The 41,172-nt window shown below is 43.5% G+C and carries 34 protein-coding genes and 1 tRNA gene (1 of these 35 cut by a window edge); 20 read left to right on the top strand and 15 right to left on the bottom strand.

Annotation, left to right across the window (positions count from 1 at the left end; genetic code table 11):
* The first annotated feature begins 187 nt into the window (after positions 1-187).
* The 11 genes from ACERC6_RS04510 to gorA all read left to right on the top strand — a co-directional run bounded on the left by ACERC6_RS04510 (position 188) and on the right by gorA (position 15,807).
* A tRNA-Trp gene (locus tag ACERC6_RS04510) sits at positions 188-263 on the top strand.
* Between the two features lie 63 nt (positions 264-326).
* Positions 327-803, top strand: a complete 477-nt coding sequence (gene secE / locus ACERC6_RS04505; protein WP_284673898.1) for a preprotein translocase subunit SecE — start codon at positions 327-329, stop codon at positions 801-803.
* Between the two features lie 31 nt (positions 804-834).
* Positions 835-1,365, top strand: coding sequence for a transcription termination/antitermination protein NusG (gene nusG / locus ACERC6_RS04500; protein WP_373627929.1), 531 nt, complete (start codon positions 835-837; stop codon positions 1,363-1,365).
* Positions 1,366-1,489: 124 nt separating this feature from the next.
* Positions 1,490-1,921: a 50S ribosomal protein L11 gene (gene rplK / locus ACERC6_RS04495; protein WP_284673900.1), complete on the top strand. Its 432-nt coding sequence runs from the start codon at positions 1,490-1,492 to the stop codon at positions 1,919-1,921.
* The gene (gene rplA, locus ACERC6_RS04490) at positions 1,921-2,622 is read left to right on the top strand and encodes a 50S ribosomal protein L1 (protein WP_284673901.1); all 702 of its coding nucleotides are present in this window, start codon (positions 1,921-1,923) and stop codon (positions 2,620-2,622) included. Before rplK ends, rplA begins: the two co-directional genes overlap by 1 nt.
* Positions 2,623-2,933: 311 nt before the next feature.
* Positions 2,934-3,437, top strand: coding sequence for a 50S ribosomal protein L10 (gene rplJ / locus ACERC6_RS04485; protein ID WP_373627928.1), 504 nt, complete (start codon positions 2,934-2,936; stop codon positions 3,435-3,437).
* A 69-nt stretch (positions 3,438-3,506) separates the two neighbouring features.
* Entirely contained in the window at positions 3,507-3,878 is a 372-nt protein-coding gene (gene rplL, locus ACERC6_RS04480) for a 50S ribosomal protein L7/L12 (protein WP_373627927.1), read from the top strand.
* Positions 3,879-4,511: 633 nt separating this feature from the next.
* Positions 4,512-8,621, top strand: coding sequence for a DNA-directed RNA polymerase subunit beta (gene rpoB, locus ACERC6_RS04475; RefSeq protein WP_373627926.1), 4,110 nt, complete (start codon positions 4,512-4,514; stop codon positions 8,619-8,621).
* A gap of 80 nt (positions 8,622-8,701) precedes the next feature.
* Positions 8,702-12,931, top strand: coding sequence for a DNA-directed RNA polymerase subunit beta' (gene rpoC / locus ACERC6_RS04470; protein WP_373627925.1), 4,230 nt, complete (start codon positions 8,702-8,704; stop codon positions 12,929-12,931).
* Positions 12,932-13,119: 188 nt separating this feature from the next.
* Positions 13,120-14,346 carry a phosphoglycerate dehydrogenase gene (serA, locus tag ACERC6_RS04465; protein WP_284673906.1) on the top strand — a complete coding sequence of 409 codons (1,227 nt, stop codon included), beginning with the start codon at positions 13,120-13,122 and terminating at the stop codon, positions 14,344-14,346.
* Positions 14,347-14,427: 81 nt separating this feature from the next.
* Positions 14,428-15,807, top strand: a complete 1,380-nt coding sequence (gene gorA, locus ACERC6_RS04460) for a glutathione-disulfide reductase (RefSeq protein ID WP_373627924.1) — start codon at positions 14,428-14,430, stop codon at positions 15,805-15,807.
* Between the two features lie 92 nt (positions 15,808-15,899).
* Here gorA and bioD read toward each other — a convergent pair whose 3' ends face one another.
* From bioD to nadD, 4 genes are all read right to left on the bottom strand, one after another.
* On the bottom strand, positions 15,900-16,568 hold the full coding sequence (bioD, locus tag ACERC6_RS04455; RefSeq protein WP_373627923.1) for a dethiobiotin synthase: 669 nt from the start codon (positions 16,566-16,568) through the stop codon (positions 15,900-15,902).
* Positions 16,569-16,576: 8 nt separating this feature from the next.
* The gene (gene bioA / locus ACERC6_RS04450; protein ID WP_373627922.1) at positions 16,577-17,899 is read right to left on the bottom strand and encodes an adenosylmethionine--8-amino-7-oxononanoate transaminase; all 1,323 of its coding nucleotides are present in this window, start codon (positions 17,897-17,899) and stop codon (positions 16,577-16,579) included.
* Between the two features lie 183 nt (positions 17,900-18,082).
* The gene (gene rsfS, locus ACERC6_RS04445; protein WP_284673908.1) at positions 18,083-18,466 is read right to left on the bottom strand and encodes a ribosome silencing factor; all 384 of its coding nucleotides are present in this window, start codon (positions 18,464-18,466) and stop codon (positions 18,083-18,085) included.
* Between the two features lie 50 nt (positions 18,467-18,516).
* A complete protein-coding gene (nadD, locus tag ACERC6_RS04440) occupies positions 18,517-19,161 on the bottom strand; it encodes a nicotinate (nicotinamide) nucleotide adenylyltransferase (RefSeq protein ID WP_284673909.1) in 645 nt (214 codons plus the stop codon).
* Positions 19,162-19,488: 327 nt separating this feature from the next.
* Here nadD and uvrA point away from each other — a divergent pair, with 327 nt between their 5' ends.
* Both uvrA and ACERC6_RS04430 read left to right on the top strand, forming a co-directional pair.
* Positions 19,489-22,356: an excinuclease ABC subunit UvrA gene (uvrA, locus tag ACERC6_RS04435; protein WP_373627921.1), complete on the top strand. Its 2,868-nt coding sequence runs from the start codon at positions 19,489-19,491 to the stop codon at positions 22,354-22,356.
* Positions 22,357-22,625: 269 nt separating this feature from the next.
* On the top strand, positions 22,626-23,360 hold the full coding sequence (locus tag ACERC6_RS04430) for a single-stranded DNA-binding protein (RefSeq protein WP_284673911.1): 735 nt from the start codon (positions 22,626-22,628) through the stop codon (positions 23,358-23,360).
* Between the two features lie 159 nt (positions 23,361-23,519).
* On the opposite strand, the gene ACERC6_RS04425 is transcribed toward ACERC6_RS04430, so the two are convergent.
* On the bottom strand, positions 23,520-24,662 hold the full coding sequence (locus tag ACERC6_RS04425; RefSeq protein ID WP_373627920.1) for a glutathionylspermidine synthase family protein: 1,143 nt from the start codon (positions 24,660-24,662) through the stop codon (positions 23,520-23,522).
* Entirely contained in the window at positions 24,659-25,297 is a 639-nt protein-coding gene (locus tag ACERC6_RS04420; protein WP_373627919.1) for a hypothetical protein, read from the bottom strand. Before ACERC6_RS04420 ends, ACERC6_RS04425 begins: the two co-directional genes overlap by 4 nt.
* A gap of 239 nt (positions 25,298-25,536) precedes the next feature.
* On the opposite strand from ACERC6_RS04420, the gene ACERC6_RS04415 reads away from it, so the two are divergent.
* From ACERC6_RS04415 to ccmE, 3 genes are read left to right on the top strand one after another with little or no spacing between them, the layout of a single operon-like run.
* Positions 25,537-26,340, top strand: a complete 804-nt coding sequence (locus ACERC6_RS04415; RefSeq protein ID WP_373627918.1) for a heme ABC transporter permease — start codon at positions 25,537-25,539, stop codon at positions 26,338-26,340.
* A gap of 11 nt (positions 26,341-26,351) precedes the next feature.
* Positions 26,352-26,591, top strand: coding sequence for a heme exporter protein CcmD (gene ccmD, locus ACERC6_RS04410; protein WP_284673915.1), 240 nt, complete (start codon positions 26,352-26,354; stop codon positions 26,589-26,591).
* A gap of 51 nt (positions 26,592-26,642) precedes the next feature.
* Positions 26,643-27,149, top strand: coding sequence for a cytochrome c maturation protein CcmE (gene ccmE, locus ACERC6_RS04405; RefSeq protein ID WP_373627917.1), 507 nt, complete (start codon positions 26,643-26,645; stop codon positions 27,147-27,149).
* Positions 27,150-27,279: 130 nt separating this feature from the next.
* Here the strand turns inward: ccmE and ACERC6_RS04400 are convergent, their stop codons facing one another.
* The 4 genes from ACERC6_RS04400 to ACERC6_RS04385 all read right to left on the bottom strand — a co-directional run bounded on the left by ACERC6_RS04400 (position 27,280) and on the right by ACERC6_RS04385 (position 31,072).
* Positions 27,280-28,104, bottom strand: coding sequence for a MetQ/NlpA family lipoprotein (locus ACERC6_RS04400; RefSeq protein ID WP_373627916.1), 825 nt, complete (start codon positions 28,102-28,104; stop codon positions 27,280-27,282).
* Between the two features lie 168 nt (positions 28,105-28,272).
* The gene (locus ACERC6_RS04395) at positions 28,273-28,962 is read right to left on the bottom strand and encodes a methionine ABC transporter permease (protein WP_284673918.1); all 690 of its coding nucleotides are present in this window, start codon (positions 28,960-28,962) and stop codon (positions 28,273-28,275) included.
* Positions 28,952-30,001, bottom strand: a complete 1,050-nt coding sequence (metN, locus tag ACERC6_RS04390; RefSeq protein ID WP_284673919.1) for a methionine ABC transporter ATP-binding protein MetN — start codon at positions 29,999-30,001, stop codon at positions 28,952-28,954. The genes ACERC6_RS04395 and metN overlap by 11 nt, the downstream gene beginning before the upstream one ends.
* 123 nt (positions 30,002-30,124) lie before the next feature.
* Complete coding sequence (locus tag ACERC6_RS04385; RefSeq protein WP_373627914.1) at positions 30,125-31,072, bottom strand: NAD(P)-dependent oxidoreductase; 948 nt, start codon at positions 31,070-31,072, stop codon at positions 30,125-30,127.
* A gap of 253 nt (positions 31,073-31,325) precedes the next feature.
* On the opposite strand from ACERC6_RS04385, the gene rapA reads away from it, so the two are divergent.
* The 3 genes from rapA to ACERC6_RS04370 all read left to right on the top strand — a co-directional run bounded on the left by rapA (position 31,326) and on the right by ACERC6_RS04370 (position 36,214).
* On the top strand, positions 31,326-34,187 hold the full coding sequence (rapA, locus tag ACERC6_RS04380) for an RNA polymerase-associated protein RapA (RefSeq protein WP_373630506.1): 2,862 nt from the start codon (positions 31,326-31,328) through the stop codon (positions 34,185-34,187).
* A 41-nt stretch (positions 34,188-34,228) separates the two neighbouring features.
* A complete protein-coding gene (locus ACERC6_RS04375) occupies positions 34,229-34,579 on the top strand; it encodes a 5-carboxymethyl-2-hydroxymuconate Delta-isomerase (RefSeq protein WP_284673922.1) in 351 nt (116 codons plus the stop codon).
* Positions 34,580-34,705: 126 nt separating this feature from the next.
* Positions 34,706-36,214, top strand: coding sequence for a YifB family Mg chelatase-like AAA ATPase (locus ACERC6_RS04370; RefSeq protein ID WP_373627911.1), 1,509 nt, complete (start codon positions 34,706-34,708; stop codon positions 36,212-36,214).
* A gap of 133 nt (positions 36,215-36,347) precedes the next feature.
* On the opposite strand, the gene ACERC6_RS04365 is transcribed toward ACERC6_RS04370, so the two are convergent.
* Positions 36,348-37,025, bottom strand: a complete 678-nt coding sequence (locus tag ACERC6_RS04365; protein WP_373627910.1) for a phosphoglycolate phosphatase — start codon at positions 37,023-37,025, stop codon at positions 36,348-36,350.
* A gap of 493 nt (positions 37,026-37,518) precedes the next feature.
* Here ACERC6_RS04365 and ACERC6_RS04360 point away from each other — a divergent pair, with 493 nt between their 5' ends.
* Positions 37,519-38,061 carry a porin family protein gene (locus ACERC6_RS04360; protein ID WP_373627909.1) on the top strand — a complete coding sequence of 181 codons (543 nt, stop codon included), beginning with the start codon at positions 37,519-37,521 and terminating at the stop codon, positions 38,059-38,061.
* Between the two features lie 143 nt (positions 38,062-38,204).
* Here the strand turns inward: ACERC6_RS04360 and minE are convergent, their stop codons facing one another.
* From minE to ACERC6_RS04340, 4 genes are all read right to left on the bottom strand, one after another.
* The gene (minE, locus tag ACERC6_RS04355; RefSeq protein WP_284673926.1) at positions 38,205-38,480 is read right to left on the bottom strand and encodes a cell division topological specificity factor MinE; all 276 of its coding nucleotides are present in this window, start codon (positions 38,478-38,480) and stop codon (positions 38,205-38,207) included.
* A 3-nt stretch (positions 38,481-38,483) separates the two neighbouring features.
* Positions 38,484-39,299 (bottom strand): septum site-determining protein MinD, encoded by an 816-nt coding sequence (minD, locus tag ACERC6_RS04350; protein ID WP_284673927.1) that lies wholly within the window; start codon positions 39,297-39,299, stop codon positions 38,484-38,486.
* Positions 39,300-39,549: 250 nt separating this feature from the next.
* Positions 39,550-40,266, bottom strand: a complete 717-nt coding sequence (minC, locus tag ACERC6_RS04345; protein WP_373627907.1) for a septum site-determining protein MinC — start codon at positions 40,264-40,266, stop codon at positions 39,550-39,552.
* 143 nt (positions 40,267-40,409) lie between these two features.
* A protein-coding gene (locus tag ACERC6_RS04340) for a hypothetical protein (RefSeq protein WP_373627906.1) crosses the window boundary here: on the bottom strand, positions 40,410-41,172 show its 3' portion. The gene runs 338 nt beyond the window's last position; 763 of the gene's 1,101 nt are visible here — the last part of the coding sequence; its start codon lies off the right edge, out of view; its stop codon occupies positions 40,410-40,412.

Genomic DNA, 41,172 nt, shown 5'->3' with positions numbered 1-41,172 from the left:
GGTGCTGGTGTTGTTGCTAATGTTAAAGGCTAATCTTTAACAAACCAACACAAACCAAAACAAAGCATCAGCTTTAACCCAAAACCCCTGCCAGAGATGGTGGGGGTTTTTGGTTGGGTGGTAAAAAATTATAATTAAGACTTGTATTTTTAAAAAAACCTGCTATAATAGCAGTCCTTAACACCTTAGGCGATTGGCTCAATTGGTAGAGCATCGGTCTCCAAAACCGAGGGTTGGGGGTTCGAGTCCCTCATCGCCTGCCATCTTATCTTTCCATACCATTCTTTTAATCATAAAAAATTGGTCACTCCAAGGCAATCTTCTGCATGAGCGATAATAAACATTTTGATTCACAAGCTGAAACTGTGGCGTCAAATAGCTCAGGCCAGCAAAAAAAACCAATTATCATATCCAAAGAAAATGTTGTCGAAGTTGCAAAAAAGCGTTCGGGAACAGACTACATTCTTTGGCTTTTAGCGATTGTTGTGTTGATTGGTGCAACCCTTGCTCCTGAATATTTGCCAAGATACTGGGTTTATGCAAATGACATTTGGATTCAGCTTGGAATTACGGTGGTTTTGGTTGTTTTTGCTATTGTGTGTTTAGCACTTACTCATCAAGGCAGAGCTTTTAAGACCTTGCTAAAAGATGCAGGCATTGAGCTAAGACGAGTAACTTGGCCAAGTAAAGACGAAACCATTCGCTATACTTGGCAGACAGTTTTGGCAATAATTATTTTTGGGCTAGTCATTTGGCTTTTGGATAATGTTTTTAACAAAATTGTTGGTTTTATTTTAAATTAATTCATTTTTAAATTGATTCAAGGGTGATGCGATGCGTTGGTATATTATCCAAGCATTTTCAGGTTATGAAAAGCAAGTACAAAGGTCTTTGATTGAGCGTATCAAACGCAGTGAATTTGCTGAATCTTTTGGTGATGTGCTTGTGCCAACCGAAGAAGTTATCGAGATGCGTGACGGTAAAAAACGCACAGTTGAGCACAAGCTGTTCCCTGGTTATGTCTTGATTAATATGGAGATGACCGAAGATACTTGGCATATCGTTAGAAGCTGTCCGAATATCACAGGTTTTATCGGAGGCACTCCAGAAAACCCAGCACCTATTACCAAAGCTGAAGCTGACCGTATTTTAAACCGCATCCAAAAGGGTAGTGATGCCCCTCGTCCAAAAACCATGTTTGAACCTGGCGAAGAAATACTGGTGATTGATGGTCCATTTACCGACTTTAAAGGCTTGGTTAAAAAAGTTGATTACGATAAATCAAAATTACATTTGACTGTCAGCGTGTTCAATCGCCCAACGGAAGTTGAGCTTGAGTTCACTAAAGTTGAAAAGATTAATTAGTGTTGATATAATTTAATTTTTGCTCTAGGCGTTGCTTAGGGCTTTTCGTTGAATTAAATATTGATTTAATTCTTAACCCTGGGGAGCTATTTTAGCGTTATTACCCACCATTGGAGAGAATCTCATGGCAAAGAAGATTGATGGCTACATCAAGCTACAAGTGCCTGCTGGTAAGGCAAACCCATCACCACCGATTGGTCCAGCTTTGGGTCAAAAAGGTGTGAATATCATGGCTTTTTGTAAAGAGTTTAATGCAGCATCTGCAAACTTTGAGCCAGGCTTGCCAATCCCAGTTGTTATCACTGTTTTTAACGACAAGTCTTTCACTTTCATCATGAAGTCGCCACCTGCGGCAGTCCTACTGCGTAAAGCAGCTGGCATTGCTAAAGGTTCTAGTGTACCTAACAAAGACAAAGTTGGTACAGTAACTCGTGCACAACTAGAAGAAATCGTAAAAACCAAAGAGGCAGACCTAACCGCTGCTGAACTTGAAGCGGCAATTCGTACTATTGCAGGTACTGCTCGCTCAATGGGTCTAAATGTGGAGGGTGTATAATGGCTAAGCTAACTAAGCGTCAAAAGCTAATCAACGAGAAAGTTGATACTAAAAAACTATACACCATCGAAGAAGCAGTTGCGATTTTGAATGATTTGCCAGCAGCAAAATTCAAAGAGTCTATTGATATCGCCATCAATCTAGGTGTTGACCCTCGTAAGTCAGACCAAGTTGTTCGTGGTGCTACCAATCTACCTGCAGGTACTGGTAAAACTAAGCGTGTTGCAGTATTTGCTCAAGGTGCGGCTGCTGAAGCTGCTAAAGAAGCTGGTGCTGATGTTGTTGGTTTTGAAGACTTGGCAGAAAGCATTAAAGCTGGCAACCTTGACTTTGATGTGGTAATCGCATCTCCAGACGCAATGCGTGTGGTTGGTCAATTGGGTACTGTACTTGGTCCACGCGGTCTCATGCCAAACCCAAAAGTTGGCACAGTAACTGCCGATGTTGCTACTGCGGTTAAAAACACCAAAGCAGGTCAGGCACAATACCGTGTTGATAAAGCAGGTATTATCCATGCTTCTATCGGTCAAGTTGGTTTTACTGGTGAGCAAATCGAACAAAACGCAACTGCTTTATTGAACGATTTAAAGCGTGCCAAACCAGCGACCTCTAAAGGTATTTATATTAAGAAAATTACCTTGTCTAGCACCATGGGTCCTGGCATCGCCATCGATCCAGTACCGCACCGTGCGAACAAGTAAGAGATAATTGTGGCGGACGCTTAGTCAGATAATTCTTGATTTTTTCGGCGTTTTGCTTATAATACTCAATTTCGTTGCTAGTTTTCCCGTTATCAAAATTAGCAACGCCATATTTTTAGTTCAGCACAGCGGGTTGTGCTGTCTAAGACCGTAGGTGTGATTGATTGTTTTCAAGCAATTACCTAAATTATGAATAAAACCATAAGCCTACGCAGACGGAAAGACGATAAGTCGCCGTATTTTGGTGTAGATTTTTTAAATCTATAAAACTTGCTTATTATCCGCATGGATAATAAATATGGAGACAACCCATGGCACTAAATCTTCAAGACAAACAAGCAATTGTTGCTGAAGTAAATGAAGCTGCCAAAGGTGCGCTCTCTGCTGTTGTTGCCGATTCTCGTGGCGTAACAGTAGCACAGATGACCGAACTTCGTAAATCGGCTCGTGCAGCAGGTGTTGATATGCGTATCGTGCGTAATACTTTATTACGCCGTGCCCTAGAAGATACCGATTTTGCTTGCATGAACGATACATTCGTTGGTCCTACTCTAATTGCATTTTCAAATGAACACCCAGGTGCAGCAGCACGCTTGTTCAAAGAATTTGCAAAGGGCAACGACAAGTTCGAAATCAAAGGCGCAGCTTTTGAAGGCGAATTTATTGATGCAAAATCAATCGATAAACTTGCAACACTACCAACCTACGACGAAGCTATTGCTCGTTTGATGGGTACAATGAAAGAAGCGGCAGCTGGCAAACTTGCGCGTACTTTGGCTGCACTTCGAGACAAACTGCAAGCAGAAGCGGCTTAATTTTTCCAAATATTTTAAAAATTATCCGTTTAATTTATTTTATACTCTTATTTCATAGGAACAATTGCTATGTCACTAACTAACGAACAAATTCTAGATGCAATCGCAGAAAAATCAGTAATGGAAATCGTTGAGCTTATCTCTGCGATGGAAGAAAAATTCGGCGTGTCTGCAGCAGCTCTAGCAGCAGCTCCAGCAGCTGGCGGCGAAGCAGCAGCAGCTGAAGAAAAAGACGACTTCAATGTTGTTCTAACTTCTGGCGGCGACAAGAAAGTAGCTGTTATTAAAGTAGTTCGTGAAGTAACTAGTCTAGGTCTAAAAGAAGCTAAAGACCTAGTTGAAGGTGCTCCACAAACTATCAAAGAAGGTGCATCTAAAGCTGAAGCTGAAGAGCTTAAGAAGAAACTTGAAGAAGCTGGCGCAAGCGTTGAGCTTAAGTAATTTTAGTCATCAGTTGCCATTGATGATTTAATGGTCTGATTAAAATAATTTAAAAAAGCCAATTTTGCATTTGCAATTTTGGCTTTTTTATTGGTTTTAAATCAAGGTTTGGTATATATACCAAATCTATCATGCGTTATCTTGCTTTGGTTCATCTGATGGCAAGTGGTTTTGTCATACTTGACAATAATTTGTATTGTGAAATATGTAGTATTTTAGACAACGACTGTTTGATTGATATATTTGCAGATTGTTAGATTGGCTACCTAGCTGGATTATCCCAAATTGATGCAAATTATTTATGTTATGCTTGCTTTTTATGATTATTTTTGTTAGAATTTATTATTTGACCTTTTGTGTTAGTTGTTCTTGTCAAGCAGAAAACACAAACTAAAAGGACAAACATACCCTATGCAAAACGACTTAATTTGTGATTAACCAAAGAAATGGCTAAATATCGCTTGGTATTTGGCATTTTGTCGTGTTTGTTTGATATGCAGTAGGGGCGTATCTGACAAATTGCGTGGGTTTTATGGGCGTTTGACAGCCGTCCCTTTATTGACAGTATTTCATTTTTGAAGGTTGGCTCTTGTTTTTGCAATGGGCTTTTCCAAATTAACGTAAGGAATCTTAATGGCTTATTCTTATACCGAAAAGAAACGCATTCGTAAAAGTTTTTCTAGACTTCCAGACGTCATGGATGTACCGTATCTATTGGCAATCCAAGTAGATTCTTACGAGCAGTTCTTACAAGAACACAAAAAGCCAAAAGAGCGTGCTAATGTTGGTCTGCAAGCTGCTTTTTCATCAATTTTCCCAATCGCTAGCCACTCTGGTAACGCTGAGCTTCAGTTTGTTGAGTATTATTTGGGTGAACCTGAATTTGATGAGCGTGAGTGTATCATGCGTGGCTCAACTTTTGCTGCACCACTGCGTGTAAAAATTCGTTTGGTCATTAAAGATAAGGACAGCAAAGATAAAGATAGCAAGGCGGCAATCAAAGACATTCGTGAGCAGAGTATCTTTATGGGCGAAATTCCGCTGATGACAGACAATGGTACTTTCATCATCAATGGTACCGAGCGTGTCATCGTATCGCAGCTGCATCGTTCGCCAGGTGTTTTCTTTGACCATGATAAGGGCAAATCGCATTCAAGTGGTAAGGTGCTTTATAATGCTCGTATCATTCCTTATCGTGGTTCTTGGCTTGACTTTGAGTTTGATGTTAAAGATTTGGTGTATGTGCGTATTGACCGTCGCCGTAAGTTGCTTGCCACCATTATTTTGCGTGCAATCGGTATGGAGACAGCAGACATTCTATCTACCTTCTTTGAAACGGTTGAGGTTTATAAAGGTGATGAATCGTTTGAAATTGAGCTGATTGCTGAACACTTGCAAGGTGAAATGGCTCAATTTGACATTGTATCGCCTGAAGGTAAGGTCATTGTTGAGCAAGGTAAGCGTATTAATGCTCGCCGTATCAAGGAAATCCAAGCATCTGGTATGACAAAACTTGCTGTGCCTGATGAGTATCTATATGAGCGTATTTTGGCAGAGGACATTGTTTATCACGATGAAGTGATTGCCCGTGCCAATACCTTAATCGACCACGATCTTTTGGTAAAATTGGCGGACAAGAGCATTAAAGGCTTTAAGATTTTGTTCACTAACGACATTGACCATGGTGCGTACATTGCCGATACCTTGCGTGCTGATACCGTGATGTCTCGTGAAGAGGCATTGATTGAGATCTACAAGGTGATGCGTCCAGGTGAGCCGCCAACGCTAGAAACTGCTGAAAAATTGTTTGAACAAATGTTCTTTAGCCAAGAGCGTTACGATTTGTCCAATGTCGGTCGCATGAAGTTCAATCGCCGTTTGGGTCGTGATTTTATCGATACTGATGACATTGATGTACAGCGTGAACAAGGCGTACTATCTAATCAAGACATCATTGATGTACTAAAAGAGCTGATTGAAATTCGCAACGGTCGTGGCGAAGTGGATGATATTGATCATCTGGGCAACCGCCGTATCCGTTCAGTGGGCGAGATGACCGAGAATCAATTCCGTATTGGTTTGGCTCGTGTGGAGCGTGCAGTTAAAGAGCGTCTGACAACTGCAGAGTCAGATAGCCTATCGCCACAAGATTTAATTAACTCAAAACCTGTGGCAGCAGCGATGAAAGAATTCTTTGGTTCATCGCAGTTATCACAGTTTATGGATCAAAACAACCCGCTTTCAGAGATTACCCATAAGCGTCGTGTATCAGCACTTGGTCCTGGTGGTTTGACTCGTGAGCGTGCAGGCTTTGAGGTGCGAGATGTGCATAATACGCACTATGGTCGTGTCTGTCCGATTGAGACACCTGAAGGTCCAAACATTGGTTTGATTAACTCTTTGGCAGTATTTGCTAAGACCAATAACTTTGGCTTTTTGGAGACGCCGTATCGCCGTGTTATCGATGGCAAGGTAACTGACGACATTGAATACATGTCAGCCATTGAAGAGGTGGGTTCGGTGATTGCACAGGCAGACTCGCCAATGAACGAAAATGGCGAACTGACCGAAGAGATGGTCATGGTGCGTTATCAGGGTGAATCGGTGCGTATGGGTGTGGATAAGGTTACCCATATGGATGTATCGCCACGCCAAGTTGTCTCGGTGGCAGCGTCTTTGATTCCGTTCCTTGAACACGATGATGCTAACCGTGCCTTGATGGGTGCGAACATGCAGCGTCAAGCTGTACCGACTTTGCGTTCTGATAAACCGCTTGTGGGTACTGGCATGGAGCGTCATGTGGCTCGTGATAGTGGTGTGTGTGTGGTCGCTAAGCGTGGTGGTGTGATTGAAGAAGTTGATGCCAGCCGTGTCATCGTGCGTGTTAATGAGAGCGAGATGACCGTTGGTGAAGCGGGCATTGATATTTATAATTTGATTAAGTACACCCGTTCCAACCAAAATACCTGTATTAACCAACGCATTATTGTCAACGAAGGCGATGTGATTGCTCGAGGAGACATCTTGGCTGATGGACCATCGACCGATTTGGGTGAATTGGCACTTGGTCAGAACATGCGTGTGGCGTTCATGCCGTGGAATGGCTATAACTTTGAGGACTCCATCTTATTGTCCGAGCGAGTGGTACAAGAAGATCGGTTTACCACCATTCATATCCAAGAGCTAACCTGTGTGGCTCGTGATACCAAGCTAGGCCCCGAAGAAATCACTGGCGATATTCCGAATGTGGGTGAGGCAGCGCTTGCCAACCTTGATGAGGCAGGTATTGTCTATATCGGTGCTGAAGTGGATGCGGGTGATATTTTGGTCGGTAAAGTAACACCAAAAGGCGAAAGTCAGCTAACCCCAGAAGAAAAGCTACTTCGTGCCATCTTTGGTGAAAAGGCAGCCGATGTTAAAGATACTTCACTTCGTGTACCATCATCAACTAAGGGTACAGTAATTGATGTGCAGGTATTTACTCGTGATGGTTTAGAAAAAGACAGTCGTGCCAAAGCCATTGAAAAGGCAATGTTGGACAACTATCGCAAAGACTTAAAAGAAGAGTTGGTGATTTTTGAAGCGGCGGCTCGTGGTCGTATCGTACATCTGCTTGATGGCGAGGTAGTAAGTGGCGGTGCAGGCTTTAAGGCAGGTACAGTATTGACAGCAGTGGATATGGAGAATTTATCTCTTGAAAGTTTGTTGGACATTCAACCCGCCAAAGAGGAAGTCTCTGAGCGTTTGACCCAAATCTCTGAATATCTGACTGACAAGCAAAAAGAGATTGATAACAAATTTGCTGAGAAAAAACGCAAATTGACCGCAGGCGATGATCTGGCACATGGTGTACAAAAAATCGTTAAGGTGTATTTGGCAGTGAAACGCCGTATTCAACCTGGTGATAAGATGGCAGGTCGTCATGGTAACAAAGGTGTTGTTTCTCGCATCATGCCTGTTGAGGACATGCCGTATGATGAAAAAGGCAATCCTGTTGATATCGTACTAAACCCACTGGGTGTACCTTCTCGTATGAACATCGGTCAGGTGCTAGAGACGCATTTAGGTATGGCGGCTCGTGGTCTTGGCGACAAAATCAATGAGATGATGCGTGCTCAGGCAGCTGTAGGCGAACTTCGTGAATTCTTGGATAAGATTTATAACAAAGTTGGCGGCGAGCAGGTGGATTTAGACAGCTTGTCAGATGAAGATATCTTGGCAATGTCTGAGAACCTGTGTGCTGGTGTGCCGATGGGTACAGCCGTCTTTGATGGTGCTAAAGAGAGTCAAATCAAAGAGCTTTTAGAGTTGGCAGGTCTTGATAAATCAGGTCAGCAAACACTGTATGACGGAAGAACGGGCAAGAAATTTGACCGTCCTGTTACGGTGGGCTATATGTATATGCTTAAATTGAACCACTTGGTTGATGATAAGATGCACGCTCGTTCAACAGGTTCATACTCACTAGTAACACAACAACCACTTGGTGGTAAAGCACAGTTTGGTGGTCAGCGTTTTGGTGAGATGGAGGTTTGGGCACTTGAGGCATACGGTGCAACTTATACTTTACAAGAGATGTTGACTGTGAAGTCGGACGATGTTGAAGGTCGTACACGCATGTATAAAAACATCGTTGACGGTGAGCAATACATGAACCCAGGTATGCCAGAGTCGTTTAATGTATTGACCAAAGAAATTCGCTCACTGGGCATTAACATTGACTTAAAAGAAAAGAAAAAATAAGCCAAGCCTAAAAGATGAGCATTGATCCAGACACAAGGGTGTCTGGATTACCGAATTGACGAATATAACGGAGAATCCTTTTGAAAGATTTATTAGACATCATGAAAGGCCCTGCCGATACAGGCATCAAAGAGTTTGACAGTATTCAGATTTCTTTGGCAAGCCCTGATACCATCAAATCTTGGTCGCATGGCGAAGTTAAAAAACCTGAAACCATCAATTATCGTACCTTCAAACCTGAGCGTGATGGTCTATTCTGTGCCAAAATCTTTGGGCCTGTCAAGGATTTTGAATGTCTGTGTGGTAAATACAAACGCCGCAAATTCCAAGGCATCATCTGTGAAAAATGTGGTGTAGAAGTTACTGCCGCTAAAGTGCGTCGTGATCGCATGGGTCATATTGAGCTTGCCAGTCCTGTGGCTCATATCTGGTTCTTAAAATCACTACCAAGTCGCATCGGTCTATTACTTGATATTACGCTTCGTGATATTGAGCGTGTTCTATATTTTGAAAGCTATATCGTTACTGATCCTGGCATGACTGCTCTTGAAAAGTATCAATTGCTTGATGATGAAGAATATTTTACCGCACTTGAACAATATGGCGATGAATTCATTGCTAAAATGGGTGCAGAAGCGGTTCAAGACCTATTAAAAGATATTGATGTTGATGGTGAGATTGATGAGTTGCGTGCGGAGATTCCACAAACCAGCTCTGAAACCAAGCTAAAAAAGATGGCAAAACGCTTACAGCTACTTGAATCATTCCGTGATTCTGGCAACAAGCCTGAATGGATGGTAATGACCATTTTGCCAGTATTGCCACCTGATTTGCGTCCGCTTGTGCCACTTGAAGGTGGTCGCTTTGCTACCTCTGATTTGAACGACTTGTATCGCCGAGTTATTAACCGTAATAACCGTCTAAAACGCCTACTTGAGCTAAACGCCCCTGATATTATCGTGCGTAACGAAAAGCGTATGCTACAAGAAGCAGTGGACGCATTACTTGATAATGGTCGTCGTGGTCGTGCAATTACTGGCTCAAATAAACGCCCACTAAAATCACTTGCTGACATGATCAAAGGTAAGCAAGGTCGCTTCCGTCAAAACCTATTGGGTAAGCGTGTAGACTATTCTGGTCGTTCGGTGATTGTGGTTGGTCCTACTCTTCGTCTGCATCAGTGTGGTCTGCCTAAGAAAATGGCACTTGAGTTGTTCAAACCATTTACTTACGCCAAGCTACTACAAAATAATATTGCTCAGACTATTAAAGCCGCCAAGAAAATGGTAGAGCGTGAAGAGCCTGCGGTTTGGGATATGTTGGCGAGCGTGATTCGTGAACACCCTGTATTGCTCAACCGTGCACCAACGCTACACCGTTTGGGCTTGCAAGCATTTGAACCTGTGCTGATTGAAGGTAAAGCAATTCAGTTACACCCTCTTGTCTGTGCGGCATTTAACGCCGACTTTGACGGTGACCAGATGGCGGTGCATGTGCCATTGACATTAGAAGCTCAGCTTGAAGCCCGTGCACTGATGATGTCAACGAACAACATTCTATCGCCAGCTAATGGCGAGCCAATTATCGTACCGTCTCAGGATGTGGTCTTAGGATTGTATTATATCAGCCGTAGCCATATCGGTGCTAAAGGCGAGAACATGGTGTTTAGTACGGTCAATGAAGCACTGCGTGCGATTGGCTCAGAAGATTTGTCGGTCAATGCTAAAATCAAAGTTCGTGTTACTGAGACCATCATTGATGAAAGAACCGGTGAAAGAACCACCAAAACCGAAATTAAAGACACTATTGCAGGTCGTCTTTTGATTTGGAATATCATGCCAGAAGGTATGGCATTTAGTGAATGCAACCTTGAGATGACCAAGAAAAACATCTCTAAGCTACTTAATTCATGCTATCGTAAACTGGGTGTGAAAGAGTCGGTTCTTTTTGCTGACCATTTGATGTATCTAGGTTTTGCCCAAGCGACCTTGTCGGGCATTTCTATTGGTATGGAAGACATGGTCATTCCACCAACCAAAAAAGAGATCATGGATGCTGCCGATTCAGAAGTGCGTGAGATTGAACAGCAGTTTGAACAAGGCTTTGTCACTGCAGGTGAACGCTATAACAAAGTCGTTGATATCTGGTCTAGAACTTCTGATAAAATCGCCAATGCGATGATGGATAACCTATCAACCGATGAAGTTGTGAACAGCGAGGGTGAAGTTGAGCGTGAAAAATCTTTCAACTCAATTTATATGATGGCGGACTCTGGTGCTCGTGGTAGTGCCACGCAGATTCGTCAGCTTGCTGGTATGCGTGGTCTGATGGCAAAACCAGATGGTTCGATTATTGAGACACCAATTAAAGCAAACTTCCGTGAAGGTCTGACGGTACTTCAGTACTTTATCTCAACGCACGGTGCGCGTAAGGGTCTTGCTGATACCGCACTTAAGACAGCGAACTCTGGTTATCTAACCCGCCGTTTGGTTGATGTGGCACAAGACTTGGTCATTACCACTGATGACTGTGGCACGCAGGCAGGTCAGCGTATGACTCCTGTTATTGATGGTGGCGAGATTGTTGAGCGTCTAGGCGACCGTGTATTGGGTCGTGTTATTGCCAAAGATGTGCTTGATGCTGACAATCAAGTGATTGCAGAGGCAGGTACTTTGATTGATGAGCGTATGGTTGAAAAGTTAGATGCCAATGCCATTGATGAAGTTTATGTGCGTTCGGTGATTACCTGTGAGTCAGGACATGGGGTGTGTGCTAAGTGTTACGGTCGTGATCTGGCTCGTGGACACCTTGTGAATATCGGCGAATCTGTGGGTGTCATGGCGGCACAGTCTATCGGTGAACCTGGTACACAGCTGACCATGCGTACATTCCACGTGGGTGGTGCGGCATCGGCAGCAGCTGTTGATAACAGTGTATCGGTAGGTAGCAATGGTTCTGTGCGTTTCCATAACATGAAGACTGTTGAGCATGCTGATGGTCATCTGGTGGTTGTTTCTCGTTCAGCTGAAATCGGTGTGGCAGACAGTCAAGGTCGTGAGCGTGAACGCTATAAAGTGCCTTATGGTTCAAATATCTTGCTTCGTGATGGTGCAGAAGTGGCTGCAGGCGATGTCATTGCCAAATGGGACCCACACACCCACCCAATCATCACCGAGTTTGCAGGTACAGCACGCTTTAGCGACATCACTGATGGCATGACCGCTACTGTAAAAGTGGACGAAACCACCGGTATGAGCTCTTTTGAAATCTTGGCAAGTAAAGACCGCCCAAGTATTGCCAAAGACTTGCGTCCTGCGATTATCTTGGATACTAAAGAAGGCAAAGAAGTGGTTTATTTCCTGCCTGCCGAGACGGTTATCCGTGTATCAGAAGGTGAGCAAGTAACAGCAGGTTCGGTGCTTGGTCGTGTGCCACAAGCCACTTCTGGTACTAAAGATATTACTGGTGGTCTGCCACGAGTTGCCGACCTATTTGAAGCACGCCGTCCAAAAGATCATGCAATCATGGCAGAAATGAGTGGTGTGGTGTCATTTGGTAAAGAAACTAAAGGCAAAAACCGCTTTATCATCACCGATGAAGATGGCAATGTCCATGAAGAGCTGATTCCAAAATGGCGTCAAATCAATGTGTTTGAAGGTGAAACGGTTGAGCGTGGCGAGGTGGTATCTGATGGTCCGCTAAATCCCCATGACATCTTACGCCTAAAAGGTGAAACAGCACTTGCGAACTACATTGTAAATGAAGTGCAAGAAGTGTATCGCTTACAAGGTGTTAAGATTAACGATAAGCACATTGAAGTTATTGTGCGTCAGATGTTGCGTAAAGTTGAGATTGTTGATGGCGGTGATTCTAGCTACTTTAAAGGCGACCAAGCTGAATATACCAAGATTCGTGCTCTCAATGAGGAATTGATAGCCAATGACAAGTTCCCAGTACAGTATGAGCGTCAGCTATTAGGTATTACCAAGGCATCGCTTGCAACGGAGAGCTTCATTTCAGCAGCGTCGTTCCAAGAGACTACCCGTGTCCTAACAGCAGCAGCAACAATGGGTAAAGTCGATGACCTAGCAGGTCTAAAAGAGAATGTCGTGGTTGGTCGTCTGATTCCGGCAGGTACAGGTTTGGCATATCATCAAAACCGCCAACGCAAAGCACAGCTAGAAAAAGAGGCTGAGATGGCAAGTGCAGATATTGGCTTGAGCGATGAACTGCTCACTCCTATTGAAACTTTGCCAACAGAAGACAGCTTTGCTAAAGCCTTCGCTGATGAATTGGGACAAAACAGCTAATCAGCTCATCAAAAAGCTCATCATATGTGGTGGGCTTTTTGTTTATGACGGTATTTAAGGCGGTATCACAAGTTGGAATTATCTGAATTAGTATCGCCAGTTTTATGGATATTTAAGCGAAGATAATTTGCAATCAATATCTGATGTGTGACATACTTTTTGCTTACCTTATTAGTTGAGAGTTTTTTATGACCTTATCACTCCAAAAAGACAAAATTCGCTTCTTATTATTAGAAGGTGTGCATGAAAATGCCCTAAAGGTGCTAAATGATGCAGGCTATACGAATATTGAATACATTAAATCAGCACTTGATGAAGCCGTTTTGATTGAAAAAATCAAAGATGTGCATTTCATTGGTATTCGTTCTCGCACACAGCTGACTCGTCAGGTGCTAGAATCTGCCGAAAAGTTGATTGCAATCGGCTGTTTTTGTATCGGTACCAACCAAGTGGATTTGGATGCAGCTCTTGAGTTGGGTATTCCTGTGTTTAATGCACCATATTCAAATACGCGTTCGGTTGCAGAACTTGTACTTGCCGAGACCATCATGCTCATGCGCGGCATTCCTGAAAAAAATGCAGTTGTGCATCGTGGTGGTTGGAATAAGTCTGCCAAAGACAGTTATGAAGTGCGTGGAAAGACGATGGGTATTGTCGGCTATGGTTCTATCGGTTCACAACTGTCTGTGCTGTGTGAGGCACTGGGAATGAAAGTGATTTATCATGATGCGGTTACCAAACTTCCGTTGGGCAATGCTTCGCAGGTGGGTAGTTTTGATGAACTGCTTGCTCAAGCAGATGTTGTTACCCTGCATGTCCCTGATTTGCCAAGCACTCGCAACATGATGACCAAGACAGAATTTGCCAAGATGAAAGACGGTGCGTTGTTTATCAATGCGGCTCGTGGCGGATGTGTGGATATTGATGCATTGGCTGATGCACTAACCAGCGGTAAAATCTTAGGGGCGGCGATTGATGTTTTCCCAAAAGAACCAAAGTCAGCTGATGAAGAGTTTGCCTCGCCACTGCGTAAGTTTGATAATGTTATCTTAACTCCGCATGTGGGTGGATCAACCCAAGAAGCACAGGCGAACATTGGTCTTGAAGTAGCCGAAAAATTCGTGAAGTATTCGGATCAAGGCGACACCACCAGTGCGGTGAATTTCCCGAATGTTTCTATCCCATTCACCACAGGTACGCACCGCCTATTACACATTCATCGCAATGTTCCAGGCGTATTGTCTCAGATTAACGCATCATTTGCTGATGCAGGCATTAATATCGCCGCACAGTCTTTGATGACCAAAGGCGATATCGGTTATCTGGTGATGGATGTTGATGACAACGATTCATGCAAGGCAATGGAGCGTCTGCGTGCTGTGCCTGAAACCATTAAGGTGCGTGTTTTATTCTAAACGCAGACTTAGAAGATTGCTTTTATTTTATAGTATTTTTCTTGGTAAAATACAAAGAAGATAATTTAGATGGAGAGTATCATGATAACTGATTTTGATGTGCAATTTGATTATGATTATATCGCTATTGGTGGTGGGTCTGGTGGCATTGCCTCTGCCAACCGTGCAGCAATGTACGGACAAAAAACCGCCATTATTGAAAGTACGCACATTGGCGGTACTTGTGTGAATGTCGGCTGTGTACCAAAAAAAGTCTTGTGGTATGGAGCGAATCTAGCGGAGCATATCCATAAATACGCACCCGATTATGGCTTTGGGTTAACTGTAAAAGAGTTTAATTTTAAAACTTTGGTGGATAATCGCACCGCTTATATCAATCGCATTCATCAATCCTATCAAAAAGGCTTTGATAAAAACAATGTTACCGTCATTCGTGGCTTTGCTAAATTTATTGACAAGCACACTCTTGAGATTGATAAGGGTAATGGTGAAAAAGAGACGGTTACCGCTCGCCATATTCTCATTGCCACAGGGGGTAAGCCGATGGTTCCCAATATTGATGGAGCTCAATTTGGCGAGACTTCTGATGATTTTTTTGAATGGGAAAATTTACCAAAATCAGTTGCAATCGTTGGTTCTGGCTATATCGGCGTAGAGCTTGCAGGAGTGTTAAATGCTCTTGGGGTAGAGACGCATTTGATTGTGCGAGGCGATCGAATCTTAAAGAATTTTGATGAAGCAATCATTGATGAACTTGGTCATATTATGCAAAATGATGGCATTATTTTTCATTATCAAAAAGAACCAAGTAAGATTGACAAGAATGATGACAATTCATTAACCATTCACTGTGGCGATACAATCATTACAACTGAAAAACTTATCTGGGCAACAGGGCGAAAAGCCAATACGGATCAGTTGAATTTGGATAAAGTTGGGGTAAAAACCAATAATAAAGGCGAAATCATTGTAGATGAATATCAAAACACAAGCGTAGATAATATCTTTGCGGTGGGCGATATCATACAAAATGGCATACAGCTTACCCCCATAGCGGTGGCGGCCGGACGCAGACTGTCTGAGCGACTATTTAACAGCAAACCGAACGAGCGTTTGGATTATCATAATGTCCCTAGCGTAATTTTTAGTCATCCGCCTGTTGGTACAGTGGGCTTGTCTGAAAAAGAAGCAAAAGCCCAATTTGATGATGTTAAAGTCTATACCTCTACCTTTACACCAATGCTATCTGCCATCACCAGTCATCGTCAACCTTGCAAAATGAAGCTTATCTGTGCAGGTGATGATAAAAAAGTCGTAGGACTGCACGGCGTGGGCTTTGGGGTGGATGAGATGATTCAAGGCTTTGCTGTGGCGATCAAGATGGGAGCAACCAAGGCAGACTTTGATGATACTGTTGCCATTCATCCGACAGGGAGTGAAGAGTTTGTAACAATGAGATGAGTTAGACTTACCATAAAAAGACAAATCATATTGGTGATTTGTCTTTTTCTTATTTGCGTAAAGCGTGTATCTGTGTTTTAATTCAGTTTAATTTATTTTCCTATCACTCTCTCAAATCCAATCATCTGCCCATCAATCAGTCGCATGAATAGGGTGTCTGGGTAATTATCCGCCACATATTTTTGTAAAAATGCTAAAGTGTCACTACTGATGTCTGGGTCGGTGTCAAAGTGATGGTTAAACACCATGCCAAACAGAGTAAGTCCACGAGAGCGTATCGCTTCAAGGGTCAATAGTGTATGATTGATACTGCCTAAGCGTGCCGATGTTACCACGATGACAGGATAACACTGTGTGGCAATGTAGTCTAGTGTGAGCAGATTATCGGTGATTGGTGCAAGCACACCACCTGCTCCTTCTAGTAGTACGATGTCAAAGTGAGTGTGTAGTTTTTTGGTAGCGTGTGTGATGATGTCGGTATTTAAAGAGCGGTTTTCTAGGCGTGCTGAAAGATGCGGACTGGCGGGCTTGGTCAGGACAATGGGGCAAGTTGTGCCGTCTATGTCAAGCTCGTGCAGTTTTATGCCCATCAGCTTTCGATGAGTTATGATGTCATCAGCAATGTCGCCTGTTACACCTGTTTGGATTAATTTTTGGGTGATGACAGAGTTGCCATGTAGCATTAGGTGGCGAGCCAGTATGCCTGTGGCATAGGTTTTACCAATATCTGTATCTATGCCTGTGATGAAGTAGGTGGTCATGATTAACCTTATCTTTGGTGGTTAAAATATTCGTGCAGTAACTTGATGAGATTGGCACATAACATCTTTAAGTCCTCATTGCTTATAACATAAGCAGGCATGAGATAAACGAGTTTGCCAAAGGGTCGCACCCAAATGCCATATTTGGGCAATAGTCGCTGAAAGGTTGGCATATCTATCATCTGCTTCATCTCAATGACTGCAATTGCTCCAAGTACTCGCACATCATAGACCTCCTTCCATGAAATTAGCTGTTGTAGGTGGGTGTTTAGTTTGTTTTGCATTTTCTGTGCTATATAGGCACTGTCGTGCTGCCATACTAGGTCAATGCTGGCAGAAGCAATCGCACAAGCAAGCGGATTGCCCATAAAAGTTGGGCCGTGCATGAGTGCAGGGTAGGGGCTATTGTGTAGAGTGTCGGCGATTTTGGCTGTACTCATTACTGCTCCAAAACTCATATAACCCCCTGTCAATGCTTTACCCAGTGTCATGATATCAGGGCAGATATTAGCGTGGCTGACAGCGAACATCTGTCCGCTTCGTCCAAAGCCTGTGGCAATCTCATCGCAGATGAGTAATACATCGTAATACTGACACAAGGCGTGCAGATGTGCTAGATATTGGGGTGAATAAAACCGCATACCGCCTGCACCTTGCACGATAGGCTCGATGATGAATCCTGCTAGCTTGTCATGATACCGCCCAAAAAAATTATCCATCTGTAAGCGAGTATCATCATCTAGGGGTGTATCAAATCCCATCGGCGGTGCTGGCAAAAAGTACTGTACAGGTAATTGACTACCATACAGGGTGTGCATGCTGTTCACAGGGTCGCAGACGCTCATGGCGTGCCAAGTATCGCCATGATAGCCAGAGTGTGTGCTACCGAAAGCATTTTTATGTGGTGTGCCACGAGCCATTTGATATTGTAGTGCCATTTTTAGGGCGACTTCTACCGCCACGCTACCACTATCAGCATAAAAAATTTTGGTTAGGTTTTTTGGGGTGATGCCAAGCAGTTTTTGCCCAAGCTCTATGGCGGGCGTATGAGTCAGCCCACCGAACATTACATGGCTCATTTTACCGATTTGCTCTGTTACGGCTTGGTTTAAAATAGGGTGATTGTAGCCGTGAATGCTTGCCCACCATGATGACATGCCGTCAATCAGTGATGTGCCATCAGCCATATACAGACGCACGCCGTTGGCATGGCTAATGAGATGATTGTCATAGCTTGGTGGTAAGCTGGCGTATGGATGCCATAGATGTGTACGGTCAAAGGTGGTTAATTGGTCTAAGATGTCAGGGTTGGTCAAATCATAAAGATTCATTTACATCTGCCCTAAAATATGTGTGGATTTGGGGTATTATAAAGGATTTACTAACTGTGGAACAATCTTTTTGGCAATCGGTCAAACCAAACAGACCGATCAATAAAAAAACCGCTCATCAAGAACGGTTTTATCTATGATTTAAGCATGATGTATCTTAAAGCAGTTTGACTGAAAGTCAAATCATGCTTTTTGTACAGCCAAAGCTTGCAGTGCTTCGGGCGATGACCATAAGCCTTCTAGGTCATAGAATTCACGGGCTTCACGAGTCATGATATGCACGACTACCGCTCCTAAGTCCACAAGCGTCCAATCGCTGTCTTTGTCGCCTTCACGACCTAGTGGCATAAGCCCTGATTCCTTGGCTTTTGCTCCGAGCTTATCCGCCAGTGCTTTAACATGGCGTTTGGAGGTGGCATTAGCGATGATGATGCGTTCAGCTACTTCGGTTAAATGCTCTACTGTCATCACGGTGATTTCGGTAGCTTTTAGGTCGTCTAGTGCTTCGGTAGCAAGGGCGACTTGTTCATCTAAAGTCAGTTTTTGGGTGTTGGTTTGGTTTGTCATTGTAGATACTTTAAAATTTTTACCAGATAAACTGATTATTATAGCACATTTTAATCAGTTTCGCCATAAAGTGCGTTGCGGTAAATATAATCTAGCACACTGGGGGCTAAGCCCTCGCCTGCTTTTGGGTCTTTTTTGGCAATCTGTGTCCGAATTTGGCCAGATGACATGGCATAAATGGGGGTGTGGTCTTGATAAATTTTACCGTTGTTATCCAAAAAATCACCCAGATTATCGGTTAAATTCTCCAAAATCTGTGGGCTAAATTCGCCATGTTGGATAAAATCACCACGCCAAAATGCCCAAATTTTGACAAAATCTAAAATCTCATTGCTATCTTTCCAAGTCGGTAGAGTGTACAGGCTGTCTTGCCCTAGGATAAAAATCAGTTGGTCGTTAGGGTGGGCTTGCCTAAGTAGTCGCACGGTATCAATGGTGTAGATGGGCGGTGTGCGGTCAAGTTCGCAGGTCTCAATGCCAATCGGCGTGCCATCGGTGGCAAGGCGTAACATGGTAAGGCGATGCTCATCAGTCGTAGGCTTACCCTTAAATGGGTTACCCTTGGTGGGCATGAGCGAGACGCTGATGGGGTCGGTGGCAGCCTGACTTAAAGCATGATGCACGCTCATTGCCATTGATAGATGTGATGAATGCACAGGGTCAAAGGAGCCACCAAGAAAGGCACGAATGGTCATGGCTGATTGGGTAAATGGATTTGTGCTAGTGTAGCAGAAGTTGGTTAGAGTGGCAAATGACCTAGCCTTCCGTCTTATTATGAAAGAAAAAAAAGAGAGGTTAATCTTTGATGGGCTTTGTAACTAGCCTTTGAATGTTGAAAAAGAGCGATAAATTAACAAAATGATAAAAACGATGAACATAACCTGTGTGATGATTGCCCATCGCCTGAGTAATCATCAGTGCTGATGAGATAATTTGTTTAAATAAACCTTAATGTTGCTTTAAAAATCACATCTTTACCCCATTAAGTCAATATCAATCAGATAATCCATCAAAGGCAACCTATGGCACACGAATTTATCAGCATTAAAGGTGCTCGTACGCACAACCTAAAAAATATCGATGTGGACATTCCACGAGATAAGCTTGTGGTGATTACAGGTCTTTCAGGTTCTGGAAAATCATCGCTCGCTTTTGATACGCTTTATGCTGAAGGGCAACGCCGTTATGTCGAAAGTTTATCCGCTTATGCTCGCCAATTTTTAAGTCAGATGGATAAGCCTGAGGTGGATAGTATTGAGGGTCTTTCTCCTGCCATCGCCATTGAACAAAAATCCACCAACCACAACCCTCGTTCTACCGTTGGTACGATTACCGAAGTCTATGATTACCTACGCCTACTATTTGCAAGAGTTGGTATACCCCATTGTCCAGAACATGACTTGCCAATGGTCGCCCAAACGGTCAGTGAAATGGTGGATGATATTCTTGCTAAACCTGATGGCACAAAACTGATGCTTCTAGCACCTGTTGTGCGTGAACGAAAGGGCGAGCATCTTGCCCTGTTGGAGAGTTTGCAGGCACAAGGTTTTACCAAATTTCGCATTGACGGTGCGGTCTACGATGTGGACGAGCTACCCACTCTTGCTAAGACGCACAAACACACCATTGAGGTGGTGGTGGATAGATTCAAGGTGCGAGATGATTTGGGTAATCGAGTGGCAGAAAGTTTGGAGACTGCCTTAAGATTGGGTAATGACATTGTCATCGTCCATCATATGGACGGGGCTGATGAAGCTGTTTTGTCCGCCAAGCATTCTTGTCCTGTCTGTGATAGGGCGGTTAGTGAGTTAGAGCCACGCCTTTTTAGTTTTAATAATCCTGCTGGGGCTTGCCCATCGTGTGATGGTCTGGGCAAGCGTCAGTATTTCTCTGCCGAGCGGATTGTTACCGAGCCTGCAAAATCCATCAATCAAGGGGCAATACATGGTTGGGACAAACGCCATGCTTATTATTTTGGGCTGTTGACCACAGTCTGTACGCATTTTGATATTGATATGGATAAGCCGTGGCAGGAATTACCCAAAAAAGAGCAAAACATCATCTTAAACGGTTCTGGCAAAGAAAAGATTGTCTTTAATTTTACCGATGAAAGGGGGCGTAAGACAACTAAGACCGTACCGTTTGAGGGGATTTTACCTTATCTAGAACGCCGTTATCATAGCACTACCAGTAACATTGTGCGAGATGAGATGGCTCAATACCTTTCGGATACTACTTGTAATGTCTGCAATGGCGTGCGTCTAAACGACATTGCTCGTCATGTCAAAGTGGACGGTCGTGGCGTGGGGGATATCATTCATCTGCCCATCGGTCAGGCATGGCAATATTATGAAAATCTGCACATTAGCGGACATAAAGGCGAGGTGGCGGATAAGATTTTTAAAGAAATTCGTGAACGGTTGGGATTTTTGACTAAGGTGGGCTTAGAGTATCTAACCCTTGCTCGTTCTGCTGAGACATTGTCAGGAGGTGAGGCACAGCGAATCCGTTTGGCAAGTCAAATCGGTGCAGGGCTAATGGGGGTTATGTATGTGCTTGATGAGCCGTCCATCGGACTGCACCAAAGAGATAATGACCGTTTGTTATCCACTCTAACGCATCTTAGGGATTTGGGCAACACGGTTATTGTCGTGGAGCATGACGAAGATGCCATCTGTATGGCAGATTATATCATTGATATTGGTGTGGGAGCAGGCGTGCATGGCGGAAGAGTGATTGCTGCAGGAACGGCAGATGAAATTGCCAAAAATAATGACTCCTTAACAGGGCAGTATTTGTCAGGTAAAAAACGCATTGAAGTCCCTAAAGTTCGTCATACTGCCAAGATGGGTGAGGTCAAAAAAGGCAAAAAGACGGTATCTGAACCTTTATATATCCGTCTAGAAGGAGCAAAAGGCAACAACCTAAAAAATGTTAATCTAGAAATTCCCATCGGTGTGATGACCTGCATCACAGGTGTGTCAGGCTCTGGCAAATCTACGCTCATCAATCGTACGCTCATGCCACTATCTGCCACATACCTAAATAATGCCACGACATTAGTACCCGAAAGTTACGATAAAATCACAGGGCTTGAGCATCTTGATAAGATGGTGGATATAGACCAAAGCCCCATTGGTCGTACCCCTCGTTCTAATCCTGCTACTTATACAGGGGTGTTTACGCTCATACGAGACCTATTCACCCAAACGCCTGAGGCAAGAGCTAGGGGATATAAAGCAGGGCGTTTTAGCTTCAATGTTAAGGGTGGTCGCTGCGAGGCTTGTCAAGGCGATGGCATGATTAAGGTGGAAATGCACTTTTTACCCGATATGTATGTGCCGTGCGATGTCTGTGATGGTAAACGCTACAATCGTGAGACGCTAGAGGTGCATTATAAAGGCAAGTCCATCAGTCAAGTGCTAGACATGACGGTGGAAAATGCACTTAGTTTCTTTGAGGCGATTCCTGCGATTCATCGCAAATTAGAAGCACTCATGCAAGTGGGACTGGGTTATATTCAGCTTGGTCAATCTGCCACGACATTATCGGGAGGTGAAGCCCAAAGGGTGAAACTTGCCAAAGAACTTGCCAAACGAGACACAGGGCAGACTTTATATATCCTAGATGAACCGACCACAGGACTGCATTTTCATGATATCAAAAAACTACTTGATATCCTGCACACCCTTAGAGATAAGGGTAATACGGTGGTGGTTATTGAGCATAATCTGGATGTAATTAAGACTGCTGACCATATCGTTGATTTGGGCTACGAAGGTGGTAATGGCGGTGGCATGATTGTTGCGACAGGAACGCCAGAGGAGGTGGCACAAGATGAGAAATCTCATACAGGGCGTTTTTTAAAAGGTGTGCTTGAAAAGGGATAAGTAGCAAAATTTTTGATGGTTGATTGTGCATCTGATGACGGTAGCGATGATGATTTATGCTATCGTCATGATGGAGCAGAAACATGATGGGTGTTTGATTAAATTTGCTACCATGAAAGCAAATTCCCAAAGATGCACAAGGCGAGCAAAAAAAGACTGGTAATTTTGCGAAATTTTCGTTAAAGTAGGCATACAGGCTTAGTTGAATAACAAGAATGGTCTGTGTAATAGGTGTTTTATATTTATATTAGTTAATGATAGAGTAGCTTATGAGTAGTGTGAATAAGGTAATCATTGTTGGTCGCTTGGGCAATGACCCAGAAGTGCGTTCTTTTCAAAATGGCGGCGGCGTTACGAATATTTCAGTAGCGACAAGCGAGCGTTGGACAGATAAAAATACAGGCGATCGTAAAGAGCAGACAGAATGGCATCGCATCAGTCTCTTTAACCGCTTGGGAGAGATTGCAGCTCAGTACTTGCGTAAAGGCAGTATGGTTTATATTGAAGGTAGCCTACAGACTCGTAAATACACAGATTCACAAGGCATTGAGCGATATAGCACAGAGATTCGTGCGTCAGAGATGCGTATGCTAAGCTCAAATAATGAGCAAGGTGGCTTTGGAGGCAATCAAGGCGGTTTTGGTAATAACTATAACGGCGGTAACAACTACGGCAATCAAGGTGGCTACCAAAACCAAAATAACCAACAGTGGGGCAATAACCAAAATCGTAATTTTAATAATAATTACAACCAAGATTACCCACAGGCAAATCAGGGTTTTGGTAATCAGGGCAATCCGAATGCTCAATATCAAAATGGATTTGCCAACCAAGCCAATCAGGGCGGACAGCCACCAATTCAAAGTCCAAACGCCAATCAAAACAACATGGCACAAAACAATTCTTTTGGTACGCCTAGTATGGCAAAACCAGAATCCACACCACCTGCTGCCAGTAAGCCAACACCTTCTACGGTGGTGGCAGATGATGACATGCCGTTTTAATTCATCAAGACTGGCAGTAATAACAAAAAAACAGCTGTATTTCAGCTGTTTTTTGTTTTTGGATACCTTTTTGATAATATGATTGCTCTTTGTGGGTGTCACAAACCTTTGGTGGTTGAGTGCTGATTATGCGTTCGTTTAAACGCATAAATTAAGACATTAGCGGAAAATATGTGGCACAAAAAGACTGGTATCCTTGGTGATGGCAGTATAATCTTCTCTTACGCCAATGCCTGCTGCACCATGCCCAACAATCCAGCTGCCAACTAAAGTATGCATGGTTTGACCTTGATTGTTGGTAAAGGTGGGTAGGGCGTGTGCTTGCTGATAGACATGACCTTCTTTGCCATAAATACCCTCAGTTTGCTCGGTTTTATTATCATGATACAGTGTGATATTTGCCCCTTCACGAGAAAAAAAGGGTTTTTTGACATAATTGCCACCAAGCATTTTTTCATCAAGATAAGCAGGCAGTAGATTTGGGTGATTGGGGAATAGCTCCCATAGTACAGCAAGCAGAGCTTTGTTGCTAAACAGTAGTTTATAAGCAGGTTCGATAAATTGGGTGCTACTGTTTGCAATGTATTGTCCAAACTCTTCTTCAACAAGCCACTCCCAAGGGTATAATTTGAACAGCTGATGAATGGAGTTTTCTTGTAGATCTACGAATGCTTTATCATGATGGCGATAACCAATGTCGTGAATATCAATAAACTGTGTATCAAGACCTGCCTGTATCGCCACATCTTGTAGGTAGCGAGTGGTAATGTAGTCTTCTTGATTACCGGCAACAGCAGTAAAGTATAATGGATGCTCACTTTTTAGGGCTTGAAATTCCAACAAAAGACGCTCGTGAATGCTGTTGAATTGGTCAGCGTCAGACAGCTCGCTACCTCGTGCTTGTAGCCAATACCACTGTGCCACGCTACCTTCAAAAAGTGATGTGGGTGTGTCGGCATTGTACTCATACATTTTGGGTGGATTGGTGCCATCATAGCATAAATCAAAGCGACCATAGAGAGTTGGCAGGCGTGCCTTAAAACTCTGTTCAATTAAGGTGGCGGTGTGATCATTGATGCCCAATTTATCATAATCGCCTGTTTGTATGATGTGATTGGTGGCAGCAAAGTACATACGATGTAGGTCTTCGGTAACACGCTCAAGCTCATCAATCTGCGACTCGCTAAACACATAACACGCATCTTCTTGCCAGTAGTTGCCATCAACACTGTGGTAATCAAAGCCGATGCGATTCATCTCATCTTGCCAGTTGGGGCGTGGGGTGATACTGATGCGTTTCACGAGGTTGCCCCAACGCTTGAGCTTGAAGCACTGTTGCCAAAGCCGCCACGAGTTGTGCCATCTTGGTTCTGAGCTTGGGGACTTTGATAATTTTGTGTGCTTTGGGCGGCACTTTGGCGAGTGCCTGTGTTTTGATTGCCGATAGCATTATTGGCATTGGCGGTGTTGGTATTTGTACGATTGACTGGTTGCTGTGTGGTGGTTGGTGTCTGAGAGGCGCGAGATGCGTCCGCCACTCGGTTGTTGGCGGCTTTGGTTGCAAGGTAGCCTGCCGCTGCACCTGCCGCTGCTCCCGCCAGCAAAGCCGTACCAGCACCCATGCCATCTTGTGCTTCGCTTGTTGTAGCTTGTTCATCGACCTGCTCTTGGGGTAGTATTCCTGTTGCTTGTGCTTCTAGTTCGGCAGCAGCGGTATTCACGGCTTCTGCTTGTTGGCGTGCTTGGGCGGCAGCTAGGCGTGCTTGGGCTTCAGCAAGCTCTCGTTCAGCGTCTGCCAATAATTGCTCATTGGTTTTTGGGGTATCGTTTGGAGCTGGATAGCAGGCACTAAGCCCAATGGCACTGGCACCTAGTAGAACAAGTGAGATGTGAGAGGACTTGCGAGACTTTCTAGAAAGTGGGACGGTGTTTGACATTAACTTTTGACCTCGGTTTAATTGAATAAATGATTAAAATTGATAATATCATACGAAGAATAATATCGTATAGTTAATAATATTATGCGGATAAATGAATGATTTTACAAGAATTTTTTGCATCAAAAAAATTGCTTGTTTTTGGTAGGTATATTCCCCAATTGGTCAAGTCGTGATATAATTTAGGTGATTTATGGTCAGTATTTTGATTTCTTTATCCAATCAAGTGGTAATATCCCATGTCTGATAACACTCGCAATAGAGGTGTGCAAATAGGTTTTTTTGGTCGTCTGTGGCAAGGTTTTTTGACGACAGTTGGCACAGAGCGGTTCTTTCATATTTTTTCACCATGGGTGAAATGGCTGTCTGTGATTGCAGTAGTGCTGTTGGGTGTGGGAACGGTTTGGGGTCTGGGTTTTGCACCACCTGACTATCTACAGGGCAACAGCTATCGCATCATCTTTATTCATGTGCCGGCGGCCAGTCTTGCGATGAGTATTTATTTTGCTTTGGCAGCACTTGGTGTGATTTTTTTGGTATGGAAAATCAAAACTGCCAACATTGTCGCCCAAGCCATTGCCCCTATTGGATTCATCTTTTGTGTGCTAAGTTTGCTGACTGGCTCTATCTGGGGCAAGCCCACTTGGGGTACTTATTGGGTGTGGGACGCACGCTTAACCAGTATGCTTATTTTGGCGTTTTTGTATGTGGGTGTTATGGCGTTATTCTCCGCTTTTGAACATAGCCAAAACCGTGGTAAGGCAGCAGCAATCTTATCCGTTGTGGGGGCGGTTAATTTACCCATCATCAAATATTCGGTGGAGTGGTGGAATACCTTGCATCAAGGGGCGACTTTTACCATCACCAACGCCCCAAAGATGTCGCCAAGTATGTGGGTGCCACTATTGGTGATGCTACTTGGTATGTATTTTTTGGTGGCGGCACTTGCCATCTATCGTACCAACTCTTTGATTTTATCCCGTGAATATAATAAAGCATGGGTACAAAAACTACTCAACAAGCCAGCAAACCATTCATCATAAGGTAGCAAGCGATGACACCATATTTTTCAACTTTTAGTGATTTGATTGATATGCAGGGGCATGGTGCATTTGTATGGCTGTGCTATGGCATTACTTTTTTATCGCTCGTTGCACTGATTATCTATGTCATCTCTGAACGCAAAAACACTTTAATTAGGCTAAAGCGACAATCAGGATCTCATCAAAAAAATGATCGCCTAACCAATAAACAACGAAAGGCACTGGGTAATCAGCACGCTAGCCAATCCTGATTTTTAAGTGCGATAGCAATACAAACAGACAATCCAAAAAAAGATACCGTCATGAACAATGTAAGACAAAAAAAACTGATGTGGGTGATTGCCATGCTTATTGGGACAATCATTGCAGTTGGGCTGATTTTATACGCCATTCGCCAGCAGACTGACTATTATTTTGATCCGACTGCCATCGCCACAGGGCAAGCTCCTGAAGCAAAGCGTATTCGTGCAGGTGGTATGGTGGTGGCAGGTAGTGTCAAGCGAGACCCAGTCGATCAGCTAAACATTCAGTTTCAGATCACTGACTACAAAAAAATCGTGCCTGTAACCTATCGTGGGGTTTTGCCTGATTTGTTTGCCGAAAACTCTGGTATTGTGGCAACAGGCGAGTTAAAAAATGGTGTCTTTGTGGCGTCAGAAGTGCTTGCTAAGCATGATGAAAACTATATGCCGCCAGAAGTAGCAAAATCTCTCAAGCAAGAACACGCAGCACAAGGCACGGATGTCAGCGGTGAACAGTTCACACCTGCTGTACCAATGAGTGAGATTGATGGGCGATCAAGTGATTAAACATAATGTTGGGCATTCTTTGATGATTAGATATTGGCTGCCTTCAACAATTTGATTTACCTAAATCATTTAAATAAACCCCTTTGAGCAATGAATACTCAAAGGGGTTTTGCTTGGGATAAGGCTTGAATTACCAGCCTTTAACCACGCCGTCTTTAAATTGTTTTTTCGCTTCAGCTTCCACTTCATCGGTTTGATAGGCTTTAACGAAGTTTTGTACCGCCTCTGAATCTTTATTGTCGCTACGAGCCACGATGATATTGACATACGGTGAGTCTTTAGCTTCAACAAAGATGCCGTCTTGAGCGGTTAAGCCTGCCTGACCTGCATAGTTGTTATTAACAACTGCTAGGGCGACATCATCTAGAGCACGAGCTGCCACAGAAGTATCTACTTCTTTGATGACTAAATTTTTTGGGTTTTCAATGATGTCTAGCGATGTTGAAAGTAGGTTGGTGTTGTCTTTTAGCTTGATCAGACCTTGTTTTTCAAGCAAAATTAACGCACGAGCTAGGTTTGATGGGTCGTTTGGTACAGCGATGGTTGCACCGTCTTGTAACTCATCAAGTGATTTGATTTTTTTAGAATAGCCAGCCAATGGATATACGAAAGTATTGCCCACGATTTCAAGGTTGGTCAGTCCTTTTTTCTTGCTGTCTTCGTCAAGATAAGGTTTGTGTTGCATGGCGTTGGCATCTAGATCGCCTTTGGAGACAGCTTCGTTTGGTAAGGCGTAGTCGTTGAATTCAACATATTCAACAGTCAGACCGTATTTTTCTTTGGCGACTTTAGCAGCTACTTCTGCCACAGCGTGTTCAGGACCGCTCATTACGCCTACTTTAATGGTTTGAGCGTCAGCAGGGGCGGATTGCTCAGCTTGTCTGTCGTTGCCACAACCGACCAATGCGATGCTAGAAGCTAGGACGCACAGTCCAAAAAATTTATTTAATTTCATGATGATTACCCTGTATGGTAAAATGGATGATGATAAAAATGCCTATAAAAAATAACATTTTGGCATATTAAACCACAAATCGCCAATGCAATTCAATATGCAATGAAGAAAAGTTTAATCATTTAGTTATTCTTTTTTGGAATATGTTATTTGATGGATTATTGTCAATCATCGGTGATCAACCCGTGTCGCCAAAGCATCACCTAATTTTTGGCAAATCATGACAATCGCAACAATGATGATGGTTGCAATCCATTTAACATAAACCATGCCACGATGCTCGCCGTAGCTGATGGCAAGATTACCCAGTCCACCACCACCGACCACACCTGCCATCGCTGAATAACCAATGAGTGTAACGAGTGTTAAAGTGATGGCATTGATAATCATGGGCAGGCTCTCTGGCAGATAGTATTTGCTGATAACCTGCCAATGTGTTGCCCCCATTGATTGTGCTGCTTCGGTCAGCCCTGTGGGAATTTCAGCAAGTGCGTTAGCGGTTAGGCGTGCCATAAAGGGAATGGCGGCAGCACTTAATGGGACGATGGCAGCGGTTGTGCCAAGCGTTGTTCCTACCAAAAAGCGTGTTACAGGCATCAATACAATAAGCAAGATAATAAATGGCACAGAGCGACCAATGTTGATGATGGCATCAAGCAGGCGAAACAAAGCTATGTTTTGTAGAATTCTTCCTTTGCCTGTTAAGAATGCCACAAAACCAAATGGCACACCCACCAGCACGGCGATCAAAGTTGCCACCAGACCCATATAGATGGTCTCATAGGTGGATTGAGCGACCATCTGCCACATCTTGGGGTGTAGCTCGGTCATAAAATCGGTATAAATCTTATCCCACATAACCCAAAACCTCCAAACCTACACCGTGTGCCGTCAAGTATTCATTTGCCTGCATGATGGCGGTTGAGCTACCCATTAGCTCGGCAATGGTAAAACCAAATTTCACACCACCTACATAATCCATCTGCGAAGTTAAGATGCTAAATTCTACACCAAACTGCTTACTCGCTTGCGAAAACAACGGCGAGTCCACAGAGTTGCCACTAAATTCGTATTTCACCACAGGATAAGCGGTATCATGACTGGGTTTGGTGTGTAGCTTTGCTAAGAACTCGTCGGGCAATCCTAGATGAAAGGTGGAATCAATGAATGTTTTGGCGACTTGTGTTTTTGGATTGGCAAAAATCTCGCTTACTTTGCCTTGCTCTATTAGCATGCCTTTGTCAATCACTGCCACTTTATCGCAGATGCGTTTGACCACATCCATTTCATGCGTGATGAGCAAAATGGTGATGCCAAGCGTTTTATTGATATGCTTTAATAATGCTAAGATGGTTTGTGTGGTAGCAGGGTCTAAAGCGGAAGTTGCTTCATCGCACAGCAACACTTTAGGGTCTGATGCCAAAGCTCGTGCGATGGCGACTCGCTGTTTTTGACCGCCTGATAGATTGGCAGGATAGGTGTCGTGCTTATCGTTTAATCCGACAAGTTGGGTCAGCTCGCCCACTTTTTGGCGAATCATACTTTTGGGCGTGCCTGATAGTTCAAGTGGTAGGGCAATGTTCTCAAAGACTGTGCGAGAGTGCAACAAGTTGAAATGCTGAAAAATCATGCCAATCTTTCGTCTTGCCTTGATTAGCTCAGCTTCAGATAAGTTGGTCAGCACTACGCCATCAACCGTTACTGTACCTGAGCTTGGTCGCTCTAGTAAGTTGACGCAACGGATGAGAGTGGACTTACCTGCCCCTGATGAACCGATGATGCCAAAAATCTCGCCTTGCTTAATCGTAAGATCGGTTGGCTGTACGGCGGTGAAGCTGGTGGACTGCCCGTCTTTTTGAATGTGAAATACCTTGCTGACTTGGTGCAACTGTATCATAGATGTGGTCATAAGTGATGAAATATTGTCAATAAAATCAATAAAAACTGTGCAAAACCACATAGTATAGCACAATTTTTGATTTGGTGACTGTATCTGCGTTGGGTGTTGAAAGGGTCATCATTAGACTGTATAAGTTTTGATAAACTCATCTATCTGCGTACAAAGAATCTGCCACAGCCTTGCTTGTGCATCTAGGCTACCCCATGCGTTGTGCGGTGTAAAAAAGACTCTGGGGTGGTCTTTTAGGGTGAGTAGTGGGTCATCATCAGTGAACGGTTCGGACCCAAACACATCAGCACCATAACCTAAAATCCGACCTTGTGTTAATGCCTGTGCGATGGCATGACTATCCACCACACCACCGCGTGCAACATTGATGATGGCGGGCTGTTTTTGCATTAGGGCGATGGTATCATGATTGATAAGATATGCTGTATCGTCAGTTAAGGGGCAATGCAAGCTGATTACATCGGCTGCTGCCAACACCTCTTCAAAGGTGGTGTAGTTGTCATCTCTTGGTGGTTTGCCACGGCGTTCGGCAAGTAGTACTGTCATGCCAAAAGCTTGTGCAATGCGTGCGACATTTTGACCGATATGACCACCGCCAATGATGCCTAAGGTCTTGCCCGATAAATCAAAAATTGGTTCATCAATCAAACAAAACCGCCCATCTGCCTGCCAAGTACCATCGGTTGCCTGCTTGTGATAGGTGCTGGCGGCTCGCATGACATTAAGCATGAGCATAAAGGTATGTTCTGGCACGGTTACGGTTGAATAGCCTGTAACATTTCGCCATGCCACACCTTGTTCATCACAGGTCTTAGTATCGATGTTGTTGATGCCTGTAGCGGTTATATGAATGAGCTTAAGATTGGGTAGGCTTTTGATGATGTTGGCGGTGAGATTAACTTTGTTGGTAATGATGATGTCGGCATCAGCACAGCGTTCAATGATGACTGCTTCGTCATTAGGTGTGTTGTCATAGCGGACATATTCACTGACGGATATGGGTAAGGACAAATCGGTCTTGTTTGAAAAAGTGTCGGTGTCTAAAAATACAGCTTTCATGGGTGTGCCTTAATATGAACAGATGGTGTGCTAATCATAGTGACTGATGAGATGGTTTATCATATCGTACAATCTAATAAATATCAAACGAAGTTGGTTTATCCTTTGATGAACATTTTAGCAAAATCCAACCACTTGAAATCATTGAAATCGCCATCATCAATAAACAAAGTGCTAAATGTATAAATTTTTAGTAAAATAGTTTATTTATAACGATAATTTAATTTTGCATAAACCTTAAAAAGAGTGTTGTATGAGTCAATTTGCCATCGGTCAGCGTTATCTGTCGGATTCTGAAAGTAATCTTGGGCTTGGGGTTGTCATTGATGTTAATGACCGTTGTGTATCAGTGTTATTTCCGCAGTCTGAAGAGACTCGTGTCTATGCCAAAGCATCTGCTTTACTGTCTCGTGTGGTGTTTTGTGCTGGCGATACAATCAGTGACCAAGATGGCAATCAGTATGTTGTGGCACACTGTGAAGATGTCTCTGGGGTCATGCGTTATCATCTCACTTGCGGTAAATCGCTGATGGAGACTCGTTTGGCGGCGAACATTACCCTTGCTAAGCCATTGGAGCGACTGTTGGCAGGTCGCATTGAAAATGGCGAGCGATATGACTTACGCCAAGATGCCCTAAAATTACAAGCCATGCTATCACGCCATCCCTTGCGTGGCTTAATGGGGGCTCGTGTGGACATCATTCGCCACCAGCTTTATATTGCTCATGAAGTTGGCAAACGCCTATCGCCTCGGGTGTTGTTGGCAGATGAGGTGGGTCTGGGCAAGACCATTGAAGCTGGGCTTATTATCCACCAACAAATCATCACAGGCAAGGCAGGTCGTGTGCTTATCTTGGTGCCTGACAGCTTACAATACCAATGGATGATTGAGCTAAAACGCCGATTTAATTTGAATTTCTCGATTTTTGATTTGGTGTGTACGGCATCGATTAAAGAGCATAACCCTGAACAAAATGTCTTTGCGACCGAGCAGTTCATCATTGCAGGTATTGATCTTTTATTAGACCATCATGACTTGTATGAGCAGGCATTTGCTGCAGGTTTTGATTTACTTGTGGTGGATGAGGCACACCATTTGCAATGGGGCAGTGACAACGGTGGCAATGATAAATATGAATTGGTGGCAGATTTTGCCAATCACACCGTAGGCGTGCTGTTATTAACCGCTACGCCAGAACAGCTTGGTATAGAGAGTCATTTTGCTCGCTTAAGATTGCTTGATCCGCATCGTTTTGATGATTTAGATGATTTTATTGCATCGCAAGAGGCTTTTGCTGATGTGGCGATGGTTGCTAACTTACTCATCGAGGGTCAGTCATTATCTGATAAGCAAATCAAAGCAATCGCAGGGCTACTTGGCTTTGAGGTGGCTCAGCTTGCCGATATCAATCATAACGACAAACTTCGCACGCACATCATCAACGAGCTACTGGATCGTCATGGCACAGGGCGTGTGCTGTTTCGTAATACTCGTGATAGTGTGCAAGGTTTTTATGGTCGTACCAGTATTCCGTATCCACTGCCCCTACCGACTGCTTGGCAGGGGACACATTATACGCATGGTAAATTGCGTGAGCAGCTGTGGGGCGAGGAAAACTATCCAGATGGCTCTTGGCTTGAATCTGATCCACGAGTCAGCTGGTTGATTGACTTATTAAAAGAAAAACTTCGCCACAAAAAAGTGCTACTCATCGCCAGAAGTGGAGCAACGATTGAGAGTCTTGAGGCGGTGTTGCGACTGCACGCAGGTATTCGTACGGCAATTTTTACTGAGCAGATGAGCTTGTTGGAGCGAGATCAAGCGGCGGCATATTTTGTCGATGTTGATGGTGCACAGATTCTGCTATGCTCAGAGATTGGCTTGGAGGGGCGTAATTTTCAGTTTGTTCAGGATTTGGTATTGTTTGATTTGCCCGCCAATCCCGATACGCTAGAACAGCGAATCGGTCGTCTTGATCGCATTGGGCAGATTGCCAAGATTAATCTGCATGTGCCTTTCGTTGCAGGGACTGCCCAAGAACGCTTGTATAATTGGTATGACGGGGCTTTAAATATCTTTAATCAAATCAGCCCAACCGCCCAAACTGTGCAAGAGCATTTTATTGCTGATCTAAAACCTTTGCTTGAAAGTGGCAATGACAAAGAGAGTTGCGAAGCACTTGCTCAGCTTATTGCACAAGGCTCGTTGTTGCGTGCCGAGCTAGAAGAAGAGCTACAAATGGGCAGAGACAGACTGCTTGAATACAACTCATGCCGTCCGAATGTGGCATCTCGCATTGAGCAGGCGATGGCAGAGCTTGATGAAGCGGAGCTACTACCGATGTTCCTTGACCGTTATTTTGAAGCGGTGAACATTGATTATAGCATACAGCGTGATGATTCATGGGTAGTGCATCCTATTGACAGTCAAGAAACAGACATTGAAGGTGTTGATTCTTTGCCTTTTGGCGAAGATGGCATGACTTTAACCTTTAATCGCAAGCAGGCACTTTGTCGTGAAGACATGGACTATATGACCTGTGAACATCCGCTTGTTACTGGTATTCTTGAGCTTGTTACAACAAGCACTTTTGGCAATACGCAGGTTGCTTTACTGAAATCGGCCGCTATGCCACAGGGCATGATTTTGGTGGAAAATCACTTCCGTGTGGAGGTGGTTGCACCTAAGCACCTAAACCTATCTGCCTATTTGCCGCAGCAGGTATTAAGAGTGCTTTTGACCGAGCAGGGCAATGACTTGACGACACTTGCCACGCCAGAAAAAATCATGCCACTCATTGAGCGATTGGATAAATCTCGAGCCAGACAGGTCATTAAAGCACGCACCGTTGTTATTGAAACACAAGCAAATAAGGCAAAACAAATCGCCCAAAATCAGCTTGCTACTATCGCCCAAGAGAGCATCGCAAGCTATCAAGAGTATCTAAATAAGGAAATTGGTCGCCTAAAACGACTTCAGCAGGTCAACCCCAATGTCCGAGATGATGAGATTTTGGCATTAGAGAAAATGCTTGCTCAGGGCGTAGAGGCATTAAGCAATCTTTCTTTGGTGCCTGATAGTATTCGTGTGTTGGTGTGTGTTAAGCCAAGCTAATTGTTGTATTACTAAGACATAAAAAACCTTAAGGAAAAGCCATGCCACATCTAACCATAGAGATTAGTCAAGACCTAAAGATTGACGAGGCTCAGTTACTGATGCATCTGAATCAAGCCCTATTTGCAACAGGAGAATTTAAGGCAGCTAAAGACATCAAAAGTCGAATTCATCGCACTGATGCCAGCTTGATTGGACTTGGTGATGATGGTTTGTTGTTTGTCTCAGCACGCCTTGCCATCATGGCTGGGCGTAGTGAAAATACCAAACACGAGTTGGTTGCTTTGGTATTAAAAAACCTGCAAGAAGTGGTGGGCAAATACAACACCCAAGTACAATACACAGTGGACTTACAAGAGCTGTCTTCTTATTATCAAAAAGTCATCGCCTAATAGCCATGTTGCCATTCATGGTTATCATCAATGAAATGGCTAGCGATTTAAAACATTATCTTAAGAAAAGTCATCTTAAGACAGGCTATCAACCATGGCTGATGAAAATCTATTTAAGGGAATATCATGTCGTTTGCACAAGTTTTTACTCGTTCGGTCGTTGGTTTGCACGCTTCATCGGTGATGGTGGAGGTACATCTGTCTCAGGGTATGCCTGCTTTGACGATTGTGGGTCTGGCAGAGGCGGCAGTGCGTGAGAGTAAAGATCGTGTGCGTTCAGCACTCATCAATAGTGATTTTGATTTTCCTAGTCGCCGCCTGACAATTAACCTTGCCCCTGCAGATTTGCCAAAAGATGGCTCAAGGCTTGATTTGCCGATTGCGATTGGTATTTTGGCGGCAAGCGGTCAGCTTGATGAACGGATTTTAAAGGATTTTGAATTTGTGGGCGAACTTGCCCTAAATGGAGAGCTTCGCCCCATCTCTGGAGCGTTGGCGATTGCTCTTGCCATCAAGCAGATGGACAAGCCAAAAGTGCTTATCGTCCCAAAAGATAATGCACAAGAAGCCACTAGGGTGTCTGGGGTGGTGGTGCTTGGGGCGGACAGTTTGCAGGCGGTATGTCGCCATTTAGATGTAGTGTGTGGGATAAGTCATGAGCAGAGTGATTTGATTGCACCGACTATCGTGCAGCCAACCCAAGATGAGGCGGTTTATCCGTTGGATTTGGCAGATGTCAAGGGTCAAAACCATGCACGCAGAGCACTTGAGGTGGCAGCGGCAGGTGGGCATTCATTGTTATTTAAAGGACCACCAGGTTCAGGAAAGACCTTAATGGCAAGCAGATTACCCAGTATTTTGCCACCGTTAATGGATGTGGATGCCTTGGAGGTGGCGAGCGTGTATTCGGTGGCAGGTGTGCCTTGTGATTATGGCGTGCGTCCATTTAGGCAGGTTCATCATACGGTCTCTGGTGTGGCCTTGGTTGGTGGTGGCTCACGCCCAAAACCAGGAGAGATTTCGTTGGCTCATAAAGGCGTGCTTTTTTTAGACGAATTGCCAGAATTTGATAAAAAAGTGCTAGAAGTACTAAGACAGCCCATTGAATCTAAACAAATCATCATCAGTCGTGCCAACAGTCAGGTGGCGTTCCCTGCCGATTTTCAGCTTATCGCCGCCATGAATCTTTGTCCGTGTGGTTATCATGGTGATGGAAGTAATCGTTGCCATTGCAAGAGCGATCAGGTGCGTCGCTATCAAGATAAGGTGTCAGGACCGCTACTTGATAGAGTTGACTTACATATCCATGTGCCTGCATTGCCGTTAGATGATCTGCAAAACGCTCCTGCAGGAGAGAGTTCATCAAGTGTTAGGGCTCGTGTGGTTAAGGCTCATCAAAGACAGCTAGACAGACAGGGCAAGCTAAACAGTCAGCTATCACTCAGCGAGGTGGATCGATTTATCCATCTAGGCGAGTCGCAGCAGATGCTGATTAAGACTGCCCAAGCCAGATTAAATCTATCTGCTCGTAGTTATCATCGCATCCTAAAAGTTGCCCGCACTTTGGCGGATTTGGCAGATGCTAATGAGATTGGTGTGACTCATGTGGCTGAAGCATTGAGCTATCGTGGCTAAAATGAATAATAATGAATAATTAAAGGCCTAACAAAGCGGTAAACTGGCAACTTTGTTGGCTATCCATATTACCTGTTGATGTCGTTCATGTAATTGCTATAAGCAGACGGCATCATCAATACAGTGCAGGTGGTCAGTCATCACGATGGTGGTTTAGAATAAACGCTACCAACGAACCAAAGTCATCAAAAATCGCATCAGGCTTGCTGATTGCGATTGATTCACCGTAATTATAACCATAGCTTAGGGCAAGCGTTGTCATGTTTGCACTTTTGCCTGCTAAGATGTCATTTTTTGAGTCGCCTACCATGATGGACTGACAGACATCAATACTTAGTGTTTGACAAATGTGGTATAGCGGGTCGGGATTGGGTTTTTTGGTGGATAGGGTATCACCACCAACCACGCAATCAAACATATCCAACCAGCCCATATTTGCCAAAATCTGTGGTAAAAACTGGGTGGGTTTGTTGGTGCAGATGGCGAGTTTGAATCCTTGTTGCTTTAGGCAAATCAGTCCTTCTTTGACATTGGCATAGGCGGTTGTGTTGTCATGGCAGTCGTGATAAGTTGTCAAAAATAACTCATGAGCTTCATCTAATCGCTCGAGAGTGATACCTGCCCAGTTGATGGCACGCTCAACCAGTTTTAATGAACCATTGCCCACCCAAGTCCGTACAAGCTCTTCGCCAGCAGTACAGCTACCCAAGATTAGCAAAGTCTTATCAATGGCGTCTGTCAAATCAGGCATGCTGTCAATGAGTGTGCCGTCTAGGTCAAAGATAACAAGTGATTTTGGGGTGGTATTCATTTTTCTGGTCTTTTTAATGATTTTGGTCAATGACCTTAAAACTAAAAATGACGCAACTGGCATCAAACATACCATGCTGACAGTTGGTTTATCATTTTGATGGGTTGGGCGGTTATTTAGGCATTGTAGCATAAATTATTTTTTTAAAAAACTTACCAATGGTGCAATAAATAGCCATTTGACCATCAACCATGCCGAACGAATGACTAAAAATCTGCCTATCGTTGTTTGGATTGACAATCTTATTGTTTGAATAAAATGACGGCGGGTCTAGAAATGCTAACGGAATGTTGCAAGAAATGAGAAAATGTTGTTAATATGGGAATAATGTTTGCAAAAATTTACATTTTAATCTATAAACACATACAGCTATTAAGAAATATTTTGTTACTATAGTCTCAATGTCACAGAGCGTAAGTTTTAGCTCTTGGCGTATTTTAAAAACTTTATAAACAAAAGCAAGCGGTGCTTAACCGCATTTTAGGAGAACTCAATGAAAACTCTAAATAAAGCAATCCTAGCACTAGGCATCTCATCAGTTTTGGCAGTAAGTGCAAACGCCGCCATCACTTATGGTTCATTGACATCAGGTCAGCCTTATGTTGGTTTGAAAGCTGGTCAGATTGATATCGATGGCGTTCCAGGTAAAGCGACTGCTTATGGCATTTATGGTGGCTACAACTTTGATCAAAACTTGGGTGTAGAAGTAGAATATATCGATTCTAAGAACAAAAATTATACTGTTGGTACAAGCAGCTACAAAGCTGATGCCGAAACTTATGGTATCTATGGTACTTACCGTTATAACTTCAACAATACACCAGTTTATGCAAAAGGTAAGCTAGGTCTGGCAAAAACTGATGTAGAGAAGAAACAACTTAATGGTGCTAGCACTGTTAAATCAAATACCACTGGTTTAGCAGGTGGTGTTGCAGTTGGTTTTAACGCCACACCAAATGTTAGCCTAGAAGCAGGCTTTAACTACCTAGATTCAAATGCTAACATGGGTAGTGTTGGTGCTCACCTAAAATTCTAATCTAATAAGTTTATTAGAACAGAATCAAAAACAGCCGTCATCATGATGGCTGTTTTTTTGTTTTAAGTTGTCTAAAGTACAAATACGGCTAAAATAAAGCAGTACCACAGACGGGTACTGCTGTATCAACTGGCTACAATAGATTATTTGCGGTCAGGTAAGCTGATGCTCATCTCTAGCATATCAATATCATCTTCGTAATGATGATTGATATTGACATTGTCCAACTGTACGCCATTGACATATTTATTGACCACCTCTAAAATCTCTCGTTTCATTTGTTCGATACGGTCAGAAGTTAGGCGAGTGTTTAGACGGTTGGAGCTTGCAACGATGACCTTTAAGCGGTCTTTGGCAATATCAGCACTGCTTGGTGTTTCATTACCACCAAATAATAATGCCCAAAATCCTTTTTTCATGGATTAACCCCCAAATAGCTTAGCAAAAAAACCTTTCTTTTTCACTTCTATATGACGAAGTGGACGTTCTTCACCTAAGAATCTTGCTACGATGTCATCATAGCATTGACCTGCGGCTGATTCTGGGTAGTGGATTACGGGCTGACCATGGTTTGATGCTTCTAGCACGGCATTGCTTTCAGGGATTACACCGATGAGTGGCACACGCAGAATTTCGTTGGCAATGGTGTCAAGATCCATCATCTCGCCTTGAGCGACACGCTCTGGATTGTAGCGATTGATTACGAGATGCTCACGCACTGATGAACCTTCTTCAACTTTTTTGGTACGAGATTGCAAAATACCGATGATGCGGTCAGAGTCTCGCACGCTCGATACCTCTGGATTGGTTACGATGAGTGCTTCATCGGCGTGGTACATGGCAAGCTGTGCACCACGCTCAATGCCTGCTGGACTGTCGCAGATGATATAGTCAAAACTTAGGTCTTCTGATAACTCTTTGATGACATCTGCTACGCCTTCATCGGTCAGAGCATCTTTATCACGGGTTTGTGAAGCAGGTAGGATATATAAGTTTTCTAGTTGTTTATCTCTGACTAGGGCTTGAGTTAGTTTGGTATTGCCACTGATGACATCAACAAAGTCATAAACGATACGATTCTCACAGCCCATGATCAGATCAAGATTTCGCAGACCCACATCGAAGTCGATGATGGCAGTTTTGTAACCTCGCTTCGCCAAACCTGCACCAAATGATGCACTTGTGGTGGTCTTGCCAACGCCACCTTTACCTGAAGTAACTACAATAATTTTCGCCACAGTGGCACTCCTTATTATCCAAAATAGCACATGTCAAAACCTATGGTGGATAAGCCTATGGATTTGACAAAAAAATGTTAAATTTTATTAGCTTAGCATAGCACATTTTGCTTTTTTATCATAGATTATCTGATGGCTAGATAAAAAGCACAATATAAAACCATTGGTTGCTAAGATGACCACCATTTGCAATACAACCATGGGTAAACCACCAAAAGCTCTATCCGCTTAGTAGGTGGTTTTTATTTTCTTAATCGGGTAGTCTGTTAAATACCAAGCCTATTTCTTGATCGTAGCTGACCTTGACCGCTTTGCCAATTAGCTCGCTAGGGATATCTTCAGATAAGCAGTAAGTGCCTGCGACCGCAACTAGGGTTGGGTTGAATTTTTGACAAAATATGTGTGCATCCTTGTCGCCTGTCGCACCTGCCACCAAGCGACCTAAACCATGACCGTAGATATGTAGATTGCTGTCGGTAATGGCTTCTCCACCTTGATTGACACCACCTAAGATGGTTAGGTCGCCACCGAAGTGATGGACGCTTTGTCCTGAGCGTATCAGCTGTTCATGCAGATTTTGGGTGCTGATGGTCTCATCAGGTAGGTCAGGGTGGTCAGCTTTGTTGGCTGATTGTGTATTTTGCGATTTGGGTTTTTCGGTGGTGGCTAATTGATCTAGGCGTTTACCATCAGCAGGTAAGATGGCAAGACGCAGTTTTTTTGCTTGCTTATTGAGTGCTCCATCGACCACGCCAATAGGCTGTACACCAAGTTTCCATAACAGCTCAACCAATTTATCCAAATCTAAGTCGGTATCACTGTCAATCATGACAGGAATATTCTTGGTGATTTGACTGTCTTGTAGTGTTTTGGTCAATTCTTTTTGAATATCGCCCAAGTTGTCAGTATTGATTTTGATTCGGCTAAAGGTTAGCATTTTTCCGAATAATTGAATGGCTTTACTCATGATAATCAACCGTTAATTGTTTGGTTAGAATACAACAATGCTTTTATTAAAAGTAAGATTGTAGCATTTTTTTAATGGTGAAAAAACACCGCTCAGGCATTATTTTACAGGCTGTTTGCATTGGTCATCTTTTATGAATCCCATCAATGTTCTGACACGGCTGTTTTTAGTTGCACGCTGTGTTTCCATTGCTGAATTTTAATTTGTTGCTCAAAGGCAGTGATGCTATCTTCAACAATGTTGAAAATCAGATGTTGCAAGGCGGTTCGGTCGGTGTCAATACTTGAGACGCCTTTGGCGATTTGTACCATCAGGGCATCTAGCGTCTGAGGTGAGAACAGATGAGCATTGATGGCGGTGGTAACATTTTCACCGATATGCTTGCCAATATGAGTGATTTGATTTTCAATCAGATGTCCTGCTATCGGAATGAGTTTAAGATATTTTCGGAACTCGGGTGTGTCTATAAGAGCTCGTTCAACCGCAAGTCCAATATCACTAGATAGCTGTTCGCCTGTTTGGTGCATAAATGCCTGTTGAAGTCTAGGGCTAAGCTCATCTCTTAACAGTTCAAGCAAGGCGGCCTCAAAGGTATCCCGATTTTTATTGATGGTGTCTTGAATGAGTTTGTCGTGTGTGTTTGAGTGTCGCAGTTGTTCACGGATATTATCAGTGGCGGTTAAGATGACACGGTCAGACAGCTCTTCAAGTACCACGCTATAATAAAATTTTCCCGAGTTAATCCAGCGTTTTGGAATGATTTGAATGCCAACATCATGCAGTCTTTTGATGATGACACCTGCACGCAAAAGACGCAACGCACGCAACGCAGGAAAGCAACCAAGTGTCTCGTACCAATGCACAAAAGGAAAGAAAAACCAGCGATGATAAGTATGATCGACAATC

Origin of the sequence: Moraxella sp. E33BD, assembly GCF_041807865.1 — a bacterium.
GTDB classification, from domain to species: Bacteria; Pseudomonadota; Gammaproteobacteria; order Pseudomonadales; family Moraxellaceae; genus Moraxella; species Moraxella haemolytica.
The sequence above is the reverse complement of the archived record's forward strand: the minus strand, read 5'-3'. Positions and strand labels throughout refer to the sequence as shown.

What these genes read in the sequence shown, in the direction of transcription:
- secE (WP_284673898.1), top strand. Translation starts at nt 327, where the DNA reads ATGAGCGATAATAAACATTTTGATTCACAAGCTGAAACTGTGGCGTCA.
- nusG (WP_373627929.1), top strand. Translation starts at nt 835, where the DNA reads ATGCGTTGGTATATTATCCAAGCATTTTCAGGTTATGAAAAGCAAGTA.
- rplK (WP_284673900.1), top strand. Translation starts at nt 1,490, where the DNA reads ATGGCAAAGAAGATTGATGGCTACATCAAGCTACAAGTGCCTGCTGGT.
- rplA (WP_284673901.1), top strand. Translation starts at nt 1,921, where the DNA reads ATGGCTAAGCTAACTAAGCGTCAAAAGCTAATCAACGAGAAAGTTGAT.
- rplJ (WP_373627928.1), top strand. Translation starts at nt 2,934, where the DNA reads ATGGCACTAAATCTTCAAGACAAACAAGCAATTGTTGCTGAAGTAAAT.
- rplL (WP_373627927.1), top strand. Translation starts at nt 3,507, where the DNA reads ATGTCACTAACTAACGAACAAATTCTAGATGCAATCGCAGAAAAATCA.
- rpoB (WP_373627926.1), top strand. Translation starts at nt 4,512, where the DNA reads ATGGCTTATTCTTATACCGAAAAGAAACGCATTCGTAAAAGTTTTTCT.
- serA (WP_284673906.1), top strand. Translation starts at nt 13,120, where the DNA reads ATGACCTTATCACTCCAAAAAGACAAAATTCGCTTCTTATTATTAGAA.
- gorA (WP_373627924.1), top strand. Translation starts at nt 14,428, where the DNA reads ATGATAACTGATTTTGATGTGCAATTTGATTATGATTATATCGCTATT.
- bioD (WP_373627923.1), bottom strand. Translation starts at nt 16,568, where the DNA reads ATGACCACCTACTTCATCACAGGCATAGATACAGATATTGGTAAAACC.
- bioA (WP_373627922.1), bottom strand. Translation starts at nt 17,899, where the DNA reads ATGAATCTTTATGATTTGACCAACCCTGACATCTTAGACCAATTAACC.
- rsfS (WP_284673908.1), bottom strand. Translation starts at nt 18,466, where the DNA reads ATGACAAACCAAACCAACACCCAAAAACTGACTTTAGATGAACAAGTC.
- nadD (WP_284673909.1), bottom strand. Translation starts at nt 19,161, where the DNA reads ATGACCATTCGTGCCTTTCTTGGTGGCTCCTTTGACCCTGTGCATTCA.
- uvrA (WP_373627921.1), top strand. Translation starts at nt 19,489, where the DNA reads ATGGCACACGAATTTATCAGCATTAAAGGTGCTCGTACGCACAACCTA.
- ACERC6_RS04430 (WP_284673911.1), top strand. Translation starts at nt 22,626, where the DNA reads ATGAGTAGTGTGAATAAGGTAATCATTGTTGGTCGCTTGGGCAATGAC.
- ACERC6_RS04420 (WP_373627919.1), bottom strand. Translation starts at nt 25,297, where the DNA reads ATGTCAAACACCGTCCCACTTTCTAGAAAGTCTCGCAAGTCCTCTCAC.
- ACERC6_RS04415 (WP_373627918.1), top strand. Translation starts at nt 25,537, where the DNA reads ATGTCTGATAACACTCGCAATAGAGGTGTGCAAATAGGTTTTTTTGGT.
- ccmD (WP_284673915.1), top strand. Translation starts at nt 26,352, where the DNA reads ATGACACCATATTTTTCAACTTTTAGTGATTTGATTGATATGCAGGGG.
- ccmE (WP_373627917.1), top strand. Translation starts at nt 26,643, where the DNA reads ATGAACAATGTAAGACAAAAAAAACTGATGTGGGTGATTGCCATGCTT.
- ACERC6_RS04400 (WP_373627916.1), bottom strand. Translation starts at nt 28,104, where the DNA reads ATGAAATTAAATAAATTTTTTGGACTGTGCGTCCTAGCTTCTAGCATC.
- ACERC6_RS04395 (WP_284673918.1), bottom strand. Translation starts at nt 28,962, where the DNA reads ATGTGGGATAAGATTTATACCGATTTTATGACCGAGCTACACCCCAAG.
- metN (WP_284673919.1), bottom strand. Translation starts at nt 30,001, where the DNA reads ATGATACAGTTGCACCAAGTCAGCAAGGTATTTCACATTCAAAAAGAC.
- ACERC6_RS04385 (WP_373627914.1), bottom strand. Translation starts at nt 31,072, where the DNA reads ATGAAAGCTGTATTTTTAGACACCGACACTTTTTCAAACAAGACCGAT.
- rapA (WP_373630506.1), top strand. Translation starts at nt 31,326, where the DNA reads ATGAGTCAATTTGCCATCGGTCAGCGTTATCTGTCGGATTCTGAAAGT.
- ACERC6_RS04375 (WP_284673922.1), top strand. Translation starts at nt 34,229, where the DNA reads ATGCCACATCTAACCATAGAGATTAGTCAAGACCTAAAGATTGACGAG.
- ACERC6_RS04370 (WP_373627911.1), top strand. Translation starts at nt 34,706, where the DNA reads ATGTCGTTTGCACAAGTTTTTACTCGTTCGGTCGTTGGTTTGCACGCT.
- ACERC6_RS04365 (WP_373627910.1), bottom strand. Translation starts at nt 37,025, where the DNA reads ATGAATACCACCCCAAAATCACTTGTTATCTTTGACCTAGACGGCACA.
- ACERC6_RS04360 (WP_373627909.1), top strand. Translation starts at nt 37,519, where the DNA reads ATGAAAACTCTAAATAAAGCAATCCTAGCACTAGGCATCTCATCAGTT.
- minE (WP_284673926.1), bottom strand. Translation starts at nt 38,480, where the DNA reads ATGAAAAAAGGATTTTGGGCATTATTATTTGGTGGTAATGAAACACCA.
- minC (WP_373627907.1), bottom strand. Translation starts at nt 40,266, where the DNA reads ATGAGTAAAGCCATTCAATTATTCGGAAAAATGCTAACCTTTAGCCGA.